Below are 57,671 nucleotides of genomic sequence, written 5' to 3'. Positions count from 1 at the left end.
AACGAATTTTGGGCAGGGGCAGGTATGGCATCAGCGGCGATTTGGCGTAACGATATGGTCGCATGCGTCCTGGCGCGGTAGGGCCGCGCCGTGCGCCGCGCGACCAGGGCAAGCGCCGCCTGGCCGGCGCCGTGCTCGTTTCGCTGCTGGTGCACGGCCTGATCCTGTCGCTCCAGTTCGGCATTCCCGCGCTCGGCTTGCCCGGTTCGGCGACGCCGATCGAGGTGCGCCTGGCTGATGTGGCCACCCCGCCCGCACCCACGCCGACGCCGCCGGCACCGGTTGCACCCGCGGTCCCGCTTCCGCCATTGCCCCTTCCCGACGCCGTGACGCCGCCAGCGCCGGCAACCGGCATGCGCCTGGTCGATCCGGCGCCGGCGCCCGTTCCCGCTCCCGCCACGCCGCGACTGGCTGTGAAGAAGGACAAGCCGCGCAAGGCCAAACGCATCAGTCCGCCTTTGCCGGCCAGCGATGCGCTGGCAATGGATACCCGCGTCATCGCCCAGGACGTGATCGTGAACGATTTTTCGGTGCCGATGCCGCGCCCGGAAGAGGCCGAGCAGAAAACCATCGACCTCAAGGAAGCCCAGCACGGCACCGACGATGGCACCGAAGCAACCAGTGCCGCCGAGGCCGCAGAGGCGGCGCGCGCGGCCCAGCTGGCCGAGACCCGGCGCCAGGAGGAGGAAGCCGAGCGGCTGGCGGCGCAGCGCAAGCTGGAAGAGGACGAGAAGGAGCGCAAGCTGGCCGAGCTGCAGGTACGCCAGCAGCAGGAAAAAGCGGCGGCCGAGGCTTCTGAGGAACTGGAGAAGCAGGCGCGACTGGCGCAGCAGGCGCAGGTGGAGGCTGACGCGGCACGCGAACGCGCGTCGGCGCTCAAGGTCGAACAGCAGAAGGCGGAGCAAGTGGCCACCCAGCAGAAGCTGGAGCTCCAGAAGGCCGATCAGCTGCGCGCCGAGCAGGTGAAGGCGGACCGTCAGAAAGCCGATCAACTGGCCGCACAGAAACTGGCGGAGCAACAGGCCGCACAGAAACTGGCGGAGCAACAGGCTGCGCAGAAACTGGCGGAGCAACAAGCTGCGCAGAAGCTGGCGGAACAGCAGGCCGCACAAAAACTGGCGGAGCAACAAGCCGCGCAAAAGCTGGCGGAACAGCAGGCTGCACAGAAACTGGCCGAGCAAGCCGCTCAGAAGCAAGCCGCGCAAGCAGCCCAGGCCGCGCAAGCCGCCCAGCAAGCCGCGTTGCAACGCGGACCCGAAGGCGGCGGCAGTCAGGCCGCCAACACGCCGCCGGGCGGCACCGCGGCGGGCGCCGGCAGCGGCGCGGGCGGCAAAATCATCGTCCCCAAGAACCTGCTGGGGAGCGACCTGTCGAACCGCGCGCGCGAGATGGTCAAGGGCCTCGATATCCTCTCCGGCACGCCGCCACCGCCAATGCGCGACGAGCGCCGTGTCGCCGTCGGCGCGGCCGAACGCGATGTGCCGCTGCGCATGTACGTGGAAAGCTGGCGCCAGAAGATCCAACGCAATGGCAGTGCGAATTATCCACGCGATTGGGCCGACGTCGAGCATACCCACGCACTGGTCAACGTGGCGGTGCGCAGCGACGGCACCGTGCAGGACGTGACGATCCTGCGTTCGAGCGGCCGCGCCGACATGGATGAAGCGGTGCTGCGCATCGTGCGCGTCAACGCGCGCTACTCGCCGTTCCCGCCAAATATCGCCTCGCGCTACGACGTGATCGATATCCGCCGCGTATGGCAGTTCGGCGAGAACCTCAAGCTGATGGAAGAACTGCGTTAGCCTTTGCGGCTGGCCACCAGGCCGGCCAGCAGCCGTTCGACCGCTTCCAGGTTGGCCGGTTTGATGAGGTGATGGTCGAAGCCTGCTTCCTTGCTGCGCGCGCGGTCGTTATCGTCGCCCCAGCCGGTCAGCGCGACCAGTACCAGCGGTTCCAGGTGCGCCATGGTGCGCAGCGTTCGCGCGACTTCATAGCCATTCATGCCGGGCATCCCGATATCGAGAAAAACCACCTCGGGCCGGAACTGTTCGGCCAGCGCCAATGCGCGCGGGCCGTCGTTGGCGACGCGGCTGGTGTGGCCGATGATGTCCATCAGCTCCGAGAGCATGTCGGCGGCGTCGAGATTGTCGTCGACCACCAGCACGCGCAGGCCGCTTGAGCGCGTGTCGGCGATCACGCCGGCGCCGGGCGCCTGCGCCGCCACGTCGGGCGCGAGCGGCAGGCGGATGTCGAAGCGGCTGCCGCTGACCGTCTCGTCGCGTACCAGGTCGATCGTGCCGCCATGGAGTTCCACCAGCCGCCGCGCCAGCGACAAGCCGATTCCAAGTCCGCCCTGGGCGCGGTCGAGCGAGGCGCCCACCTGCGAAAACATCTCGAACACCGTCAGCGCCGATTCGGGCGGGATGCCGATGCCGGTATCGCGCACCGACAGCACCGCCTGCGCGCCATCGCGCCACGCCGCCAGCGTGATGCGCCCGCCGGCCGGCGTGTACTTGGCCGCGTTATTGAGCACGTTGCCGATCACCTGGGCGATGCGGGTCGGGTCGGCGTCGAGCATGAGCGACTCAGGCGCGACGTCGACCGTCAGCGCGTGGCGGTTGGCGTCGATCAGCGGCATGGACGTTTCGACGGCGCTGGCGATCAGTTCGCGCAGCTCGACGCGCACCGGCTTGAGTTCGAGGTTGCCGCGCGTGATGCGGGCGATGTCGAGCAGGTCGTTGACCAGGGTGACCATCTGCGTGACCTGGCGTTCCATCATGTCGCGCACGCGCGCCACGGTGGCCTGGTCATGTTCGGCCATGCGCATGACCTGCAGGCCGTTGCGGATGGGGGCGAGCGGATTGCGCAGTTCGTGCGCGAGGATCGCCAGAAACTCGGTCTTGCGGCGGTCGGCCTCGCGCAGCGCTTCGGTGGCGCGTGCCCGTTCGATGTGAGCCCACGAGCGTTCGACGGTCTGTTCGACCAGCGCCACTTCGGCATCGGTCCACTGGCGCGGACGGTCCTGGTGCACCGCCATCATCGCTACCAGCTTGCCTTCCTTGACCAGCGGGCAGCAGATGATGGCACGGCAAGCGATGGCGTTGAACATGGCGCCGCCGCCGGCTTCGTCCAGTTCGCGGTCGACGTCGCAGATGCGCAGGGTGCGTCCTTCGCGCATGTCGCTGGCGGCGCGCGTACCGAACAGGTCGAGCGAGTAGACCCCGACGGTGCTCATGGCGCCGGGCGCGGTCCAGTCGTGGCGGATGGTGAAGCGGTCGTTGTCGCCTTCCACGTCGGCGTAAGGACAGCGCGTGACGCTCAGGTGCTGGCCGAGCAGGCGCGTGGTGACCTCCATGATGGTCTTGGGGTCGTCCGCGTTGCGGGTGGCCTGGCTCATGGCGTCGAGCAGGCGCAGGCGCTCTTCGACCCGTTTGCGTTCGTCGATGTCGATATGGATGCCGACCCACTCGGTGATGGCCCCGGCGGCGTCGAAAATCGGCACCGCGCGCGCATTCATGTAGCGGTACTGGCCGTCGGCGCGGCGCACGCGGTGTTCGATCTGGTACATGCTGCTGGCGTCGAGCGCGGCGCGCCAGGCGGCGGCCGTGCGGTCGCGGTCGTCGGGATGGATGGCGTCGAGCCACCCCCAGCCGTCGAACTGATCGCTGGACTGCCCGGTATATATAGTCCAACTCGGTTGGGCGCCCTCAAGACGGCCGGCCGCCGAGGCCAGCCACATGATGGTGCTGCTGGCCTGCACCAGCGAGCGGTAGCGCGCCTCGCTGGAGCGCAGTTCATCGGCGGCCTGGCGGACGGCCGCCAGTTCGGCGGCGCCGGACGGGCTCGGGTCAGGCGGGGGCAAGGCTTGGGACATGGGTCGTTTTGTACGGAGATGAAATCGGTCGCATTTAACCATGAGCTTGCCAGAAAAAGGTTTTTCCTGTCGCCACTGCTGTAAAAAAATTCTCGCAGCCGGGGTTTGATGTGCAGCAAGACCCGGCCGGGTGCGCTCACTTACTCTGAACTGGACAATGTTTATTTTGATAAGCACCATGAAAACACACACATCCCTCCTGAGAACGCTGCCAGCCCTGCTTTTGCTGGCCAGCCTGGCCGGCTGCGCCGGCTTCCGCATCACCGGCGACCCGCGTTCGGGCATCGCCGGCGAGCCGGCGCCGCCCACCCAGCTGATTACCGCGCAGCTGATTGACGCCGAGAAAGCCTTGCGCGCCCGGCGCAGCAGCGAAAGCGTGGCCCACCTGATCGTGCGCAATCCGCCGCCGTACGCCATCGGCCGCGGCGACATCCTGTCGATCGTGGTGTGGGACCATCCGGAACTGGCGGGCCAGGGCGTGGCCGCCTCGGCCACGGCGGCCGATGCCCAGAGCCCGGGCGCGCCGCCGGCCGGCTTCGTGGTGGACCACGACGGGCGGGTGCAGTTCCCGTTCGCCGGTGCGCTCACCCTGGCCGGGCTGACCGAGGATGAGGCGCGCGCGCTGCTGACCAAGCGCCTGGCGCGCTACATCACCAATCCGCTGGTGACCTTGCGCGTGCAATCCTACCGCAGCAAGCGCGTGTATATCGATGGCGAGGTACGCTTGCCGGGCTTGCAGTCGATTAACGATATTCCCATGACCCTGGTCGAGGCGCTCAACCGCGCCGGCGGCATGCTGCCCAGCGCCGACCAGAGCCGCATCGTGCTGGAACGGGGCGATGCGCGCTACCAGGTCGGCTTGCGCGGCCTGGTGGCGCGCGGCATCAATCCGGGCAGCATCCTGCTGGCGCCCGGCGACGTGGTGCGCGTCCATTCGCGCGACGAGAGCAAGGTGTTCGTCTCGGGCGAGGTGGTCACGCCCAAGGCGCTGACCATGCACGACGGCCGCCTGACCCTGAACGAAGCGCTGGGCGAGTCGGGCGGCATCAGTCCGCTCAGCGGCGATGCGCGCCAGATCTATGTAATCCGCAGGGCGGTCGACGGCACCCGCGTCTACCAGCTCGACGCGCGGCGCGCCGGCGCGCTGGCGCTGGCCGAGGCCTTCGAGCTCGAACCGCGCGATCTGATCTATGTGGCTGCCTCTCCGCTGGCCAACTGGTACCGCAGCGTCAGCATGCTGTTCCCGGGCGCGCTGACGCAAGTGGTCAATATCAGCCGCCCCTGAACCCGCTTCAAGGACCTTGCCATGAACCATGCCGACCAAGCTCAACCGCTGTCAGCTTCCCCCAATACCCTGCCAATGCCCAGCCTGCCGCCAGCCGCCCCGCCGCCCGGGCGCGAGGCGGAGCCGCACGAGATCGACCTGCAGGGCTACGTGAATATCCTGTACGACAGCCGCTGGCTGATCGGCGGGGTCACCGCGCTGGTGACCTTGCTGGCGATTATCTATGCGCTCGTCGTCAACCCGGTGTACGAAGCGAACCTGATGATCCACGTCGAGGAAGAAAGTCCGAATGCATCGAAGAATATCCTCAGCGAAGTATCGTCCCTGTTTGAAACCAAGAAGGCGGCGATTGCCGAAATGGAGCTGCTGCGCTCGCGCATGGTGATTTCGCATGCGGTCGACAACTTGCAGCTGTTTATTAATGTGCGGCCCAAGTATTTCCCTGTGGTCGGGTTCTGGTTTGCCAACCGCAAGTCGAACGAGTTGTCCGAACCCGGCATTTTCGGGCGCGGCGGCTATGTATGGGGGCCGGAGAAGGCCGAGGTGTCGGTATTCGAGGTCCCGGAAGCCTGGTACAACCGCGAATTCACGCTGACCGCGCGCGGCAACGGGCGCTACCACCTGTCCGGCGGCGCTCTGGCGGCGGCCTATGAAGGCACCGTCGGCACCACGCTCAGGGCCAAGGCGGGGGGTGCCAGCCTGGAGTTGCGGGTGGACCGGCTGCGCGCGCAGCCGGGCGCCCAGTTCCGCCTGATGCGCAGCTCGCGCCTGGCGGCGATCGAGCGGATCCAGACGGCGCTGGTGATTACCGAGCAGGGCAAGCAGTCGGGCATCATCGAAGTGCGGCTGCAAGGGGAGGATGCGCAGCGCATCAACAGCCTGCTGGGCGAAATCGGGCGCGAGTACATGCGCCAGAACCTGGCGCGCAAGACCGAGGAGGCCGAAAAATCGCTGGCGTTCCTGAACCTGCAGTTGCCGACGCTGAAACGCCAGCTGGAAGAGTCCGAGGAAAAGTACAACGGTTTTCGTAACAGCAAGGGCAGTATCGACATGCGCGAGGAAGCACGCATCAGCCTGCAGCAGGCCGCCGCGGCGCAGACCCGGCGTCTCGAACTGGAGCAGCGCAAGACCGCCTTGCTGACGCGCTTCACCGAGAACCATCCGATCATCATGGGCATCAACCAGCAGCGGCGCGAGGTGGAAGCCGAGATTGCGGAAGTGGCCAGGCGGATCCGCACCCTGCCGGTGCTGGAGCAGGACGAATCGCGCCTGCTGCGCGAAATCAAGGTCAATACCGACCTGTACACGGCACTGTCGAACACGGCCCAGCAACTGCGCCTGATTTCCGTGGGCCGGGTCAGCAACGTGCGCCTGATCGATGCCCCGATGGCGCCGGAACGCGCGCTCAAGCCGAACCGGCCGCTGATCGTGGCGCTGGCGGTGGTCACCGGCCTGTTTCTGGGCGTGATGCTGGCGTTTGCGCGCAAGGCGTTTTTCGGCGGCATCGACAATCCGCAGCGCATCGAAACGCTGCTGGGCGCGCGGATCGTGTATGCCAGCATTCCCCGCAGCACGCATCAGGAGCGCCTGCTGCGCGGGGCCCGCGGCGGCACCGTGCTGCCGATCCTGGCGCAAGTGGCGCCGGAAGACATCGCCATCGAGAGCTTGCGCAGTTTTCGCGCGGCGCTGACGTATGCGATGCCTTCCCTCAAGAACAACATCGTGATGCTGGCCGGGCCGGGGCGGAATCTTGGCAAGTCGTTTCTGTCTGTTAATTTCGCTGCCGTGATGGCGGCCAGCGGCAAGCGCGTGCTGCTGATCGACGCCGATTTGCGCAACGGCCACCTGCACCGCTATTTCGGCGTCAGCCGCGAGCAGGGGCTGACCAAGGCGATTGCCGGTTCGCTGCCTTTGGACGAGGTGATTCACCAGGGCGTGCTGGAGAACCTCGACTTCATTCCGACCGGCGCACTGCCGCCGAACCGGTCCGAGTTCTTGCAGCACTTGAATTTTTCCAATTTGCTCGACGTGGTCAGCAGCCAGTACGACATCGTGCTGATCGATACGCCACCGATCCTGGCGGTGTCGGATGCGCTCATTATCGGCGCGCACGCCGGGGCCGTGTTCATCCTTGCGCGCGCCGGGGTGACGACCGAGGGCGAGATCACCGAATCGATCAAGCGCCTGAATCATGCCGGCATCGCGCCGCAGGGCGTGCTGTTCAATGACATGGCCTTGCGTGTCGGCAGCTATGCGTATCAGTTCAAATACACCAAGGCGCCCCAGCTGGAGCACTGAGCAAGTTGCGGTAAAAATAGTTGCTGGCGTGGCTGGCTCCTTCCTCCCGACTTAACAAGTCTTCTCTCTAAGAAACGCGACATGCCGGCGTCGGCGAGTCGCGTTTTTTCTCGTTTACATTCCCTTTAGGAAAACTTCTTTGATCATTTGATTACTCAGGTAAATTTACTTGGGTAAACACTGAACTTAAACATTTGACGCAAATCAAACCTTATTCATTTACTTGATTGAATGAGGAACTTTTGATGAATAAGCTATCCAGTTTTGCGTCTGATTTCCGCTTCAACGCCAGCATCTGCGGCGGCGTCGCCGTGCTGCTCTCCGCTTGCGGCGGCAGCACCGGCAACAACGGCAACAATGCGACCCCGGCTCCGCAGTTTGCCGCCGTTACCTACAATGGCGCGCTGGCGCCGCTCGACCTGTTCGTCTCGCCCAGCGGCGCCGACAGCAATGCGGGCACCCAGGCCGCGCCGTTCAAGACCATCGCCCGCGCGGCCCAGGCGGCAACGCCGGGCGTCACCATTCGCGTGCTGCCGGGGACCTACCCCGGGGGCTTTCGCACCACTGCCAGCGGCACGGCCGAAGCGCATATCCGCTATGTGTCCGAAGTGAAGTGGGGCGCCAGAATCGTTCCTCCGGCCAGCTCGAGCACCACCTCGGCCTGGGACAACCGCGGCAGCTATGTGGAGATCGACGGCTTCGAGGTCGACGGCAGCGCCGCCCAGGCCGGCACCAAATGGCTGCTCGGCCTGTACACCGCCGGCTCCTACAGCACCGTGCGCAACAATCACGTGCATCACATCGCGCGCACGGTCCCGTGCGCCGGCAGCGGCGGCGGCATCGGCTCGGACAGCTATTACAAGGGAACCGCCAACGATGTCAGCGCGAATGTCGTGCACGACGTCGGGCCGGCCGGCTGCCCCACGTATCTCGGCATCTTTATCAACACGGCTGGCAGCCGGGTGGATAACAACCTCGTGTACGCCATCAGCGATGCCGGTATCCGCATGTGGCATGACGCCACGCAGGGAATCGTGGTCAACAACACCGTGTTTAATGCCAGCACGGGGATTGTGATCAGCGGCGACGGCGGCTACAACGGCAGCGTGCCCAACGACAACACCCGGGTCAGCAATAATATTCTTTACGACAATGCTCGCTATGGCTTGCTGGAAGTCGGGTCGACGGGCGTCAACAATCGCTACAGCAACAATCTGATATTCCGAAACGGCACGCCGGTGATGCTGAACAACGGCCTGCAGGCGGTCGGCACGGTGGCGGCCGAACCGCAGTTCGTCAACTACGTGCGCACCGGCGGCGGCGATTACCGGCCGGCCGGCACGTCGCCGGCCAAGGGCGCGGCACTGGTGGCGGACGCACCGGCCACCGACCTTGACGGCAAGCCGCGCACGGCGGAAACCGGCATCGATATCGGCGCCTATCAGCATGTGGGAGGGACCACGCCGACGCCGACGCCGACGCCGACGCCGACGCCCACACCGACGCCGACACCAACGCCTGAGCCGACTACGCCACCGACCACGTACAACTATTATGTGACAACCACCGGCTCGGATACCGCGGCCGGTACCAAGGCGGCGCCTTTCAGGACGATCGCACGGGCTTCGCGCGCCGCGTTGCCCAGCACCACGATCCATGTGGCCGCCGGCACCTATCCGGGCGGCTTCAAGACCACGGTCAGCGGCACCGCGGCCGGGCGTATCTATTACGTGTCAACCACCAAATGGGGGGCGAAAATCGTACCTCCGGCAAGCTCCTCGAACGATACCGCGTGGGACAACCGTGGAAACTATACCGACATTATCGGTTTCCACATCGATGGCACCACGTCGCAGAGCGGCACCAAGTGGACCCATGGCATCTACAACGGCGGTTCCTACGACATGACGCGCGGTAACTGGGTTCACCATATTGCCAAGAACGTCCCCTGTACAAGCGCGGGCGGCTCGGGCATTGGGGTGGACAGCTACTACCGCGGCATCAAGTCCGATGTGGTGGGCAACCTCGTTCATGATATTGGACCGGCGGGCTGCCGATTCGTTCAGGGGATTTACGTCAGCACCTCGGGAACCGTCAAAAATAATGTGGTGTACCGGGTTGCCGAAGGAGCGATTCACCTCTGGCATGACGCGAACAATGTGATCATCACCAACAACACGGTGACCGCATCGAACACCGGCATCATTGTCGGCGGTGGCGACTACTACCATACCTCCGGCCCCAACAACGACACCATCGTCGCCAACAACATCGTGTACGACAATGCGATGGGAATTTCGGAGCAGGGGCAGACCGGCACGCGCAACCGCTACACGAATAACCTGGTGTTCAAGAACTCGACCTACAACTTCCGACTCAAGAACGGATTGACGCACAGCGGCACCATCAGTGCCGACCCGCAATTTGTCGCCTATACGCGCACCGGTACGCCGGACCTGCATCTGCGGCCGACCTCGCCCGCCATCGGAAAAGGCACACCCACCAACGCGCCGCCGACCGATTTCGACGGCAAGCCGCGCAATGCGACCACCGGCTTTGACATGGGGGCGTACCAGCACTGACCGGTTTGTGGTCGGCGTCAAGGAGGCCCATGCCATCGTGGCTAAGATGGTGGACATGGACCCTCTTGACGATCACTCATCGGAACAGGAACGTATCCGTTCCGTCTACCGCGACTGGCTGGCGGACGAGCGCATTTCCGCGTACGCCTGGCACCGGGTGGACGTCATGGAGCAGGACGCGGCGCGGCGGCGCGTTGCCGGTGCCTTGCTCGCGCGCACGCTGGGGCCGGAACTGGGCAAGCTGCGCGTGGTCGATGTCGGGTGCGGCTCGGGAGGCTTCCTGCGTCAACTGATCGACTGGGGCGCCGACCCGTGCAGGCTGGCGGGCACCGAGTACCAGGAACAGCGGCTGGTGCTGGCGCGCATGCGCAGCGCGCCGGGCATCCACTGGCACCTTGGCGATCTCGACTTTGCAGAGCCGGGCAGCTTCGACCTGGCCGTGGCCAATACCGTCTTCTCATCGATCCTCGCGCCGGACCTCAGGGCGGCGCTGGCGCGTGACATGTGGCGCAGCGTGGCGCCCGGTGGCTGGTGCATGCTGTTCGACTTCCGCTACAACAATCCACGCAACCCCAACGTGCGCCGGGTGACGCGCGACGAACTGCGCCGCATGTGGCCGGCGGCGGAAAGTCACTATCGCAGCCTGCTGCTGGCGCCGCCCATCGCGCGGCGCCTGCTGGGCGCGCCGCGCATCGTGGCCGAGCTGCTTGCCACGCTGGCGCCGCCGCTGCGCTCGCACTTCATCTACATGGCGCGCAAGCCAGCGTAGCGATCCGCCGTTCTTCCGACCCTGCGCCCGTTCTGCCGGCATGCGCGACATTGACGCGCAGCCGATCATGCTCCTCATTCGGCCTTCCTCATCCGCCGTGACGACGGCCCCAGTCAACTGCATCAGCCACATGCGCCACATGCTCCATATCCGCCACATGCGCGGACCGTGCCGCGTCCCCGAGGCGCAGGCATGCATCGCGCCGCCCGGCATCGCACGTCATGAAGATCGGCCGGCCCGGTTGAATCGTCAAAACCCGTGCTCGCGTTTACTGTTTCGCTGGCGCCGTTTTCTGCGCTACCGCCTCCTTTCCCATCAACAGGTTCTTCACCGAGCGCCGCACCGCATACGTACGTGCCTCGAACATCAGATAAAAGCCGTACGCGGAGACAAGCACCACGGCAAGCATGGCGAGGTAAACGCCCAGGTCGGCCAGGCTGTTCGCCGCCAGCTGCCGGCAGCCGAACAGGGTCATGCCAAGGTAGCCAATGATGCCCAGTACCGGCACGTGCACCACATACAGCGTGAACGAAAAATTAGAGAAAAACACGGCCACCCGATGCAGCGGCCCGACGAATTTTTGCGCCCTGGGAAGCTGGGTCACCGTACTCGACAGAAACAGCAGGAACAAGACGCTCAGCAGCAAATCCTGCGGGAACGACGCGACCGTCATATCGTCATTGCTGCCCTTTAACCTGAAGACCACCGATGCGATCGCCAGCACCACCAGCAGCATCATGCGCAAGGGCGCACCGCACTCCACCCGCACGCGCGAAAACGCCGCGCCGAGCAGCCAGATCGTAAAATACAGCACCATTTCGACCGGCAACAGGGCACCTGCCACCAGCAAGGCGCTCGCCGCCAGGGCCCGCCGCACGCCCGTACTGGCCGCCACGCACATCAGCAGCAGCGGAAACATCACGTAATACCATGTTTCGTTCGACAGACTCCAGAGCGGGAAGTTCCCTCCGAATTCAGGAACGACGATGGTTTGCAGTCCGACCAGATTACCGGCCAGCGCAGCCGCCGAATAGTCGTTGGCCGGCGAAAAATCGGGTGCGCGCGGATCGATCACGCCACTGGCGATGCCGGCGGCAAGAATGAGCACGAACGTGGGCAGCAACACCGTCCACAGGCGCGTGATGCGGTCGATCACATACAGCCTGATGGCCTGCGGCTGGCCCAGCTTGTTGAGCAGGCTGCCTCCGACCAGCCAGCCGCTGATCAGGAAAAACACGACCACGGCCTGGTGCGCGAAACCGGTCAGGAAAGCCAGGCCCTGGTACCACAAGGCCGGATTTTCCAGGGTGCGCAGGCCGGGGAAAAATTCGCTGCGCAGGTGGGCGGCGGCCACCTGGATGGCCGCCAGGCCGCGCAATAGCGATATGAGCAAGGAATGCCAGGAATCTTCCCCCAACTGGCTTTCCTTCAAGAAGCGGATGCTGGGCATCGGATGCGAGTTCATGGTGCGGTATCCCGGTTGAATTAGTCGATTGAAAGCGGATAAAGGCGCGCGTTGCCGGACAGCAGGCGCGCGGCGCGGATCATCCAGTAGCCGAGGTGGGCGAACTTCATCAGCCACGCCGCGGCGAGCAGGGTCGGCACGGCCCACAGCAGGCCGTGCAGCGGCAGGGCAGGCACGCTGGCGGCGCCGAGCCGGATGCTGGCGAGGCTCACCGCCGCGCCCAGCATCCACCCGGCCACGGCTTCCGCCAGGCTGTGCTGCCCGTCGGCGACCAGCAGCACGCCGACCAGTGCGCCGAGCGCCAGGCCGAGCGCGACCCCGGCGCGGCGCCAGCCTTCGGCGCGGCCATGCAGGAGCATCCAGAACAGCATCGGAAAGAGGGCGCTGGCCCCGGCCGCATGGCCGCTGAGCGCCTTGAAGCCGAGCGACGGCACACCGCCTCCCCAGCCGAGAAACCAGATCTTGCTGGCAGCGACCAGTCCCAGCGCGCCGCACAGCAGCACGCCCCAGCACAGTGCCATGCGCCAGGCGCGGGCAGCCAGCAGCCAGGCGAACAGGGCGGCGCCGAGCGCGATGGCCAGGCGCGGATCGCCAAGGTGCAGCAGGGGCGTGAGCATGTTCATGGCAGTCGCTGGCGCGTCAGCGCGGCCAGGGTGCTGAAAATGATGCGCAGGTCGGTCCAGAATCCGCGCTCGCGCACATAGCGCACGTTGTAGTCGAGCTTGGCGGGCAGGATGACGTCCAGGTAAGCCCGTTCGGGGTCGGCGCTGCGTCCGAGGATGGCGTTCTCGTCCTTGTAGCAGATCGACGCCCAGTCCGTGATGCCCGGCTTGACCGAAAGCACGACGGCGCGCACCTCGGCCGGATAGCAGGCGACGTAGCGCGGCACTTCGGGACGCGGCCCGACCAGGCTCATGCTGCCCAGGACCACATTGATCAGCTGCGGCAATTCGTCGATCTTGTAGCGGCGCAAAAACTTGCCGATGCGTGTAATGCGCGCATCCGCGCCGACGGTGAGCTGGGGGCCGTGGCCGTCGACGCGCATGGTGCGGAATTTGATGATGTCGAACGGCACGCCGAAACGCCCGACGCGTTGTTGACGGAACCAAGCCGGCCCTGGCGAGTCCAATCGAATACAGATGGCGATGACGGCAAACAGCGGGGCCAGCACCACCAGCCCGGCCAGCGCCGCCACGATGTCGAAAAGGCGCTTGCTCATGTCAGCAGCTCGCGCAGGGTGTCGATGATGCGCTGCTGGTCGGCGTCGCTCATGCGCGTGTACAGGGGCAGCGACAGCATGCAGGCAAAGCTGGCCTCCGCCACGGGGAACTGTTCCGGGCTCAGGCGGCAGCTGTCGCGCCAGAACGGATGGCGGTGCAGTGGAATGAAATGCACGCTGGTGCCGATGCCGCGCTCGGAGAGGCGGGCGATCAGTTCGTCGCGGCCGAGCCGGGCGCCAGCTTCCAGCCGCACCACGTACAGGTGCCAGGCGTGGCTGCTGCCCGGGCCGGGCGCGCAGGGCAGGCGCAGCGGCAAGCCTTGCAGGCCGATGGCGTAGGCTCGCGCCAGTTCCTGGCGGCGCAGCAGGAAGCGGTCGATCTTGCGCAACTGCTCGATGCCCATGGCGGAGGCCAGATCGGTCAGGTTGTACTTGAAGCCGGCGGCCACCACATCGTAGAACCAGGCCGGCGTGCGCGAGGTGTAGCGGTCGAAGGCGTCCTGGCTGATGCCGTGGATGCGCATCAGGCGCACGCGCTTCGCCAGGCTGGCGTCGCGGGTGACCACCATGCCGCCTTCGCCGGTGGTCATGGTCTTGTTGGCATAGAAGCTGAATACGGTGGCGTCGCTCGCCAGGGTACCGACCAGCCGGCCCTTGTAGCGCGTCGGGAAGGCGTGCGCTGCGTCTTCCACGACGTTGAGCTGGTAGGTGGCGGCCAGGGCCAGCACGGCGTCCATGTCGCAGGCCAGGCCGGCGTAATGCACGGGGATGATGGCGCGCGTGCGTGGCCCGATGGCGGCCTCGACCGCTGCCAGGTCGAGATTGAGGGTATCCGGGTCGACGTCGACCAGGACAGGGTGCGCGCCGAGGTAGTGCACGACTTCGGCGGTGGCGGTAAAGGTCAGGGTCGGCACGATGACTTCGTCGCCAGGGCCGATGCCGAGCGCTTCAAGCGCCAGGTGCAGGCCGGCGGTGGCGGAGTTGACCGAGATCGCTTCCACGCCGTCGCCGAGGTAGGCGGCGAAGTCGTGCTCGAACTGGCGCGTGCGCGGGCCGGTCGTGACCCAGCCTGAGCGCAGGCACTCGACCACGGCGGCGATTTCCTCGTCGCCGATGTCGGGCAGGGCGAACGGCAGGAAGGGAGGTGCAACGGGCAGGGCCGGGTCCGGCTTGGGTGTCAGGTCTTCAGGCATGATGGGTGCTCCGTGAAGTTGATGGTCGCTTGCGGGTGTTCCGCACGCCGATGCGTTGCTTGCCCGGCGCTGCAGCGCCGTACGCAGATCGTTCAGGATGGAGTGCACGCGTGGCTGCTGACATGGCCATACCCGCCGTCCCACGGGTATCGCTGGACGGTGCACACAGCGTTTGCAGGTGCAGCGCACCCAGATGCGTTAGCTGGTCGGCGCTGCAGCGCCGTGCGTCAATCTTTACAGGAAGGAGGGCCGGCGTGGCGGTCTCCACAGGAAGGACGGCAAGCATGGCTGTTGCTACGGCATCACTCGCCGCTCGATGGAGGTCGCGAAACGGTGCACGCGGCTTTTGCAGACGTATCGCACCAACCACCGACGTTCCCGCGCCAAGGCGGCCCTCGGCGCGGCGGCAAGTTGGCTTGACAGCCGCCGGCGCAACGACACCAGGCGCATCGTCGCGATGACGCGCCGGGACTGCTCCTGCTGGCAAAGTTGCCTCTGCCGGTGGCATCAGGGACCGGACCGGCGCTGCCGGCGGGATAAAGCAGCGCCGGCCCGCATCGGACATGGCAGCGCCGTCTCGTGATCGTCGCTGGGAATGGACGGTATCCATCATGCGCACGCCTGCAAGAAGCGCCGCCCCAGCACCGGGTAGCTCAGGTTGGCCATGGCGTAGGCGCGGCCGCGTTGTCCGGCCGCTTCGCGCTCGGTCGGGTCGAGCGTGAACAGGGCCAGCAGACCGTGCGCCACGGCGGCGGGGTCCTGCGGCGCAACGGTCAGGCCGCAACGCGCGTCGGCCACCGGATCGTTGCCTGCTTCGACCGAATGCAGGATGGGCCGGCCAGCCATCATGTAGTCGATCAGCTTGTTGGGCGCGATGCCATACCGGTACAGGCGCTGGCGCTGCCAGCCGATGTAGGCGACGTCGAAGCAGGCCAGCAAGGCCGGCACCTGTTCCTTCGGTACCGGATCGAGAAAATGCACATTGTGCAGGCCGCGTTCGCGCGCCAGCTGCACCAGCCGGGGCTTGTCGGGACCGCCACCGGCCAGTACGAAGGCGACGCGCCGGTCGGCCACCAGGGCGGCGGCGTCGAGCAGGGTATCGAGGGCATTGGCGACGCCATGCGTGCCGGCATAGCCGACGATGAACTTGCCCTCGTGCCGCAGTGCCGCCAGAACGGTGCCGGCCTGTTCGGAAAGGGCAGGCGGCTCGGCCAGCCATTCGGCCGGGTCGGCGCCGTTGGGCACGATATGCAGTTTATGCGGGGCCATGCCGTGCGCTTCCAGATGATCGCGCACCTTGGGCAGGATCGACACGATGGCGCAGGCGTTGCGGCAGGCATAGTTTTCGGCCGCCTGCAGCAACATGATGAAAGGATGCCAGCGAGAATAGCCGCCCAGTTCCATGGGCGAGAGCGGCCACAGGTCGTGCAGCTCGAACAGCAGGCGCGCGCCTGCCAGCCGGGCAATGCGATGCGCCGGCCAGATGTCTAGCGGATAGGTACTTGAGGCAATGACGACGTCGGGCGCCATCTCGGCGGCGAGCCGGCGCGCGTGCCGTTGCAGGTGGGCGACGAAGGCAAGCATATTGACCACGCGCGCCGCGCCGTTGCCGCGGTAGGCAGGCGTGGCGATCCAGCGGTAGCTGACGCCGTCGATGGTTTCGTCCAGCCGCGGCCGGCCGTGCAGCTGCGGCGCCTGGGCCCGGATGTGCGACTGTGCCGATGCGATGATGCGCACCGTGTGGCCCAGCCGTACCCATTCGCGCGCGAGGTAGAAGGGGCGGTATTCCATGCCATGCCGCAGGGAGCCGGCGTAGTGGTTAATGAGGACAATGTTCATGCTGGAACCTCCTGCGGGCGGCGCGCGCTTGCCATGTCAGCCCCTCGGCCAGGCGGCGCAGGTTGCAGCGCGTGTTTTCGCGCCAGTTGGTTTCCCGCCGCGCCGGATGGGTCAGCAGGCACATCGTGCGCCAGGATCGCGGCGCGGCCCGCAGGCGCCATCGGGTGGTACGCCCGGGGCGGCGCTCGCTCGCCGATGTCCCTGTCGAACTGGCCGGGCACGGCGCCGTCATGTGTTTCACGGACGATGCCGCAGTGCGCGCTCAGGGCGGCCACCGGGTAATCGCTGTACAGGCGTCTGAAAAGTCGTTTCATCGGAGGTGGTAAATCGCGCGGTGGGGGATAAAGCCGAGCATGGTCTTGAACTGGCGCAGCCCGGGCAAGGCGCCGTAGTAGGTGTCGTACATCAGGTAGCGCGCCAGGCCCTGGTCGATCAGCCCGGCTGCAATGTCGCCCACCAGCAAATGCATGATGCCGTCGTTGTTGCGGTAACCCATGAGCTGCTCGAATGCATGGAAATTGCCGTAGCGCCCGACGTTGGCGTACGCCACCAGCTTGCCGTCGGAATCGAGCACGCCGTAATAGGTGAAGTTGCTCAGCTTGTCGTAGCAGCGCTGTTTTTGCAAGTAATGCTGGTCCATGGGACGTCCCTGGCGCGCTCCGACCGAGGTGTTGATGGCGTGGATGGCATCCACATGGTCGTTGCGGTCGATCCGGGCCAGGGTGTAGCCGCGCGCGCGCGCCCGCTTGATGTGGTGCGCGCCCCAGTTCCTGCCTTTGATGCTGTCGACATAGGCGCTGCGCCCCTGGAAACCGTGCAGGTCGATCAGTGCGGCGCCCCAGCTTTTGTGCTGGATGATTTTGTAGCGTGGATGGCGCTTGGTGTAATACTGGTAGGTCGAGCGCACATTGATGGGGGCGATGGCCAGGTCGAAATACAAATGCGCGACAGGAAGCCGCAGCACTTGCCTGACGGTGGCGATATGGTTCGAAACGGTGGAGAGTAGGCTGTTCATTGCAGTCGTCGCGGCTTGAAACCGCCTCTTCTTGTCGGTTGATGTAAATGTCTGGCGCGTAAAGTCCTGCGCCTCCTGGCCGGAAATGGTTCGGGCTTTTCTTACTGTAGCCAGATGAAGCGGGAGGGTATTTGAAGTTGCGTAAGTCGATACGGCGCAAGCGCGGTTCTTTGTTATTCATCAGGGGTGCTGCAGGTATTTGTTTCGGCGAGGACAGGCATGGTTATCCGGATGCGCCGTGGCGGTCCGCAATGCGCCGATTCGCCGCCGGCGCTGGCAGCTCCTGATAAAGCCTGATCAGTTTTTCCGCCTCGGCCGGCCAGTTATATTTATCGAGAATCGCGCGCCGTCCATTGCGACCCATGCGGCTGGCAATGTGCGGATGGCGCACGAAATAATCGATGGCGGCCGCAATGGCGGCCGGATCGAATGGATCGACACACACGCCGCATTGATTACTTTGAATAATCCCGTGCCATAGGGGAATATCGGAGGCGATCACGGGAATGCCGGCCGCCATATATTCGAACATCTTGACGGGCAGGGCCTCGAGGTAATTGGGTTCGGGATGCAGCGTCACCAGGCCGGCGAGGCTGCGCGCCATGAGCGCGCACACGCCGTCGCGGTCCAGGTGGCCCGGGCGATTCAGGCGCTGCCAGCCGGGCAGTGCGCTCAGGGCGTTTTCCAGCGCCACCTCGGAAAAGCGCCCGGCCACGGTGATGCGGGCGGGCGACTGCAGCAACTGCGCTGCGCTGACCAGTTCGCCGATGCCGCGCATCGCGGACAGGCCGCCGACATAGCACACCTCCTGCTGTTTCTCGCCCCACGGGGCGTCGGCGTCGAATTCGGTGGGCATCGGGTAATTGTTGATATTGACCGTGTTCGGGTTGATCTGCAAGAACTTGTCCCGGATAAACGGCGTTGCGGCAACGATCGCATCGAAACGGCGGCAGGCGTGGCGTTCATAGGCGGCGCAAGTACTGGCGAGCAGGCGCCGCAGGGCCGGCGCGAGGTGGGGCTTGCCCAGTATTTGCAGCGGTAGATCTTCATGGGCGTCGAAGATGACGATCTTGCCCAGGCGCTTGAGGCGCAGCCCGATGGGAATCAGTTCCGGATCGTGCAGGTGATAAATGTCGGCATCGATCAGGCGCGCGCGCCGCAAGACGCGGCGCGTGCCGAGCAGCATGCGTCCCAGGCGGCCCGGGTGATGCCCGACGTCGGTGATGTGGACGCCGCTGTCGCGCTCGTCCCCGAGGCCGTCCGCGACGACCAGGGTGACCTTATATCCTTGCCGCGCCAGCGTCCGGCATTGCTTGACGAAGATCCGGGTGTCGCGGCGCGGATGGGCCGATGTCAGATGTGCGATTGAGAGCATGTGTCATTCCATACCGGTAGGATGAATACGCCGCCATGGTGGCGCCGATGAGCATGTCGGTAAAATAATGCGAGGTAATCAGGAGCAGCAGTGTGATGCCGCAAAGGGAAAAACCCAGAATGAATTCGCCGGAGCGCTGGCGTGAGAAAAATCCTTTGAAAAACATGGGAATCGCCGGCAGCATCAATATGCTCAGCACAAACAGAAATCCGAACAGGCCGGTATCGACCCAGGCCGACAGCACATTATGCGAATACAGGCCCGGCGAATAACTGGCGTAGTCGCCGAAGACCGGAAACTGCGCGATCGTATTGATCGCATACGCGCTCAGATGATGACGCTTGTTGGCCGAGGTCGAATGTGACAAATCGAGCAGTTCCAGTACCCGGTTATTGGGCAGCATGGACAATAGCTGGTCCAGGTTGGAGAAAATCACTAGGCACAGGATGATAAAAATGGAGGTCATTAATAACTTCTGGCGCGCGTGATACAGCTCGATGATGGGAATCATGAACAGCATGGCGGCAAATTCGCTGCGCGCCGTATTCAGGAACAGGGTGAGCGCCCCCAGGCAATACAGCATCACGCGCAGCGGCAGGGAACGGGTGTACGCGATGGCCACCGCAAAGGTAAATAAGTACGAGCGCGAAAACCCCTGGTAGGTGGCCAGGCTTTCCGGATTCCTGGCCGTGCCAAGCGGCGCCAGGTAGAACGAACCATCGACGGCATAGGCGAACACGATGGCCGACATGCCCAGCAGGCTGCCCAGCGCCATCTGGCGAAAGCGCCGCTGGTCCGGGTCGCACAGGCGGAAGGCGAAGAACACGTTCAGCATGAAGATGATCCCCAGCACATGATTGGTGACGATCAGCGTATTCGCGCCAGCCACGGCATTGACGGCGACGATCAGCGCGAAGTAGGCCAGGTACAGGAAGAAGGCGATATCGGTCTTGCCCAGGTAATCGCAGTCGCGCCGGACCCGCGCCGCGTAGAAGAAAAACAGCATGGGCAACAGCAGCAGTGATACCGGAGCGAAATAGCCGCCCAGTACGGCCGGAATCTTTCCCAGCCCCAGTGCCGTGTGATAAAAGAAGAAGCCGGGAAACAGCGCAAAGAAGGCCAGCATGCCGGCCAACTGCTCGTGTCCCGTGGTGCGCGCGATCGGTTTCATATGGCCGCCATGCGGTTTTGCGAGCACCGGTACGACATGTGCAAATAGACGAGATAGAGCAGGGAGTAGCCGACCGCATACCACAGCACGCTTTGCTGCAGGGTGCCGGGCGCGGCGAACACCGACACCGTCATCACGAACAGTGCCACCTGCCACACCAGGTCGATCTTCTGCTTGCCGGCGACAAAGAACACATAGCTCAGCGGGCTGGCGATGAAATTGAGGAAGTACAGCGGCGCCAGGATTTGCGCCAGCTCGCCGGCGGCGCGCCAGTTTTCGCCGAACACAAACGCGAACAGTTGCGGCGAAAACAGCAGCAGCGCCAGCGAGGGGCCGATGCCCAGCAGCACCAGCGCCTTGAAGGTGTAGCGGTAGGCATCGCGGCAATTGCCCTGGGTCTGGAAGTCATGCACCGACTGGCGCTTGAACACTTCCAGCACCGACGAGGCCAGCAGCGCAATCGGCGCGCCCAGCACGCGCTGGGTGAGGGCGAACAGGCCGGCCGCGAGGGCGCCGTGGCGCGCGCCGATCATCAGCAGCGGCAATTGTCCGACGATCACGTTGAGCAGGTTCGAGGGCAGCGAGAAGCGCCAGAACTTGTCATGGCGGCGCAGGTAGCGGCGCTGCCCGTCGTCCAGGCGCCAGCCCGGCCATGCCTGCGGCGGCGCCAGCAGCAGCATGGCGGCCAGCAAGCCCGCGGCCAGCCCGATCAGCTGGCCGGCGATCAGGGCCACGCCGCCCACGCCCAGCGCCAGCAGGCCGACCTGCGCCAGCGCGATGCCGCCCGCGCTCCAGATGCGCGCGCGGGCGGCCTTGCCGAAGGCATTGCGCGAGGTGGCATAGGCCAGCGTGGTTTGCATGTAGGCCGTCATCCAGGTGGCCAGGCCGAGCGTCAGCAGCGCCGGCCACGACAGGTGCGCGGCGATGGGCAGCTCCAGCAGGCGCGCCAGCACCGCGCACGCGGTCATCAGGATGGCGCTGAGGGTGGCGCTGTAGGCCACCACCGAAAAGCAGGTGCGCTGCGCCTCGCTTTCGTGGTCGAGGATCATCGCCGCTTCCAGCCGCAGCGTGGCGCCGATGGCCGCCACCGCCACCACGCCCAGCCAGACGCTGAACGCGCCCACGTCGGCCGGCGTGCACAGGCGGGTGATGAGCGGCGCCGCCAGCAGCGGCAGGGCCTGGGCCCCGAGCGCGCCGCAGAGCACGGTCATCACGTTGCGCCAGTAAGCCGGTAGCCGCGCTGTCATGGCCGTGTCCACGTCAATCCTGTCGGCACGACGCGGCGCCGCTGCCGGCGGCGCGCAGCAGCACCGCGCACACCTGGCCGATGCTGTCGTCGTCGAGGTAGGGCCCCATCGGCAGGCTGAGCACCCTGGCGGCCATGGCTTGCGCGACCGGCGCGCTGTCCGGGTCGCACCAGCGCGCATAGGCCGGCTGCAAATGCATGGGCACGGGATAATGCACGGCGGTCGGAATGGCGGCCTCGTGCAGTGCGGCGCGCACCCGGTCGCGCTCGTCCACGACCACGGTGTACTGCGCAAACACGCTGCTGCGGTCGCGCGGACGCGCCACCTTGCCGATTTTCCCCGACAGCAGGGCATCGTAGCTGGCCGCGGCGCGCGCGCGTTGCTTCAGTTCCCAGTCGAAATTATCGAGCTTGGCCAGCACGATCGCGCATTGCAAGGTATCCATGCGGCCGCCCACGCCGACGCGCGTGTGCACGTAGCGCTGGGACTGGCCGTGGACGCGGATTTCGCGCATGGCCGTGGCCAGCTGCGCATCGCTGGTGAAGATGGCGCCGCCGTCGCCGTAGCAGCCGAGCGGCTTGCTGGGGAAAAAGCTGGTGCAGCCGATGGTCGACAGATTGCAGCTGCGCTTGCCGCCGTAGGTGGCGCCGAAACTCTGGGCCGCGTCTTCGATCACGCTCAAGCCATGGCGGTAGGCAATCGCATTGATCGCTTCCATGTCGGCCGGCTGGCCGTACAGCGACACCGGCATGATGGCGCGCGTGCGCTCCGTGATCCTTTCTTCGATCAGGGTCGGATCGATATTGCAGGTGGCCGGGTCGATGTCCACGAACACCGGCGTGGCCCCCAGCAGCACGATGGCCTCGGCCGTGGCGATGAAGGAAAACGGCGTGGTGATGACTTCGTCGCCGGGCTTGATGCCGAGCGCCATCAGCGAAATGAGCAGCGCTTCGGTGCCCGACGACACCGTGATGCAGTGCCTGGCCCCGGTCAACGCGGCCAGGCGCGCTTCGAGCTCGTCCACTTCCGGTCCCATGATGTACTGGCCGTGGTCGAGCACGGCCTGGATGCGGGCATTGATGTTCTCGCGTCCAGCCTGGTATTGCGCTTTGAGGTCGATAAATTCCATGATGGTCGGTCCGTTCGCTGGCAGGTCAATCGATCAATAAGGAGGCGCGCTCGCCGGCCAGGGTGCACACCCCGCCGCGCACCCGGTAGCGTTCGCCCGTATGGGGACAGGTGGCCTCGCCGTCCTGTCCCATGGGCAGGGCCAGGCGCTCGCCATGGCGCCCGATCCAGCCGCTCTGGCGCGCCGGCACGCCCACCATCAGTGCGTAATCGGGCACGTCGCGCGTGACCACGGCCCCGGCGCCAATCAACGCGTAGCGCCCGATGGTGACCCCGCACACGATGGTGGCGTTGGCGCCGATGCTGGCCCCGCGCCGCACCAGCGTATGCCGGTAGGCATCCTTGCGCACGATGGCCGCGCGCGGATTCCAGACGTTGGTAAAGACCATGCTGGGGCCGCAGAACACCTCGTCCTCGATGGTCACGGCGTCGTACACCGACACATTGTTCTGGATCTTGACCCGGTCGCCGATCAGCACATCGTTACCGACGAACACGTTTTGCCCCAGCGAACAGCCGGCGCCGATGCGCGCGCCGCCGCACACGTGGGCGAAATGCCAGACGCGGGTGCCGGCGCCCAGGGTGGCGCCGGGGTCGACGATGGCGCTCGCTTCAATGATGGCCTGGTCCATGTTCAATACTCCAGCGGCAAGGCCACGCGCTTGCCGTCGCGTGCCGATTTGTAGGCGGCAATGAGCACTTCGAGCGACTTGAGCCCCTCGCGGCCATCGGTTTCCGGCTCGGCTTCGCCGCGCAGCACCTTGATGACGTTGTCGTAATACAGCGGATGGCCGAAGCCGTAGACCGAGGTGGTCTGGTAGCTGGCGTCATTCACCCGCGCATCGTCCTCGTCCGGTTCGGCGAACTCCCATTGCTGCACTTCATTGACCGCCACGCCGCCGATGCGCACCGTGCCGCGTTCGCCCAGGATGGTGATCGAGCCTTCCAGGTTGCGCGGATAGGTCAGCATGGTCACGTTCATCGACCCCAGCGCGCCGTTGCGCCAGCGCAGGCTGATGACGCCCGTATCCTCGACTTCGATATCGCGTGCCAGGGTCGCCGTGTAGGCTTGCAGGCTTTCGACCGGGCCGACGATCCAGTCGATCAGGTCGACGTAGTGGCTGGCCTGGTTCATGAAGGCGCCGCCGTCGTATTCCCAGGTGCCGCGCCATTTGGCGCTGTTGTAATAGTCGTCCGGGCGGGTCCAGAACACGTTCAGGTTGACCATGTAGATGCGCCCGAAACGCTTTTTATCGACCGCACTTTTGAGCAGCTGCAAGGTGGCGTTGCGCCGGTTCTGCTTGACCACGAACATGCGCACGCCCGCCGCATCGCAGGCGGCGACCATGCGCTTGCCGTCTTCCCAGCGCGTGGCCATGGGTTTTTCGGTGATCACGTGGCGCCCGCTGGCGGCGATCTGGACCGCCTGCTCCGGATGCAGGCCGGACGGGGTGCAGATGATGAAGGCGTCGGCATTGCACTTGGCCAGCATTTCGCCCAGGCTGCGGTAGGGCCGCGCGCCGGTGCGCTTGCTGGCCGCGGCCAGCGCCACCGGGTCGATGTCGCACACGCCGGTCAGCTCGCAACGGTCCTGGTGCTGGGCGATGGCATTGAAATGGTTGTGGGCAATACGGCCGCAACCGACCAGCGCAAAGCGGATGCGGCGGTCGAGAACGGGGGGCGGGAAATAGTGCATGATCACTCTCCAGATCGAAGGTTCAAGCCTTGACGACATTCGGCAGGCGGTCCAGGTAGACCCCGCGCGTATCGATGATCAAGGCGGCGTGCCGCTGTATCAGCGCGTAATCGAAGGCGCTGTGGCTGGTGGCCAGCAGCAGTACGTCGTAGGACGCGATGGACGCTGGCGTCAGGGGCACGCTGGCGAGGTCGAAATGGTGTTCTCGCATGGGCGGAAACACCGGCACGTGCGGATCGGAATAGTCGACCAGGGCGCCCTTGGCGCGCAGGATTTCCATCAGCTCGACCGAGGGCGATTCGCGCATGTCCTCGACGTTTTTCTTGTAGGCGATGCCGAGCACCAGCACGCGGCTGCCGCGGATCGCGCGCGAACGCTCGTTGAGCGCGTCGGCCAGCTTGCCGATGACCCAGTGCGGCATGTCGCTGTTGATTTCGCCGGCCAGCTCGATGAAACGCGTGTGCAGGCCGTACTGGCGCGCCTTCCAGGTCAGGTAGAAGGGGTCGATCGGAATGCAGTGCCCGCCCAGGCCCGGCCCCGGATAGTAGGGCGTGAAGCCGAACGGCTTGGTGGCGGCGGCGCGGATCACCTCGTGGATATCGATATCCATCCTGTCGGCGATGATCTTCATTTCATTGACCAGGCCGATGTTGACGGCGCGGTGGATGTTCTCGAGCAGCTTGGTCAGTTCGGCGGCGCGGGTGGAACTGACCGGCACCACCTGGTCGATGGCCGGGCTGTACAGGGCGATGCCGGCGCGCAGGCAGGCCGGCGTGTCGCCGCCGCAGACCTTGGGAATGGTGCGCGTTTCGTAATCGGGGTTGCCGGGGTCTTCGCGCTCGGGCGAAAACACCAGGAAGATGTCGTCGCCCACGGTCAGGCCGCGCGAGGCCAGGCGCGGGCGCAGTTCCTCGTCGGTGGTGCCGGGGTAGGTGGTGCTTTCGAGCGAGACCACCTGGCCGGGGCGCAGGTAAGGCAGCAGGGCGTCGGCGGTGGCCAGCACGAACGACAGGTCCGGTTCGCGGTAAGCGTTCAGCGGGGTCGGCACGCAGATGATCAGGGCGTCGGCCTCGGCCGCGCGCGCAAAGTCGTGGGTGGCCTCGAAGCCGGCCGCCAGCGCCGCCCCGATGGCGCTAGTGGAAATATGCTCGATATAGCTGGCGCCGCCGTTCAGGCGCGTCACCTTGGCCGGATCGATATCGATGCCGAGCACCCGGAAGCCGGCCTGGGCATAGCGCAGGCTGAGCGGCAAGCCCACATAGCCCAGCCCGATAATGCCGATCACAGCGCTGCGTCGATCGAGTTTCTCGATTAACTGCGCTAAATGGCGGCTTGAATGTTGGTCGCGCATGGATATTATCTCCGTACTGAACATTGGGTAAATCCGGATCAGACGCCGGAAAGCGTTTCGGGCCGATCTTGTTTATGCCGGACCTTATTTATTCGATGCGGTCGGGCGAGAAATTGCGCAATAGCGCGGGCCGGTTTTTATCAGGCGCGGCCACCGCCGCCGGTGAACGGTGGCCTGGCGCGCCATTCGGCTGCGGCGTATATTCGGACACAATTGCCTTGACCATCGATTCGATCATGCCGCGGTCGTGGGTATTACAAGCCAGCATCAGGCAGGTAATATAGGTATCGAGCACGCCGGGATCGAGCGCGTGTTCCTTCATGCGCATGATGCGCGGATGGTCGCTGGGAAAAACCTTGCCGTCCGTAAGTAATTCCTCGTACAGTTTTTCGCCGGGAAACAGGCCGACAAACTTGAGGCCGATGTCGCCCGCCGGGTTTTGCGCCGTCTTCTCGGTCAGTCCCGACATCATGATCATGGTGCGCGCCAGGTCGACGATACGGACCGGCTCGCCCATGTCGAGCACGAACACATCGCCGCCCTCGGCCATGGCGCCGGCCTGGATCACCAGTTGCGCCGCCTCGGCGATCAGCATGAAATAGCGCGACACGTCCGGATGGGTAATCGTCAGCGGCCCGCCGTGCGCCAGCTGGCGCTGGAACAGGGGAATCACCGAGCCCGACGAACCCAGGACGTTGCCGAAACGCACCATGCAAAAGGTGGTGTCCGGCCCGTGGGTGGCGGCGGCCGCCTGGAAGATCAGCTCGGCGATACGCTTGCTCGCCCCCATGATGTTGGTCGGGCGCACCGCCTTGTCGCTGGAAATGAGCACGCAGGTGCGCACCTTGAACCTGGCGGCGGCGGCCGCGATCACTTGCGAACCGAGCACGTTGTTGCGCAGGCCGGCGACGATATTGCTCTCGACCAGGGGCACATGCTTGTAGGCGGCGGCGTGGTAGATGGTGTCGATGGTGTTTTCCTGCAGGATGCGCTCGACCAGGCGCGCGCTGCAAACCGAGCCCAGGTGGGCGCTGATGCGCATGTCCGGATGCCGGCCCAGCAATTCCTGGCGGATGGTGTACAGCGCGAATTCGGAATGGTCGACCAGGTGCAGGTGGGCCGGGGCCAGGGTGACGATCTGGCGGCACAGCTCGCTTCCGATGGAGCCGCCAGCGCCGGTCACCAGCACGCGCTTGCCGCGCACGCAGCGGTCGAACAGGTCGGTGCGCGGCGGCACGGGTTTGCGGCCCAGCAAGTCCTCCAACTTGAGGTCGCGCACCGCTTGCAGCGGTGTGGCGTCGTCGGCCAGGTCGAGCAGGCGGCACAGGATGCGGGTGTTCACGCCGGCCAGCGCCAGGCGCTGCATGATGTCGCGCAGGCGCTGGGGCGATACCGAGGGCAGGGCGATGATCACCGAACGCACGCCCAGGCTGCGCACCGCGTCCGCCAGGTGTTCCGTATGGAACACGCGCAGGCCGGCGATGGTGCGCTCGTTGAAGGCGCGCTTGTCGTCGAAAAAGCATACGGGGCGGTATTGATTGCTGGTACGCATAGTCAGCGCCAGCTGTGCGCCCGGCTCGCCGGCGCCGTAGATGGCCACCGCATGGTCGGCCGCGGGCGCGTCGTTCATCTGCTTGCGCAGGAAATTGCGCACTGTCATGCGCGAGGTGACCACGTAGGAAAACGCGATAAACCAGTAAATGACCAGCGCACTGCGCGGGAACGTGTGGTTGTTGATGCCCACCATGATCAGGTACACCGACAGCGTCGCCAGCGCCAGGGTGAAGCCGGTCACGGCCAGCATGCGCTGGTCGATGAAGCGGATGACGGCGCGGTACAGGTCCGACAGCGAAAAGGCGCCGACCGTCAGCAGCGGCACCAGCAGAAAGGCGGCCGGATACTGCAGCGCCGATGCGGCGTCGCCCAGCCGCAGCAGCATGGCGACCAGGAAACACACCGGCAGGGCCAGCAGATCGACCATGACCATCAGCGCGATTTTGGCGGTCCGGTTCATGGCGACCAATCCGGTACAGAATTGGCGAAGCGGCTTTGTCATGGGCGTCTGCATGGCGGAGAGGGAAAATGAAATAGCTTGGGTTTATATGGTGAATATCATGGAATACTGGCGCTGCGTATTCACGTATTCACGTCTTTATAATCAGCGTCACGCGGCGGCTTAGAGCATTTTTCCACGTGTAAGTTTATTATCCTGCCGGCTTGATGTAGTTGATTTGATAATCATCAACGGCTGACTTAGCGTAAAAATTGCTAACTGGATTTGATTGGGATTTAGAATCAATTGTAATTGGAAATATTATTTGTGGCGGCTCAGGGGAGGAATGAAGGATTATCCGAAGACCTGTGGGAAAGGGCGCGAGAATGAGCGGCATATGGCAATCGGACTGGGCCGAGATGCGCCTTGTGAAAACCGTTATGTTTGATATAGATCGTGTCCGCGAACGTTAGCGGGAGCGTTTTGGCGCGCGCGCGGTCTATTTATAGGTGACTGCGGGCGCACCTCGGGTGCGCGCGCTGGCAAACTCATCCACGGAGGAGGAAATGAGCAAGATCATCGGTATCGATCTCGGCACCACCAACTCCTGCGTCGCCGTGATGGAAGGCGGCCAGGCGCGGGTGATCGAGAACGCGGAGGGGGCGCGCACCACGCCCTCGGTGGTGGCCTACCAGGACCATGGCGAAATCCTGGTGGGGGCGCCGGCCAAGCGCCAGGCGGTGACGAATCCGCAAAACACGCTGTTCGCCGTCAAGCGCCTGATCGGACGCAAGTTCGACGAGGCGGAAGTGCAGAAAGACATCCATCTGATGCCTTTCAAGATTGTGCGCGCCGACAATGGCGACGCCTGGGTCGAGGTGCGCGGCAAGCGCCTGGCGCCCCAGCAGGTGTCGGCCGAGGTGCTGCGCAAGATGAAAAAGACGGCCGAAGACTATCTGGGCGGGCCGGTCAGCGACGCCGTCATCACGGTGCCCGCCTATTTTAATGACGCCCAGCGCCAGGCCACGAAAGATGCCGGCCGCATCGCCGGCCTGGAAGTGCGCCGCATCATCAACGAACCGACCGCCGCCGCGCTCGCCTTCGGCCTCGACAAGGCCGCGCGCGGCGACCGCAAGGTGGCCGTGTACGACCTGGGCGGCGGCACCTTCGACATTTCCATCATCGAAATCGCCGAGCTGGAAGGCGACAAGCAGTTCGAGGTGCTGTCCACCAACGGCGACACCTTCCTCGGCGGCGAAGATTTCGACCAGCGCGTGATCGACCACATCATCGCCGAGTTCAGGAAGCAGAGCGGCATCGACCTGGGGCGCGACCCGATCGCCTTGCAGCGCATCAAGAGCGCGGCCGAGCGCGCCAAGATCGAACTGTCCTCGACCCAGCAGACCGACATCAACGAGCCCTACATTGCCATGTCCAACGGCGCTCCGGCCCACCTCAACCTGCGCATCTCGCGCGCCACACTGGAAGCCCTGGTCGACGAGCTGATCGACCGCACCATCGCGCCGTGCCAGCTTGCGCTCAAGGATGCCAACCTGAGCAAGGAGCAGATCGGCGACGTCATTCTGGTGGGCGGCATGACGCGCATGCCCAGGGTGCAGGAAAAGGTGCGCGAATTTTTCGGGCGCGACGCCCGCAAGGATGTCAATCCCGATGAGGCGGTGGCGGTCGGTGCGGCCATCCAGGGCGCGGTGCTCTCCGGCGAGCGTTCCGACGTGCTGCTGATGGACGTGACCCCGCTCTCGCTCGGCATCGAAACCCTGGGCGGGGTGATGACCAAAATGATCCCCCGCAACACCACCATTCCCACCAAATTCAGCCAGGTGTTCTCGACCGCCGACGACAACCAGCCGGCCGTGACGGTCAAGGTCTACCAGGGCGAACGCGAAATTGTCGCGGGCAACAAGTTACTGGGGGAATTCAATCTGGTCGGCATCGCACCGGCGCCGCGCGGAATGCCGCAGATCGAGGTCAGCTTCGATATCGACGCCAACGGCATCCTGCATGTCAGCGCGCTGGACAAGGCTACGGGCAAGGCCAACCAGGTCACCATCAAGGCCAATTCCGGGCTGAGCGAAGCCGAGATCCAGAAAATGGTGCAGGACGCGCTGGCCCACGCCGACGAAGACCGCCGCGCGCGCGACCTGGCCGACGCCCGCAACCGCGGCGATGCGCTGGTCCATGCGACCCGCAAGCAACTCGACGAACATGGCGCTGGCCTCGATGCCCCGGTGCGCGAGCGGATCCAGGCGGCCATCGATAGCCTTGATGCGGCCTTGAAAACCGGCAGCAAGGAAGACATCGACACCCGTATCGCAGCCTTGTCCAGCGCGGCGCAGGGCATTGGCGAAAAACTGTACCAGCAGCAAGGCGACGGAGCGGGACAGGGACAGCAGGGCGGCGCGCAGGCCGGTTCCGGGCCAGGGGGGGCGGGGCGGGGCGACGACGTGGTCGATGCCGATTTCCGGGAGGTGAAAGGGGGCTGACAGCGATGAAGAGGGGGCGGGGCGCGCTAACGCCGCATCGTTTGATGCGCTTGGTGTCCGGCGGCGGCAGAGTCAATACGATGGGAGCTACCGCACCGCGAAGGAGCCCGCCATGGCCGAGCCCGTCGTCATCACGCTTGGCCAGGTCGACCAGCTCGCCCCGCGCGCGCTCCCCGTCTACCGCACCACCTTCACCATGGAGCAACATTTCCTGGTTCATTTCGGCATCGCAGTGTCAGCGTTGCGGGTAAGCCATTTCATGGCGCAGGTGCTGCATGAAACCGTGGCCCTCACGCGCACGGTGGAAAACCTGCGTTACAGCGCGCAGCGTTTGCCGAAGGTATGGCCGCAGCGTTTCTTGCCGCGCGGGCCGCTCGATCCGGCCATGTATGCCAACGATGAAGTCCGGCTTGCCAACGCGGTGTACGGCGGTCGTTTGGGCAACGACCTGCCCGGCGACGGCTACCTGTACCGCGGTCGCGGATTGTTGCAGCTGACTGGAAAGGACAGCTACGCACAGGCGACGGCGGCGTTGAGAACCGGCTATCCGTCCGCGCCGGATTTTGTTGCCGACCCCGACACGGTGCTCTCGGCCCGCTGGTGCCTGGGCGCGGCGGCCGCCATCTGGATCGCGAAAGGCTGCAACGAGGCGGCCGATGATGATGATGTCGTGGAGATAACGAGGCGCATCAACGGAGGCACGGTGGGACTGGCCGAGCGCCGCCGCTGGCTGGCGCGCACGCGGGCAGTGTGGCGGGGCTGAAGGGGGGCGGGCGTCGAGTGTGGCCGTCGCCAGCCGCGGCACCGCTGCCCCCCGCCGCGTGCGCCTCAGCGCGGGGGCGATGGCTCTTACGGCAACGCCATCCGCGTCTGTCTCCCCGGTTTTACAATCAGCGCGTCACCGCGCCTGCCGGCCCTTTGATGGCCGCCGCCGTCGTGACGGTCGCCGTGGCTTTCACCACCGCCGCAAGCGGCGCGCCCGGACGTGGCTGGGGCGCGGCCGGCGGCACCACGACATGGTCATTCAAGCGCAAGAACTTGAACCCCGCCAGCTTTTGTCCATTCTTGCCATTGCGCTCTTCGCGCGCCGCCGTTCGTGCAAAAAATGCCTCGAAGCTTTCTTCGCGCACCTGCGGCTCGGCCGAGTTCAGGAAATTGCGCTGCCCGTAGGCGTCCACCACAATGAAGCCGACGTGCGACGCCCAGAACTTGCCCCCGCGCGTGGAAATCACGTTGACCAGGTCGCCATCCTGCAATTGCCCGACCACGCTTGCCACCTTGTCCTTGGTCACGTACGCTTCCTGACTGAGCTGCACGGGAATATTGCTGGCCGTGTTATGCCGCATCTTGAGAAAACCCGTACGGTCGATCTTCATGTCATACGCCGGACCATCGGGTCCGGCCAGCAGCGCGCTGACGTCGGATACCAGCCAGGCATTATTGATATTCCAGTCCACCTCGGTGTAATGATTGCGCGTTGCCACGCCGATCACGCCATCCTTGTAGCGGATGCGCTGCAGCATCCAGAAAAATTCTTCCCACGACTGGCTCAGCGCCATCGCATACGTGTGCTCGGCGAACACCACGCAGTCGCTCGCCTGCAGGCTGAACATCGGCAGGTTGTCGTGCAGTTCATACGGATACTCGCCCAGCAGATTGAGCACATACGGCTGGCCGATATTCTTGCGTCCGATCGCGGCGATGCGCTTGCGCAGGTCCGGTTCGGCGGTATGCATATAAGCGATATAACGCCCGACTTCGGCCGGCGTCATCTGATAAATCTGCTTGCGCTGCAAGGTGGCCAGGTCGAACGGCGGCGCGGCAGGGGCCAGCGGCGCCGCGGCGACAGGCTCAGGCACTGGCGGCGCAACCGCTTCCGGTGCAGCCGGCGGCGGCGCCACGGCAACCGGCGCCACGACAGGGGGAGCGGGTGGCGCGCTTGCGCAACCAGCCAGGACGGCACTGAGCAAAACGAGGGGAGCAAGACGCATCGGAAACCAATATTGAACGCTAAAGCGACACGCTAACCGCTGGCACGGTGTTTGACAATGGAAATGTGTTGCGCGAACACAAGGAAATTGCAGGCTTGCCGATCCGGCATTGCCCACTCTGATAGATGAAATGACACCGGCAATGCCGTGGCCCGCCTGTCATTGTCAGAACACGACCGCACAACATGGCGCAAGTCGATTCCACAACGAAATAGCCCGGCAACGAACGGGAGAACGCTAGAGAGCGCTCAAGTAGCGCTCAGGTCCGCCTTGCATGTCGCCAATGGCTTCGATACGTTGGAATGACAGGCCTGGCGCGCTGAAGGACGTCGTTATTGCAGATGGAAATAACACAAAGTTGAACGCCAGGGCGGCGCCCAGGTCGATTGCGTCTTCATCGGCACCGATGGCGCCGTGTACGTGATGTGGACGGTGGCCCCTGGTGTGTGGTCGAGCCCGGTGGCACTGACGCCCTCCCGACATCGCGCCACCGGGTGCGCCGGTGGCCTTGCACCATCAGGTCAATGCCAATCAGCTCGACGCCGTGTTCGTGGACCGCCATGGCGTCGTAAGCGTGATGTGGGTGATCGGCGGTGGCGCGTGGCAAGGACCGGTCGGCATCAGCTGACACCGCGTAGCGCAGATGGCGTGCCGGCAAAAGCCTGAATCGCCGCGCACGATGATGCGCGTCGCTGGCCATGCCTCGCATCGCCGCGGCGCGGGATGAGGCGACCAATGGCGCCCCGTCCCGCGCCATTCATAGCCGCACAGGCCGTGCGGCGACAGCGCGGCCGGCAACAGCGCGCCATCGCGTGGCGCCTTCAGGTAAGGGCGCTCTGCGATTCGCCGCCACGATCGCGATGATGATTTTCGCGCAAGTGTGCGGCAACGAACGGTTGGGTTACCGCTCAGCCCTTAAGATGAAGCTGTGTGAGTGAGGGGCCAGCGGCAAAGTCCAAAGGTGACACCTCCTCAGCAGGTTAGCCGGTCGCCTCAAGGATCGGCACCAATTCTTCATGCCGGCGCAAAGCATCGCGCTGGCCTTGATCAACAAAACGACGCGGAGGTCATCATGCCTGCCATTACCCACCCACCCAAGCATCTTGTGCGCGAATATCTTCAGCGCCGCTCGCGTGATCCCAAACCGCCGCCATCGCCGGAAGAAATCCGGCGCGAGCTGGGATGGGCGTTGCTGCTTCCAGGATTGAAACTGGCCCGGAGCCGCAGCTGACCTCCTCCTGTCCTACAAGAACCTTGCACTTTGTCCTATTTTTTCTGTAGCACCGCACTACCATAATCCTAAAAACATCAACACAGGAGTCTCACATGACAAATCGCATCGGTAACAAAGACGAAGCCCAGCACCGTGGCAAAGCCGAGAAAAAAGACATCAAGCGCACCAACATCGCGCGTGAGGCCATCAAGAAAGCCATCGCCGCTTCCAAGTACCGCAACCAGGTCCGCAACCAGCCAGCGCCAGAGGCATTCCTGCCACCTGCCTGATCGCCGCCTGACCGCAGCACCAGCAACCCGCACCGGCAACGCTGCGGGTTTTTTGTTGTCCGTCACTCATCAAGTACAATCCGCCGGCACCCCAGTGCAAATTTGTTAATTTTGCAGCTTAAAACGGAGCAAGTCGATGAGCAAGTTCCCCCAGCGTCACGCGGTGTTGATGTGTTTAACGGCCATGTTGGTATTGTCCGCGTGCAGTGACAAGTCCAAGGAAGTTGCGTCAGAAAATACCGAGGCGGCCGACACCGCCGTCGAGGAAGTGGCCGACAACGAACCGGCATTGCCGACAGCCGATTATTTTGCGCCCATCCTGGCCACGGCGGAGGGTACGTACAGCGAGTGCGCGGCGATCGGTACGGGGGCTGCAGCGGGATCGAAGGCCGGCGGGGCGGTCGTGGTCGCTGCAAATGGCAAGGCCAGCGGTGCCGGTATCGCCGGAGAAGTGACGGCGGACATGCAAGTCCTGCTGGTGCGCCAGCGCGAGGGGAACGCTGCCCCGACGCTCGCGATGACGGTCCAGAATGACAAATTCATGCTCTCGCTGATGGAGCACGATGACGGAAAAAAACAAGCCGGTTTCGGGATGCAGCCCAATGTGGTCCAGTGCAAGGTCACCAAGCCGATCAAACTGTCCAGCCAGAGTTTGTACGCCTCGTATGCCTACCTGATGGATGCCAAGACCACGATCAAGTGCCTCAGCAGCGGTACGCTCAGCTTCAACGACGTCGCCTATCAGGTGGCGAAAGGCGTGTTGAAGATCGGTGATGAGACTTACGATCTGAACACACTGAAGATGGAAACGGTGAACATTGGCAGCGACAAGCGCATGTCCTACCTTGGACAGACAGCGGACGACAGATCGATCATGGTCTTTCTGGACCCACAGGGAAAGGTCAGCAATCTCCAGGTGAACGGCAAGGGCGACAAGGCGTTCGCGTGCGACGTCAGCCCGTAAGCAAGCCCGTGCCCCCGCTCACGCAGGCTGCCGCAAGGCCGCGCGCGTGACCGCGATCAGGCGCGCACTGAGCCGCTCCAGCTTGGGCGACTGCACCCGCCACGCATGCCAGTACAGCATCACGTCGGTCGGCTTGGCGGGCGCCAGGTCGATCAGCGTGCCGTTGTCGATATCGTCGCCAAACTGCTGTTCCGGCACCATGCCATACCCCAGCCCCAGCCGCACGGCCTGCGTGAATGCATCGCTCGACGGAATGTAGTGGCAGGGATAGCTCCCGGCCGGCAGTCCCAGCTCGCGCAGCAGAAACGCCGACTGCAAGGCATCCTTGCGGTCGAACACCATCAGCGGCGCCCGCCGCGCCGCCTCGCGCCGCAAGCCGTCGGGAAACCAGCGCGCGACGAACGCGGGCGTGGCAAGCAGGCGGTAGCGCATCGCGCCCAGCCGCTCCACCGTGCAGCCGCGCATCGGCTGCGCTTCGCTCGACACCCCCGCCAGCGCCGATCCCTGCGACAACAAGGTGTAGGTGTGATCCTGGTCGTCCAGCGCGATATCGAGCAGGATCTGTTCCTCGATCAGGAACGATGCCAGTCCCGGCAGCAGCCAGGTGGCCAGGGTATCGTTGTTGACGGCCAGGGCGATCGTCAGCGGATGCGCGTCGCTGTCGGCCGATTCGGCCAGGAATTCGGCCTCCAGCAACCGGCTGCGGCGCAGGTATTGCACCAGGCGCTGGCCGGCCGGGGTCGCGCGGCAGGGCTTGCTGCGGATCAGCAGCGGCATGCCCAGCTCGTTTTCCATGGCGCTGACCCGTTGCGACACGGCCGACGGCGTCAGATGGAGCAGGGCGGCGGCCTGCTCGAAACTGCCGCTGTCGATGACGGCCAGCAGCGCTTCCCCTTTGCGCGTATCGAGCATGCGACTCTCCCGGATTAGAAAAATTTAATTATACGTAATTGGATTAAATCCGCTTCACTTCATAATTACTCTCCTGCAAACTCCCAGCTCATCCAGTTATCGCCAGGAGTGTGCATGCCCTACGTATCCCCCTTTTTCAACGGCCTCGTCTTGTGCTCCGGGCTCATCGTCGCCATCGGATCGCAGAATGCGCATGTCCTGCGCACCGGCCTCAAGCGCGAACACGTGGGCTTGACCGTGGCTGCCTGCATCGTCATCGACGCCGTGCTGATCGGGCTGGGCGTGGCCGGCGTCGGCACCCTGGTGCAATCGTCGCCGCTGCTCCTTGGGGCGGCGCGCTGGGGCGGGGCGGCGTTTCTGCTCTGGTACGGCCTGCGCAGCTGGCGCGCCGTGTTCGCGAGCGCCGCGCTGACGGTGGCGCCCGAGGCCGCACGCACCGGCGCGCGCCAGGCACTGGTGAGCGTGGTGGCGCTGTCGCTGCTCAATCCGCATGTCTATCTCGATACGGTGGTCCTGCTCGGCGCCATCGGTGGCAACTTTACTCCGCCAGAACGCCCGGCCTTTGCGCTGGGCGCGATGAGCGCCTCGGCCCTGTGGTTCTGCGCGCTCGGCTATGGCGCCACGCGGCTGTCCGGCCTGTTTGCCCGTCCCGCCGCCTGGAAATGGATCGACGGCCTGACCGGCACCATGATGCTGGCGCTGTCGGCCTCGATCGCCTTCGGCGCCTGAAGTCCAGCACCGTCATTCGCCGGCCGCCATACGCCATTCGCCGAAATCCGCTGGGCACCGCCGCCGCGCCGTTGTATCGTTGCGCCTGAACTGACTACAGGAGCAAACGTGTCCAATAAATCCTCTTACGAGTGGCGCAAGCAATTGATGTGGGGCTTGCTGCTGATCGGCTTCGGCACCATCGTCCTGCTCGAGCAGATGGACGTGATTCACGTCGACGGCCTCTGGCATTACGCACCGCTGGTGCTGACCGTCATGGGCCTGAACAAGATGATCGGCTTTCCGACCGCGAAAGACTTCACCACCGGCCTGTGGATGGTGTTCCTGAGCCTGTGGCTGCTGGCCACGTTCGAAAACCTGTTCGGACTGACCTTCAGCAACGGCTGGCCGATCCCGGTCATCTTCTGCGGCGTCACCATGATCCTCGAACCGTTCATCGAACGCCGCCTCGCGCCCGAGCAGGAGACCCACGATGAAACATGATTCCCGCACCTCCGGCGTGCCCAACCAGGTCTGGATCGGCCTGGCGGTGATCGGCTTCGGTTTGCTGTTCCTGCTCGATAACCTGAACATCATCGACCGCCACCGCGTGCTGTATTTCTGGCCCGTGCTGGTCGTCATCGTCGGACTGGTCAAGTTTGCCGGGGCCGAATCGCGCCACGAACGCCTGGTGTTCGGCCTGATCGCCGCCGCCGGCGCCGTTCTCACCCTCAACCGGCTCGGATACGGTTACTTTTTCAACGCCCGCACCCTGTGGCCGGTGCTGATCATTTTGTTCGGCATCGGCGTGATCCACAAAGCCATGCGCAAGCGCGTCACGCCGCCCGGCGTGCCGCTCAAGGACGGTGGCGCGGCCACGCCGGACGCCGATGCCGACGCCGTCGTCGATATCACGGCCATTCTCGGCGCCTTCCAGCGCCGCATCAGCACCCCGGCCTTCCGCGGCGGCGACATCAGCACCATCATGGGCGACTGCGTGCTGGACCTGCGCGAATCGTCGATCGTCGGCGAGGCCGAACTGAATGTGTTCGCCGTCATGGGCGGCATCACCATCATGTGCCCGCCCGACTGGAGCATCGTGCTCAAAGGGGTGCCGATTCTCGGCGGCTTCGAGGAAAAAACCTCGCCCGCGCCAGGCACCGGCAAGCGCCTCACCATCCGGGGCTACGCGATCATGGGCGGCGTGGAAGTGCGCAACTGATGCAGGGGCCGTTTTCCACGCGGCGCGGCGCGGGCCTGTACCTGCTCGCGTGGCTGCTGCTGGCGATCGTGTTCGCGGGCCTGATCGTGGCCGCCACCGGCGCCGCCTGGACCAACGGCTTGCTCTTTGCTGTACCGGTGACGCTGGTGTATGCCTGCGCCACCGGCTTTTCCAGCTATTACCTGTGCCGCGCCTATCCGCTGGGCGAACGCAGCGCCATCTCGGTGCTGCTGGTCTTTTTCGTGGCATCGCTATTTGCCGGCTTGCTGTGGACCGCGCTGTGCGCCGCGTGGAACAGTGCCTGCGAATCGCTTGGCCTGTCCTGGGCCGGCGTTCCCATGACCGCCCCCCTGCAAGCGATGATCGTGGGCCTGGGCGTGATTTTGTACGCGATGGCCGCGGTGGCGCACTACCTGGCGCTCGAATTCCAGCGCGCGCGTGCGGCCGAACGGCGCGGACTCGAAGCGGCCCTGATGGCGCAGGACGCCGAGCTGCGCATGCTGCGCACCCAGATCGATCCGCATTTTCTGTTCAACAGCCTCAATTCGATCAGCGCGCTCACGTCCATCGACCCGGCCCGCGCGCGCGACATGACCTTGCGCCTCGCGGATTTTTTCCGTCACAGCCTGGGGCTGGAAGCGAACCGCAAGGTCACCCTGGAAGCGGAAGCGACGTTGGCGATGCACTTCATCGCCATCGAAAAAGTGCGTTTCGGCGCGCGCCTGAACGTCGAGCAGGAGATCGACGCCGGCGCGCTCGATTGCCTGCTGCCGCCGATGATCCTGCAGCCGCTGGTCGAAAACGCCGTCAAGCATGGCATCGCCAACCTGACCGGCGGCGGCACCATCCGCATCGCGGCGCAGCGCGCCGGCTCGGTCCTGAAAATCGTCGTGGAAAACGATGTCGACGACGATCCGTCCGTCGCCGGAAAGGGGATCGGACTGGCCAACGTACGCCAGCGCCTCGCCGTCGCCTACGGCCACGAGGCCGGCATCCACTGGACGCGCGAAGCGCGCCTGTTCCGGGTCGCGCTGACGCTGCCCGCCCACACGAAAGAACTGGAACCATCATGCGCGTCATAATCGTCGACGATGAAGACCTCGCGCGCGGCCTGGTGCGCGAGTTTTTGGGCAAGCATGCCGATATCGACATCGTGGCCGAATGCGCGAACGGCTTCGACGCCGTCAAGGCCATCACCGAACTGGAACCGGACCTGGTTTTCCTCGATATCCAGATGCCCAAGCTGAATGGTTTCGAGGTCGTGGAACTGGCCGGCGCCAAGGCGCGCTACATATTCGTTACCGCTTTCGACCAGTACGCGCTCAAGGCCTTCGACATCCACGCCGTCGACTACCTGCTCAAACCCTTCAGCCAGCAGCGCCTCGATGCCGCGCTGGCGCATGCGCGCACCAGCGTCGCCAAAGTCGGGGTCGACGCCGTGCTGCGCGAGACCGCGCTGCGCAACAAGCCGCTGGAGCGGGTCCTGATCCGCGATGGCGCGCGCGTCCACATCATCGCCGCCGGCCAGATCGACTACATCGAAGCGCAGGACGACTACGTGCGCATCAGCGCCGACGGCAAGCATTACCTGAAAAACCAGCGCCTGTCGGAACTCGAAAGCCAGCTCGATGCGGCCCTTTTCGTGCGCATTCACCGTTCCTGGCTGCTTAATCTCGGCGCCATCGAGCGCATCGAGCAGGGCAGGGACAGCCACACCGCGATCCTCAGGGATGGCACCCGCCTCCCGGTCAGCCGCAGCGGCTACCAGAAGGTCAGGGCCTTGATCGGCTGATCTGCGACGGTGATAAGTAGTTAGGTCGACGCCGTGCGCGCCTGGTCCACATGCCACCAGCGCGGCAGCAGTTCGCGCACCTCGGGCTGGGCGAAGCGGTCGTCGATCAGGTACACCACGCCGCGGTCGCCCTCGGTGCGGATCACGCGGCCGGCTGCCTGCACCACCTTCTGCATGCCCGGATACAGATACGTGTAGTCGTAGCCCGCACCAAACGTCGCCTGCATGCGCTGGCGTATCTGCTCATTGACCGGGTTCATTTGCGGCAGCCCGAGCGTGGCGATGAAGGCGCCGATCAGGCGCGCGCCCGGCAGGTCGATGCCTTCGCCGAAGGAGCCGCCCAGCACCGCAAAGCCAACCCCGCGGCTCTCGAGCGTGAAGCGCCCCAGAAAAGCATCGCGCTCCGTTTCGGCCATGCGGCGCGGCTGGCGGAACACGGGGATGCCGGGGAATTCGCGTTCCACCCGGTCGGCCACCTGGTCGAGATAATCGAAGCTGCTGAAAAACGCCAGGTAATTGCCTGGCTCCTGCGCGTACTGGCGCGCGATCAGCGCCGCGATCGGCTCCACCGATCTGGCGCGGTGGGTAAAGCGCGTGGAAATGTCGCGCACCACATGCACGCTTAACTGATCGGCCACGAAGGGCGAGTCGATGTCGACCCAGGCCGTGTCCGGCGGCAGGCCAAGCGCATCGCTGTAGTAGTTCCAGGGGCTGAGCGTGGCCGAAAACAGGGCCGTCGCGTGGGCCAGCGCAAAGCGCGGTTTCAAAAACGGCGCCGGCACGATGTTGCGGATCGCGAGCGTGGACGCGTGCGCGCCATCGCGCGTGCAGTCGACCATGGAGTGCTCGGCAAAGGTCTCGGCCAGCCGGGCGAAGTGCATGGCGTTGAAGTAAAAGCGCTGCAGGTCCGGCTCCATCGGCCCCGGGTTCTCCGCCAAAAAATCGGTGATCGCGCTCGACGCAGCCTGCAGCGCTTCGAGCAGCTTCCCGGGCGGCGCGGCGAGTACCTCATAGTCCGCGCCATCCTTGGACGGCCAGCTGCGCCCCACCTTATCGAGCGCCTTTTTCAGGTGCGCCGGCGCCACCGCGCGTGCCGCCCGCAATTGGCCGCGTTCCAGGTCGGCCGAATACATCTTGCGCGCGCGCGACACCATGTTGTGCGCCTCGTCCACCAGCACGCTGACCCGCCACTGGTTCGCCAGCGCCAGCCCGTACAGCATCGCGCCCATGTCGAAGTAGTAGTTGTAGTCGCCCACCACCACGTCGCTCCAGCGCGCCATTTCGCTGCCCAGGTAGTACGGGCACACCTGGTGCGCCAGCGCGACTTCGCGCAAGCCTTCGCGGTCGAGCAGCGTCACCTCGCGCGCCGCGCTGCGCGCCGCGGGCAAGCGCTCGTAGAAGCCCTTGGCCAGCGGGCAGGAGTCGCCGTGACAGGCTTTGTCGGGATGCTCGCACGCCTTGTCGCGCGCGACCAGTTCCAGCACGCGCAGCGGCATGCCGGGCGCGCTGCGCTTGATCGCCTGCGCCGCGTCGAGCGCCAGCTTGCGCCCGGGAGTCTTGGCGGCGAGGTAAAACACCTTGTCCAGGCGGTGCAGCGGCGCCGCTTTGAGCACCGGGAACAGGGTGCCGACGGTCTTGCCGATGCCGGTCGGCGCCTGCGCCAGCACGCAGCGCGCGCTGCTGTTGGCGCGGAAGATGGTTTCGGCCAGGTCGCGCTGGCCCGGACGAAAGGCCGGATGCGGGAAGCGCAGCGCGCCCAGCGCCGCGTCGCGCGCTGCGCGGTGCGCCAGTTCCTGCGCGGCCCACGCCACGAAGCGCTCGCACTGTTCGGCGAACATCGTGCGCAGGTCGTCGGCGCTGCGGGTTTCGCGCAGCACGGTTTCGGTCTGCTTGCCGATGTCGAAATACACCAGGGCCAGCGACACCTCGTCAAGCCCGAGCTGCGCGCACAGCAGGTGCCCGTATACGCGCACCTGCGCCCAGTGCAGGTGGCGGTGGTTGGCCGGCATCCGTTCAAGGTCGCCGCGGCAGGTCTTGATTTCTTCGATCAGGTTCCGGGCCGGATCGTAGCCGTCGGCCCGTCCGCGCACCAGCAGCGGGCCGTATTCGCCGGACAGGCTGACCTCTTTCTGGTAGCCCGGGCCGCGCCGCTCGGCCACCACGGCGTGGCCGGCGATGCCTTCCTGGGCCGTGGGCGAGGGCGTGAAGCGCAGATCGAGGTCGCCCTGCTTGGCTGAAAATTCGCACAGGGCGCGCACCGCCACAACGTAGCTCACGCGCGCCTCACGAACACGGCTGCGCCCACTGCAGGTAGCACACTGAAATGGGCATCTGGTGCGCGGCGCAGTATTCGATCCAGCGCAGCTGGTTGTCCTGCAGGCGGTCGCCCGGGCCCTTCACTTCGATCATGTTGTAGCGCCGCTCGACGGGCCAGAACTGGATCAGGTCGGGGAAGCCGTTGCGGTTGGCCTTGATGTCGAGCAGGATGCGCTCGCACCATTTTTTCAGGTGCGGCGCGGGGATGCAGGCCAGCGCCATCTCCAGCAGGTCGGCGCTGAGCGCTTCCCACGCCACGAACGGTGACTGGATGCCGCGCTTGCCGTCGTAGTTGGCGCGGATCGTGTCGTGGTAGCGGCCGTCGTCGAGCTGGTCGAGGCAGGCGCGGAACTCGCGCTCGCGCCGGCGGTAAAAATCGGCGCTGTGCAGGTCGGCCGGGCCGCGGTGGAACGGGTGGAAAAACGCCCCCGGAATGGCGCTGAAGATCGGACGCCAGCACAGCAGGCCGAACAGGGAGTTGATCAGCGCATTCTCGACGTAGTACACGGGCGCGTCGGCGCGCGCCAGATGGTCGCGCACGATGCCTTCGACCCACCAGCCGGGTTCAGGCGGCATCGGCAGGCTCAGGTCGAGCCGCGCCACAAACGGATTGCGGCGCGACGGCAGCGGCTGGTGCCCGAGTTTGCGGCGCAGGCGCGGCGCGATGCGCAGCAGCTGCTGGCGCTCGGCGTCGCTTTCGGGTGCGGCCTGGGCCCGTTCGAGCAGCGCGTGCGCCTCGGCATGGCGCTCGTGTTTTTCCAGCACACGGATGGCGCGCGCCCGCGCCCCGGGATAGTTGCAGCAGGCGTAGAGCGCGAACGCCTGGCCCCAGTCTTTTTGCTTTTCCACATGCTGGGCGATCTGGAACATCAACCGTTCGCGCCGGCTGTCGATCCATTCGTTGTCGAATTGGTCGCGCGGCAGGCTGGCCAGCACCTCGGGCAGGGCGTCGCCGGCGCGAAAGCGCTCCTTGCACTGGTGCAGCGCCAGGTAGTCGTCGACATCGCGCCGGGCGCGAAATCCGCGCGAGGAGGCCGAAAACTCGACCTTTTCATACTGAAACAAGCCGAGGTCGGACAGCACGAATTCGGTCCAGTCCTGGCGCAGGTTGCCGAAGAAGATCAGGCGCAGGCGGTCGCACAGGGCCTTGACGGGGATGCTGTAGACGGTGTCGGGCGAGTCGCGGTACCAGGCGGAAAATGCGCGGGCGTCGCCGAACGCTTCGCGCAGGGCGGCCAGCTGCTCGGCCTTGCGCGCGTTTTTCTCGTGCAGGGACAGGCTGAAAATGCTCCCGATTTCGGCCTTGAGCAGCAGCTCGAACAGTTCGTCGAGCGTGATCACCGGGTCGCACTGGACCCAGCCTGTGGGCAGCAGGTGGCGCGCGGCCTCGACCGCGCAGCCGATTTCCGCATAGTTCAGCTTGCTCGCGCGGAAGACCATGCCCTTGCGCATGACCATGCGCACCAGCAGCGCGCGCGATGCCTGCGGCAGCGACGGGAACGTGGCGATGAACGCTTGCTCCTCATCGGTGAGCAAGTCGCTGTAACGCCCGGCAATCCATTCCAATACCTGATGGAAGTTGTCCAGGTAGTAGAACTCATTCTCAAGAACTTTGCGCATCGTACTGCGGGCAATCGACCGATACCTGTAATTATGTACAGTATATCGCCAGTGGCCGTCAAACCCCAGCAAAATCACGTCAAGTGCGTGCGGCCGTGGTTTTCAGGGTTCGCTCAGGTAGTGCCGGCGCGGCAGCGTCAGCCGGGCCGCCGCCGTCGGCACGGGTTGGCCCAGGTAGCGCCGCGGCAGGCTGGCGAAGGAGAACAGGGTGTCGAGCGCACCGGTGTCGGCATGCCGGGCCTGCTGCACCTGACTGGCGGCAGCGGAGGCCGACACCTTGCGCTTCACCGGAACCGGCGCCTTGCGCGCGGCCTTGCGCGCCGCCGCGCTGTTGGCGGCCTGCGGATGTGCCGGTTTTCCCGCCTTCAAGGCGACATGCTTGACCGTCGCGGCGGCCAGCTTGCCGCGCTCGCGCACCTTGACGCTCGTTTTGACCACCGCCGCCGGCCGCGCCTGGACCATCGCCGGGGCCATCGCCGGCGCAGGCCGCGCCTCGGCGGGCGTGAGCAGCACCAGTGGCGGAATGGGCCCCGAGGCAAGCACCGGCCGCCTGGGCGCATCGTCCTTTTCATCGATGATCACCACCGGCTTGCCCTTGGCCGGCTCGGGCGCGGCCTGGCTGGCGGCGGCGATCTTGAGCGCATGGGGCGAGCTGACGTTTTCCTGGGTCAGCATGGCCACCGCCGCAATCAGGATCATGATCGTCACCACCGCCACCGCGGCGAAGACAATGCGCAGATGGCGGTTCTTCGCCTCGCTGCCGGCGGCGAAGCTGCGCCCGACCGCGGCATAGGCTTGCTGCTCGATATCGTAGGCCCGCCGGGTGCTCAGGCGCTGGTCGGGCAGGGTGCTGGGATAGCTGTTTTGGGCGGGAATGGACACGGACAACTCCTGGAGGTGAGAACACGGACATTCCGATTAGAAACAATTCCAGTCGGAATGCTTCTGATATTTGTCGTGCTTTCGGGTCCAGCTGTCAGGTCGTTTGAGCCGCATCAAATGTCGGCAGATTTTGCAACACCGTGAAGGGAACCAAGAGTGGCTTGATCAATCGCAACCGGCGGTTGCATCGCTGATCCAATAATGGTGTTTGCACCCACATGCCGCGGCCCAGGTCGCGGCGCCACCAGGAGAACACGTTGAGAGATTTTGCACACAAGGCGGTCGGCCGCCTCGCGACACGCAAGCGCATTACCTTGCTGGTGCTGGTATTGGTGGTGTGCGGGGGCGCCGTGGCCTGACGCGCGCTGCCGGACAATAAAAAACCGTCGTTGCCGCAAGCGCGGCAACGACGGTTTTTTATTGTCAGAGCGGAATGGAGCTTGTTACGCCGCGTTCTTTTCAGCCGGCGCCACCTGCGCGGTGGCCTTGGCGATCTGGTCTTCCACCACCTGCACCGCCTGGCGCGTTGCCTTGGTTACCTGTTCGTAGCCCTGGAATGCATTGTCGATCGCGGTCTTGATGATTTCCACCGCATTTTCGCTGCCCGGCTTGACGTTTTGCGTCACGTCGTAGATCAGCGCCGTGAGGGTGCTTTTGGCTTCGGCGATATGGGCGTCGGCAGCCTGCGTGAATTCGCTGTGGATGTCGTCGATGATCACCTTGAGCTGTTCGCCGTACACCACCGCGCCCGCCATCGGCCTGGCGTGGGCCGCTGCCACGTCCATCGCCGCTTTCGGGTCCTTGGCCTGGCTCATTTCCTTGCCCATGGCCATGGTGCCTTGCACCGAATTTTTTGCAGTCGTCATGTTCAGCGAGACAACCTGTTCCACGCCCTGTACCGCTTTGCTGGTCAGGGCGTTAAAGGTCATCATCTGGAGTTCAAAAAGCGTCTTGGTGGCGGATGCAAATTGTTCGGGATTCGTAAACATTGACTTCTCCTCAGTTGGAATGGATGCAACGGACAGCTTTCAGTCTTCTCCTCTGTGTTTTTTTACCTATCATTTGGCTATTATTTAGCAATAAGCAACTTCGTGCAATGGCTATCTCGATAGGGACCGCCCGCCTTTTCCCAGCCGGGTCCGAGCGGCGTCTGGTGACAGACCAGTTTGCCGTCGGCCTTGCTGCGCCAGGTGAACCAGGGTGCGGGCGCGGCAAGCAGCGCTGCGCAGGCGCAGGCGAGCAGGGCGGTTACACCGAGTTTGCGGAAAGTTATCATATGCCAGAGCGAGCATAGTCTCTTCACGCCGCAAGTCAAGCGTGCCGCGTGCCGGACCCGGCCGTCAGCCGCTGTCCTGGCCGTTCATGGCGGGGGCGATCGCAGGCAGGCGCAGGCGGAAGGTGGAACCCTTGCCCAGTTCGCTATCGAGTTCGATGGTGCCGCCCAGCACGCCGCTGACGATGTTGTGCACCACATGCAGTCCCAGTCCCGATCCGCCCGTGCCGAGCCTGGTGGTGACGAAGGGGTCGTACACGCGCGGCATCAGCGGCGCGGCGATGCCGGCGCCGTTGTCGGCGACCGACACGACCACGCTCGCTTCCGGCCCGGCGCCCGCGCCGATCACGATGGCGCCGCGCGCATCGTCGGCGAATGCGTGCACCAGGCAGTTGTCGACCAGGTGGGTCAGCACTTCGGCCAGCGGGCCCGGGTAGCTGTCCATCGCCAGCCCGGGCGCGACCTCGGCGCGGATGTCGACCTCGCGATGGCGCGCCAGGATGCGCAGCGGCGGCAGCAATTCGTCGACCAGTTCGCACAGCATGAAAGCGCGCCGCTCCGAACTGCTGCGGTCCACCGCCACCTGCTTGAAGCTGGCCACCAGCCGCGCCGCGCGCTCCAGATTGCGTGCCAGGATCTGGGCGGCTTCGTCGGCCTCGCCGAGGAATTGTTCCAGCTGCGAGCGGCGCAGGCCGGCCTCGAGGCTGCCACTGACGGTGCGCGTTTTCTCGGCCAGGCAGGTGGCGACCACCAGGCTGTTGCCTATGGGCGTATTGAGTTCGTGCGCGACGCCGGCCACCAGCGCGCCGAGCGCCGCCAGTTTTTCGCGCCGCACCAGTTCTTCCTGCGCGCGCGACAGGTCGGCGGTGCGCACCGCCACCAGTTCCTGCAGGTGGTCGCGGTGCTGGGCCAGTTCCGCTTCGCGCCGCGTGCGTTCGATGGCAATCGCCGCCAGGTGGGTCGCCACGCCGATCAGGCGCAGCTCATCCTGGCCGGGGGCGCGCGTATCGCGGTAATACATGGCGAAGGAGCCGAGGATCTGGTCCCGGTCGAGGCTGATCGGGGTCGCCCAGCACGCCCGCAAGCCATGCGGCGCGATCAGCGCGCGGTAATCGTCCCACAGGGGATCGCTCATCACGTCGGTGACGATCACCGTTTCCCCCCGGTACATGGCGGTGCCGCAGGAGCCCGCGGTGGGTCCGATCATGGCGCCGTCGAACGCGGCCAGGAAGTCCGCCGGCAGGCTGGGGCCGGATGCCGAACGAACCGTCACGCTGTCGTCGTCGAGCAGCATCACCGAGCACAGCACGCCGTCGCACTGGCGCTCGATCAGCAGCATCAGGCTGTCGAGAATGTCCTTGAGCGGGGCGCCGCGCGCGATCATGTCGAGCAGGCGATTCTGGCCGCGGCGCAGTTCGTCGTCGAGAACGCGGCGCGTAACGTCGGCAAAGCGCGCGTGCACCAGATGGGCGTGCGGCGGCGGCAGCGCCAGCAGCCGCACTTCGCACGTCATCTCGCGTCCGCCGGCGGGGAGAAAACGGGCCTCGAACAGGCCCCCTTGGCCGGCCAGCGCGCGTTCGATCTGGGTGGCCAGCAGCTGCGCCGACGCTTGCCCGTCTGGCTGGCAGGGCGGGCACAGCTCGCCGAATGCGCGCGTCAGCAACATCTGTTCGCTCATGCCGAACAGCTCGCACGCGCCGCGGTTGGCATCGGCCAGGCAGCCGCTGGCGACGTTGATGAGGATGACATTATCGGGCAAGCGCGCGAGCAGGGCGCGGTAGTTCACTTGCAATTCGGCGCTCGCGCGCGCATCGGGCGGCGGCACGGGGACCTTGCTGCACTCGGTTTCGGAGGGCGACTTCACCACACAGACCATGGGATCCGGACAGAGTATCAGTGTAGCCAAGCGGCGCCGCCAGCGCAAATGTCAGCGTGGCGCGCGCAGGTAGTGTGCGGCAACCAGTTCGAGCAGCTTGTCGACCTTCGCTTCCGAGCGGTTGGTCAGCACCACTACCGCCAGGCCATCGTCGACGAAGCGCGTGCCCTGGGTGGTGAAGCCCTGCCACGCGCCGTCGTGCCAGAGCGAGCGCCGCTCCAGCGTCGGCGACGTCTCCCAGCCGAAACCGTAGGGAACCGTGCTGCCATCCGTGAGCGTGGTGGGCGTCCACATGGCTTGCCTGATTGCCGCGCCCAGCAGATGGTCGCCATCGAGCGCGAGATGCCACTTCGCCAGGTCGCGCACGGTCAGGTACAAGCTCCCGTCGGCGGTGGTGTTGAGCGTGGGCGACACCCATTCCTGGTTCTTGAATTCGCCCTTGACCACGTCATAGCCGGCGGCGCGGTGCGGCACGATGTCGCGTTCGCTGATGATGCGCGCCTGCATGCCCGCTGGTGCAAAGATGCGCTCGCGCAGCTGCTCTCCGTAAAACTTGCCGCCAACCCGGGTGCACAGGATGCCCAGCAATTGGTAGCCGAAATTACTGTAAGCCCATTTCGTGCCCGGCGCCCACTGCAGCGGCAGCGTGCTGCCCGCGCGTTGCAACTGCGTATCGGTGTAATCCTGGTTCAGCTTGAGGATGTCGTCCGGATCGCGCAAGCCGGCGGTGTGATTGAGCAAATGGCGCACCGTGATCCTTTTCCAGGCCGGCGGCGTGCCCGCAAGGTGGCGCGAGATCGGATCGTCGAGCCGCAGTTTGCCGTCCGCTGCCAGCAGCAAGACCAGCGCGGCGGTAAATTGCTTGCCGACCGAGCCGGACTGGAAGACGGTATCGGGCGTGACGGCCACCCGGTGCTCCAGGTTGGCCATGCCGTAACCGGCTTCCTTGATGACCCGCCCATCCTTGATGACGGCAATGCTGGCGCCGGGAATCTGCTGGCGTGCGATTTCGGCATTGACGATATCGTCGACGGGGTCGGCGCGCACGGCGCCGGACAAGGCAAACATGGCAACGGCCAACAGGCCGCCGAGAAAACGAGAGCGCATGGCGTCTTTCTGAATGGCGCAGATGTGCGCTGCATGAAAGCGGCCGCACAACGCAAAACGCCGCAGCCTTTATGCAAGGACTGCGGCGCTGATGGAATTTTGCGGGAATATACTAACCCGGTAGAGTGGTGCCCACGGAGGGACTCGAACCCCCACACCTCGCGGCACATGGACCTGAACCATGCGCGTCTACCAATTCCGCCACGTGGGCACTGATACAGCTACTACAACAGTTACTACTGACTACTTGGTACTCTCGGAAAACATCTTCCAGGGAGTGGTGCCCACGGAGGGACTCGAACCCCCACACCTCGCGGCACATGGACCTGAACCATGCGCGTCTACCAATTCCGCCACGTGGGCATTGATACAGCTACTACAACTACTTGACTACTTGGTACTCTCAGGAAAACATCTTCCAGGGAGTGGTGCCCACGGAGGGACTCGAACCCCCACACCTCGCGGCACATGGACCTGAACCATGCGCGTCTACCAATTCCGCCACGTGGGCATTGTGTTGCCTGCTTCTTTTGCTGCAAACCGGCGTTGCCGCCGACTTCTGCTATCATACTCGCTTTCGGAGTTTTGCGCCAGACTAACTTTCGTTACTCTTTTTGCTCAACACGATGCGAATATGCTGCTTTTTTCTTCCGCCTCGACCTTACGTTTCCGCGAAAGACCAAAATTATAGCCGAAGATTTGGAAATGTCACAGTCCTGGCCGAAGAATCTTTCAAAGCACGCTTCGTTAGGCGAATCGGACCGTACTCCGTTACACTACGCCTATCACCGTGTCAATAATCACTGTGTCAGCTATCCGGTCAGGCATTTCCCGTGAGCGCTGCCAAAAACAAATATAGAAAACCATTTGAACCAAATTACTCATACCATTCCCAGCCGCGAGGACATTCTCGGCATTTTCCGCAACGCGGGCACGACGCTTGATCTTGAAGCCATCGCCCGCACGCTCAAGGTCAAGCCAGCCGCGCTGGAGGTGTTAACCAGGCGTTTGAATGCCATGCAGCGCGACGGCCAGATCCACGCCGACGCCGATGGCAATTACGCCCTGGCCGACCATTCCGGCTTCATCGCCGGCAAGGTCAGTGCGCACCGCGACGGTTTCGGCTTCGTCATTCCCGACGAACCGGGCGAAGACCTGTTCCTGTCAGACAAAGAGATGCAGAAAGTTCTGCATGGCGACCGTGTGCTCGCCAAAGTCACAGGAACCGATCGCCGCGGCCGCCTTGAAGGCACCATCGTCGAAGTCGTCACGCGCGCCAATAGTCATGTGATCGGCCGCCTTCTCAATGAGAACGGCGTCTGGATCGTCGCCCCCGAAGACAAGCGCATCGGCCAGGATATCCTGGTTGCCGGTTCGCCGGGCAAGGCCAAGGCAGGGCAGATCGTCAGCGTCGAGCTGAGCGAGCAGCCCTCGCGCTTCAAGCAGCCGGCCGGCCGCGTGGTCGAAGTGCTCGGCGACCTGGACGATCCCGGCATGGAAATCGAAATTGCCGTGCGCAAGTTCGGCGTGCCGCATATCTTTTCCGCCGCCGCGCTCAAATCGGCCGCCAAGCTGCCCGGCGAAGTACGCGAAGCCGACCTTGCCGACCGGGTCGACCTGCGCGATGTGCCGCTGGTTACCATCGACGGCGAAGACGCGCGCGACTTCGACGATGCGGTGTACTGCGAGCCGGTCAAGGTCGGCAAGGCCAACTGCTTCCGCCTGATCGTCGCCATTGCCGACGTCAGCCACTACGTCAAGCCGAACGATGCGCTCGACGTCGATGCGCTCGAACGCAGCACCTCGGTGTATTTCCCGCGCCGCGTGATTCCCATGCTGCCCGAGAAGCTCTCGAACGGCCTGTGTTCGCTGAACCCTGCCGTCGACCGCCTCACGCTGGTGTGCGACGCCGTCATTTCGGACAAGGGCGAGATCAAGGCTTACCAGTTCTATCCGGCCGTGATCCACTCGGCTGCGCGCCTGACCTATAACGAGGTGGCCGATATCCTCGGCAACACCGCCGGTCCGGAAGCGGCGCGCCGCCCGGCCATCGTGCCGCACCTGCTCAATCTGTACGATGTGTACCACGCGCTGCACAAGGCGCGCCAGGTACGCGGTGCGATCGACTTCGAAACCACCGAAACCTATATCGTCTGCAATGCGCTGGGCAAGATCGAAAAGATCATTCCGCGCACCCGCAACGATGCGCACAAGGTGATCGAGGAATGCATGCTGGCCGCCAACGTCTGCGCGGCCGACCTCCTGATCCGCCACAAGCATCCGGGCACCTACCGCATCCACGCCTCGCCGACCAAGGAAAAGCTCACGCAAGTGCGCACCTTCCTCAAGCAGGTTGGCTTGAATCTGAACGGCGGCGACAAGCCGGCTGCCAACGATTACGCCGAACTGATGAAGCAGATCAAGGACCGTCCGGACGCGTCGCTGCTGCAAACCATGCTGCTGCGTTCGATGCAGCAAGCGGTCTACAGCCCCGACAATATCGGCCACTTCGGCCTGGCGTACGAGGCGTATGCCCACTTCACCAGCCCGATCCGCCGTTATCCCGACTTGCTGACGCACCGCGCCATCAAGGCCATTTTGCTCGGTAAAAAGTACGAGCCGAAAGGGATCGACCTGACCGGCCTGAACTCCACCGTGTCGAACGCCACGCGCAAGCAGCAGGCCAAGGACAAGGCGGACGGCAAGCAAAAGAACGAAAAAGACCTGACCATCTGGGACGCCCTGGGCGTGCACTGCTCGGCCAACGAGCGCCGCGCCGATGAAGCCTCGCGCGACGTCGAAGCCTGGCTCAAGTGCTACTTCATCAAGGACAAGCTCGGTGAAGAATTCACCGGCGTGGTCTCGGGTGTGACCACCTTCGGCATCTTCGTGCAGCTCGACGCGCTGTTCGTCGAAGGCCTGGTGCACATCACCGAACTGGGTACCGATTACTTCCAGTACGACGATGCGCGCCACGAACTGCGCGGCGAACGCACCGGCAAGCGCTACCAGCTGACCGACCGCGTGACGGTGCAGGTCTCGCGCGTCGATCTGGAAGCGCGCAAGATCGACCTGGTGCTGGCAGGCAGCAGCGTGCAGGCCGATAGCGGCGCGGGCAAGCCGAAAAGCGCCGCGCACAAGGCGCTCGACGCCAAGCCGGCCAAGTCGGGCAAGTCGGGCCGCACCTCGGGCGGCGGCGCCGGCAATACGCCATCGCGATACGAACTCGACGAGAGCGTCGGCGCCGAAGCGTCGGGCAGCAAGCCAAAACGCAGCAAGTCCGGTTCGACGGCCAGCAAGGCGACCAGCCGTTCCGCAAAACCAGCAGCTGGTACCAGCAATTCAAGCAGTAAATCAACAAGCAAATCGAACAAGAGCAAGCGATAACACATGAAGAATAAAATGATTTTCGGGTTCCACGCGGTGACCTCGCGTCTGCGTCACGAGGCCTCGTCGGTGGAAGAAATTTTTGTCGATGCGACCCGCCAGGATCGCCGCATGCACGATCTCGTCGCCAATGCCAAGGCCTTGGGCGTGCGCGTCATGCCGGTCGATTCGGCCCGCCTCGACAAGATTGTCGGAACCCGGCGCCACCAGGGCGTGATTGCCTTTGCCAGCCAGCTGGCGCTGGCGCGCAACCTCGATGAACTGCTCGACGCCATCGAAGGTCCGCCGCTGCTGCTGATCCTCGACGGCATCACCGATCCGCACAACCTGGGCGCCTGCCTGCGCGTGGCCGACGGTGTCGGCGCGCACGCGGTCATCGTGCCCAAGGACCGCGCGGTCGGCTTGAATGCCACGGCGGCCAAGGTCGCCAGCGGTGCGGCCGAAACCGTGCCGTACATCACCGTCACGAACCTGGCGCGCACCATGCGCGAGCTCAAAGAGCGCGACATCTTGCTGATCGGCACCACCGACGACGCGGACAAGGGCTTGTACGAAGCCGATTTCAGTGGTCCGGCCGCACTCGTCATGGGTTCGGAAGGCGAGGGCATGCGCCGCCTCACCCGCGAAACCTGCGACGTGCTCGTCGGCATCCCCATGTTCGGCTCCGTCGAGAGTCTGAACGTCTCGGTCGCGTCGGGCGTCTGCCTGTACGAAGCACGCCGCCAGCGCATCGCGCGCGAAGGCCAGGGCTAAAGGCCAGGCCCGGAGGCGCCGGCGCGGAACATCCGGGCCGGCGCGTCCTCTCCTTACTTGCAGGTTCTCATGGTGTTGCGGCTCTCCGTGGTGCACTTGCAGGCACTCGCCACGTCCGTGAATGCGGCAAGGTAGCCCACTTCCATCATCCGCGATTCTTGCAAGCATGTTTATGCGCATCGGGCAAATTGACCGTACATAAGCGGGAGACGGTCGGATACGCTACCATGCCTGTATCGCAACTGTCCCCACGTCCCTGTTTATGTTTCTACACCTGCGCGAAGATATCAAGAGCATCATTGAACGCGACCCGGCCGCCCGTAACGGATGGGAAGTGTTCACTTGTTATCCTGGCTTTCAGGCCATCATGATGCACCGCTGGGCGCAGGCTTGCTGGACCCGCAAGCTGAAGTGGATCGGGCGCTTCATTTCCTACCTGGCGCGCATTCTTACCGGTATCGAGATTCACCCGGGCGCGACCATCGGCCGGCGGGTCTTCATCGACCACGGCTTCGGCGTGGTCATCGGCGAGACCGCCATCGTCGGCGACGACTGCACCATCTACCAGGGCGTGACCCTGGGCGGGACCTCGCTCAACAGCGGCACCAAGCGCCATCCGACCTTGGAACGCGGCGTCATCATCGGCGCCGGCGCCAAGGTGCTCGGTTCGTTCACGGTGGGCGAGTACGCCAAGGTCGGCTCGAACGCGGTGGTGATCAAGCCGGTGCCGGCCGGCGCCACGGCGGTCGGCAACCCCGCCCACATCGTGCAGAAAGAGGCCGATACGCGCTCGAGCGCGCATCTGTTCTCGGCCTACGGGGTCACCCCGAACGGCGACGATCCGCTCTCGAAGGCCTTGCATGGCCTGATCAATCACGCGGCGCGCCAGGACGAACAGCTCGACCGGCTGATGGCCCTGATGAAGACGGCCGGAATCGCCTGCCAGAGCACGCCCGAGTGTGATAAATTGGATTCGGAAAAGCTCAATAAACTGGTCGAGTAAGGACATACGCATGACACTAGAAACAACGGGCGGCGCCGACGGCGCTGCCTTGCTGGACCCGTTCGAAATCCGCGTGCTGGCGGTGCTGGCCGAAAAAGAAGGCCTCACGCCCGACAACTATCCGATGTCGCTCAACGCCATCACCAACGGCTGCAACCAGCTCTCGAGCCGCGATCCGGTGATGCAGCTGTCCGACGAAACCGTGCAGGACGTGCTGCAGCGCCTGATGCAGCGCAAGTTCGTCAACGGCATCACCCAGGCCGGCGCGCGCGTGACCAAGTACGAGCACCGCATGCGCATCAAATGGTCGCTGGAGCAGGACAAGCTGGCCGTGCTGACGATCCTGATGCTGCGCGGCTTGCAGACGGCAGGCGAGATCCGCACCCGCAGCGGGCGCCTGCACGAATTCAAGTCGGTGGCCGATGTCGAGGCCTGCCTGCAATTTCTGATCGATAAATACCCGCCGATCGTGGCCCGCCTGGCGCTCGCGCCGGGCACCAAGGAGCCGCGCTACGGCCAGCTCCTGGGCGGCGACGCGGCGCTGTCGCAGCAGGAATCGTCGTTCGGGGTGGTCAGCGCGCCGGCCCAGGGCAGCAGGGTGGCGCAGCTGGAACAGGAAGTGGCATCCCTGCGCGCCGAGGTCGACGACCTCAAGCTGCAGTTCATCGCCTTCAAGACGCAGTTCGAGTAAGCGGCGCTGACGTTTCTGCCCTTGCAGAAACGTCAGCAGTGGCCCGGCCGCCGGTATCAGCCTTCGTCGCGGAACCGGCGCAGCCGGATCGCCGCGTACAGCATCGCCATCCCCGCAACCGCCCCGACCCACACGCCCGGTGTTGCCAGGCTGGTCCATGATTCGGACAGCAGACTGCTCACGCGTTCGATCGTGATCTGTCCGCCGCGCCCATCCATGGCGCTCGCCTCACCGCCCAGCCAGCTGCCGGGCACCAGGCCGAACAGGATGCGGGCAACCACCGTTTCCATCAGCGTTAGCGCGGCGTGCCCGGCGCCCAGCACGTACGCGATCCACTTGACGAGCACCAGCGCAATCACCGGCACGCCCACCGCCCACAGAAACACCTTGGACCTGGCCCAGGCCGACACCATCAGCAGCCAGCCGACCGTCGGCAGCGCCCAGATCAGGTACACCGGCAGCATGCCCAGCGCCCGCAGCGGCGCCAGCAGGATAATCGGGTTGGTCAGCAGGGCGCCGAACACGTTCACACCGTTCAGGGCGGCGATCACGCCGGCGAACAGCACCAGCAGCACCGAGGTCGCCGTGCTCACGCCGATGACGATCAGGGGCGCCACGATGGTCACCGTGATCGCTTTCGACAGCACCGTGTGCGTGTCCGAGAGCGGCAGCGACTTCCAGAACAGGATGCTGCGGTCGCGCCGCTCGTCGTACAGCGCGCCCAGGCAGTAGAAGAACGTGGTGGCGGTCAGCATCAGCAGCAGCGGCAAGGTGCCGACCAGGCTGAGCATGGCCAGGACGTCGGCCACGCCCTTGAGGGCGCCGGGCACCAGCGCCTGGCCCTGCAAGGTGCCGGTCAGCAGGCGCCGGAACGGCGAGTCCGATGAGCCGATGCCGAAGCCGACCGTCAGGACCGTGACGGCGACCATCACGATGGCCAGAATGACGGGCGCACGCAGGAACGATCCCTTGTGCTCCCAGTACTCGCGCTTGAGCAACCAGGTCAGTGTGTTCATGCGTAGCTTCCTTTCATGGTCGCGACAAACAGGTCGGCGACGCTGGGATTGCGGGTTTCGCCGAGGACGGCGAGCTGCTCGCGCGCCACGCCGTCGAACAGCATGACGGCCTTGCCGAACACGGTGCGCTGGTCGATCGGCTGCAAGGCGTTGGCGGCGATGACTTTGTCGGGCGCGACCATCACCTCGACGAAGCGCTCGCCGACCTCGTCCATCGAGGCTGACAGCACGATCTTGCCGTCGCGGATGAACATCAGGTCGGTGAGGATGTGCTCGACTTCCTCGACCTGATGGGTGGTGATGATGATGGTCTTGTTTTCGTCAAAATAATCTTCCAGCAGGTTCTGGTAGAACTGCTTGCGGTACAAGATGTCCAGGCCCAGGGTCGGCTCGTCGAGCACCAGCAGCTTGGCGTCGATGGCCATCACCAGCGCCAGGTGCAGCTGCACGATCATGCCCTTGGACATGGCCTTGACCTGCATCTCCGGCTTGAGCTTGGTCGCGGCCAGGTAGCGTTCGGCCTTGGCGCGGTCGAAGCGCGGATGCACGCCGGCCACGAAGTCGATCGCTTCCGACACGCGCAGCCAGCGCGGCAGGATCGCCACGTCGGCGATGAAGCACACCTGCTGCATCAGTTCGTCGCGCTCGGTGCGCGGGTCGAAGCCGAGCACCGACAGCCCGCCCTCGAAGGCGGTCAGGCCGAGCGCGGCCTTGAGGGTGGTGGTCTTGCCGGAGCCGTTGGGGCCGATCAAGCCGACGATCTTGCCAGCCGGGATGTCAAAGCTGATATTGTCGATCGCCACCGACTTGCCGAAGCGCTTGCTCAAACCCCGCGCCGTCATGACGGGCTTTGCCACGGCGCTCATGATTGGCCTCCGTTTGGCGCGCGCAGCAGCTGGTCGAGGTCGAGGCCGAGGCGGCGGATGCGTTCGAGCATGGCCGGCCATTCTTCGCGCACGAAGCGCTCGCGTTCGCTGGCGAGCAGTTTCTCGCTCGCGCCTTCGGTCACATACATGCCAATTCCCCTTCGTTTTTCTACAAGGTTCTCGTCCACCAGTTCCTGGTAGGCGCGCGAGACCGTGATCGGATTGAGTTGGTATTCGGCCGCCACCTGGCGGACCGAGGGCAGGGCGTCGCCGGCTTTCAGGGCGCCATCGAGCATCATGCCGATGACCTTGTCCTTGAGCTGGCGGTAGATGGGCGTGTTGTCGTTCCAGCCGATTGTCATGGCGGGCCCTTCCGGTAGTGTGGTACTGCCTGGTGAGACATGGTTCCTCCCTGTTGGTGAGGTGATGAGGTGGTGATGTAGTTAACTATAACACCGAAGCTCAAGAATGGAAGAAACAATTTGGCGGCGCAAGGCCGGAGCGCCTCAGGCCGGAAAATGAAAGCTGTTGTCTATTTTCTTCATGCAAATATTGCCAAGAAGATTCTGCTATATTCACGGCCACAAGTATTCTTAAAGGCAAGAACCTCATGCGGCATCATCCTATCCCGGCGGCTTTTCCTCGTTTTCACGCGCTGTCGCGCTCCACGGCGCTGCTGCTCTGCTGCGCGCTGGCGGCATGCGGCGGCTCTGGCGGCTCGTCGCCCGCGCCTGTGCCGGTAGCGGCACCGGAAACGCCGGTGGTTCCCGTCACGCCACCGCAGGCGTCACGTTTGCCGCACGTGCTCTCCGGAGTCCCATCCTTGTTGCAAGCGCCGGCCGGCGTTGCCGTCGATAAGGATAGCAATACGTTTGTGATCGACTCCACCAGGCAGCTTGTCCTGAAAATGACGCCCGCAGGGGCCGTCACCACGCTCGCCGGCTCCGACTTGTCGTACGGTAGCCAGGACGGGCAAGGGGCTGACGCCAGCTTTCGGTTTACGAAAAACTCCCGCATGCTGATCGATCGAGCCGGGAACCTGATTGTCGCGGACACGTGTAATTCTTCGATACGGCGGATTACCCTCCAGGGAATGGTGAGTACCGTGGCTGGTGCTCGTACGCAAGGGTGCTCCGGCTATCCGGAAGTGCGCGACGGCGTGGGCGCCGACGCATCGTTCCAGCGTCCCGAGAGCATTGCGCTCGATGTCAATGGGGATTATCTGGTGGGGGGCGCGACGTACCCGATGCGGCGCGTCACGCCGGACGGCAAAGTGAGCACCATCGAGTGGGCCCAGCCCGATATGAATGGTCCGGCCGCCTCTGGCAAGCTCCGTGGGCTGGCCGTCGACCGGAACGGCGTCATCTATTTCTCGATGCGGGAGTTGATCTATCGGATCAAGGATGGGGTGGCCTTGCGCTGGGCAGGTACCTTGGAGGGTAGCGTACCCGACGGGCCACGTCTGAACGCCAAATTCGATATGGTCACCGACATGGCGTTCAATGCATCCGGCGATCTGTACGTCAGCGATTCCTCATCGGTCCGCAAGATTTCATCCGACGGCATCGTGAGCACCGTGGCGGGAGCATTCGCCAGTCCAGGCGCCCGCGACGGGAATAAATACGTTGCGCGTTTCAGTGGCCTGGGTGCGCTGGCCATTGATCCCCAAGGGCAGATGATCGTTGTCGACGGGGCCGTCATGCGCAAGGTGACGATGGGGGGCGACGTCAGCACCTTCGCGGCGACGCCAGCGACCAGCGGCATGGTGGACGGACCGGCTGGCGT

General features: G+C 64.7%; 47 protein-coding genes and 3 tRNA genes (1 of these 50 running past the window's edge). 21 read left to right on the top strand and 29 right to left on the bottom strand.

Going from position 1 to position 57,671, the window contains the following annotated elements; all coding sequences use genetic code 11:
* Window positions 1-62 precede the first annotated feature (62 nt).
* Complete coding sequence (locus RBA41_RS07580; protein WP_306622621.1) at window positions 63-1,802, top strand: TonB family protein; 1,740 nt, start codon at window positions 63-65, stop codon at window positions 1,800-1,802.
* Here the strand turns inward: RBA41_RS07580 and RBA41_RS07575 are convergent.
* A complete protein-coding gene (locus RBA41_RS07575; RefSeq protein ID WP_306622618.1) occupies window positions 1,799-3,874 on the bottom strand; it encodes a PAS domain-containing hybrid sensor histidine kinase/response regulator in 2,076 nt (691 codons plus the stop codon). The genes RBA41_RS07580 and RBA41_RS07575 overlap by 4 nt on opposite strands.
* A gap of 178 nt (window positions 3,875-4,052) precedes the next feature.
* On the opposite strand from RBA41_RS07575, the gene RBA41_RS07570 reads away from it, so the two are divergent.
* The 4 genes from RBA41_RS07570 to RBA41_RS07555 all read left to right on the top strand — a co-directional run bounded on the left by RBA41_RS07570 (window position 4,053) and on the right by RBA41_RS07555 (window position 10,808).
* Window positions 4,053-5,159, top strand: a complete 1,107-nt coding sequence (locus tag RBA41_RS07570; RefSeq protein ID WP_306622616.1) for a polysaccharide biosynthesis/export family protein — start codon at window positions 4,053-4,055, stop codon at window positions 5,157-5,159.
* A gap of 21 nt (window positions 5,160-5,180) precedes the next feature.
* Window positions 5,181-7,457: a polysaccharide biosynthesis tyrosine autokinase gene (locus tag RBA41_RS07565; protein WP_306622614.1), complete on the top strand. Its 2,277-nt coding sequence runs from the start codon at window positions 5,181-5,183 to the stop codon at window positions 7,455-7,457.
* 245 nt (window positions 7,458-7,702) lie between these two features.
* Entirely contained in the window at window positions 7,703-10,039 is a 2,337-nt protein-coding gene (locus tag RBA41_RS07560; protein WP_306622612.1) for a right-handed parallel beta-helix repeat-containing protein, read from the top strand.
* A gap of 55 nt (window positions 10,040-10,094) precedes the next feature.
* Window positions 10,095-10,808, top strand: a complete 714-nt coding sequence (locus RBA41_RS07555; protein WP_306622610.1) for a class I SAM-dependent methyltransferase — start codon at window positions 10,095-10,097, stop codon at window positions 10,806-10,808.
* A gap of 268 nt (window positions 10,809-11,076) precedes the next feature.
* Here RBA41_RS07555 and RBA41_RS07550 read toward each other — a convergent pair whose 3' ends face one another.
* The 14 genes from RBA41_RS07550 to RBA41_RS07485 all read right to left on the bottom strand — a co-directional run bounded on the left by RBA41_RS07550 (window position 11,077) and on the right by RBA41_RS07485 (window position 27,521).
* Window positions 11,077-12,273 (bottom strand): acyltransferase family protein, encoded by a 1,197-nt coding sequence (locus RBA41_RS07550; RefSeq protein ID WP_306622608.1) that lies wholly within the window; start codon window positions 12,271-12,273, stop codon window positions 11,077-11,079.
* Window positions 12,274-12,293: 20 nt separating this feature from the next.
* Entirely contained in the window at window positions 12,294-12,896 is a 603-nt protein-coding gene (locus RBA41_RS07545; protein WP_306622606.1) for a phosphatase PAP2 family protein, read from the bottom strand.
* On the bottom strand, window positions 12,893-13,492 hold the full coding sequence (locus RBA41_RS07540) for a sugar transferase (protein ID WP_306622604.1): 600 nt from the start codon (window positions 13,490-13,492) through the stop codon (window positions 12,893-12,895). The genes RBA41_RS07545 and RBA41_RS07540 overlap by 4 nt, the downstream gene beginning before the upstream one ends.
* Window positions 13,489-14,685, bottom strand: coding sequence for a DegT/DnrJ/EryC1/StrS family aminotransferase (locus RBA41_RS07535; protein ID WP_306622602.1), 1,197 nt, complete (start codon window positions 14,683-14,685; stop codon window positions 13,489-13,491). The genes RBA41_RS07540 and RBA41_RS07535 overlap by 4 nt, the downstream gene beginning before the upstream one ends.
* Before the next feature lie 609 nt (window positions 14,686-15,294).
* A complete protein-coding gene (locus RBA41_RS07530) occupies window positions 15,295-16,524 on the bottom strand; it encodes a glycosyltransferase family 4 protein (RefSeq protein WP_306622600.1) in 1,230 nt (409 codons plus the stop codon).
* 310 nt (window positions 16,525-16,834) lie between these two features.
* Window positions 16,835-17,539 carry a hypothetical protein gene (locus tag RBA41_RS07525; RefSeq protein ID WP_306622598.1) on the bottom strand — a complete coding sequence of 235 codons (705 nt, stop codon included), beginning with the start codon at window positions 17,537-17,539 and terminating at the stop codon, window positions 16,835-16,837.
* A gap of 223 nt (window positions 17,540-17,762) precedes the next feature.
* Window positions 17,763-18,914 carry a glycosyltransferase gene (locus tag RBA41_RS07520; protein WP_306622596.1) on the bottom strand — a complete coding sequence of 384 codons (1,152 nt, stop codon included), beginning with the start codon at window positions 18,912-18,914 and terminating at the stop codon, window positions 17,763-17,765.
* A complete protein-coding gene (locus RBA41_RS07515; RefSeq protein ID WP_306622758.1) occupies window positions 18,820-20,085 on the bottom strand; it encodes an O-antigen ligase family protein in 1,266 nt (421 codons plus the stop codon). The genes RBA41_RS07520 and RBA41_RS07515 overlap by 95 nt, the downstream gene beginning before the upstream one ends.
* Complete coding sequence (locus RBA41_RS07510; RefSeq protein WP_306622594.1) at window positions 20,082-21,332, bottom strand: lipopolysaccharide biosynthesis protein; 1,251 nt, start codon at window positions 21,330-21,332, stop codon at window positions 20,082-20,084. The genes RBA41_RS07515 and RBA41_RS07510 overlap by 4 nt, the downstream gene beginning before the upstream one ends.
* A 13-nt stretch (window positions 21,333-21,345) precedes the next feature.
* A complete protein-coding gene (locus RBA41_RS07505; protein WP_306622592.1) occupies window positions 21,346-22,461 on the bottom strand; it encodes a DegT/DnrJ/EryC1/StrS family aminotransferase in 1,116 nt (371 codons plus the stop codon).
* Between the two features lie 25 nt (window positions 22,462-22,486).
* Entirely contained in the window at window positions 22,487-23,092 is a 606-nt protein-coding gene (locus RBA41_RS07500) for an acyltransferase (protein WP_306622590.1), read from the bottom strand.
* Between the two features lie 2 nt (window positions 23,093-23,094).
* Window positions 23,095-24,156: a Gfo/Idh/MocA family protein gene (locus RBA41_RS07495; RefSeq protein WP_306622588.1), complete on the bottom strand. Its 1,062-nt coding sequence runs from the start codon at window positions 24,154-24,156 to the stop codon at window positions 23,095-23,097.
* A gap of 22 nt (window positions 24,157-24,178) precedes the next feature.
* On the bottom strand, window positions 24,179-25,441 hold the full coding sequence (locus RBA41_RS07490; RefSeq protein ID WP_306622586.1) for a nucleotide sugar dehydrogenase: 1,263 nt from the start codon (window positions 25,439-25,441) through the stop codon (window positions 24,179-24,181).
* Window positions 25,442-25,595: 154 nt separating this feature from the next.
* Window positions 25,596-27,521, bottom strand: a complete 1,926-nt coding sequence (locus RBA41_RS07485) for a polysaccharide biosynthesis protein (protein WP_306622584.1) — start codon at window positions 27,519-27,521, stop codon at window positions 25,596-25,598.
* Window positions 27,522-28,066: 545 nt separating this feature from the next.
* On the opposite strand from RBA41_RS07485, the gene dnaK reads away from it, so the two are divergent.
* On the top strand, window positions 28,067-30,004 hold the full coding sequence (gene dnaK / locus RBA41_RS07480; RefSeq protein ID WP_306622582.1) for a molecular chaperone DnaK: 1,938 nt from the start codon (window positions 28,067-28,069) through the stop codon (window positions 30,002-30,004).
* A 112-nt stretch (window positions 30,005-30,116) separates the two neighbouring features.
* Window positions 30,117-30,767, top strand: a complete 651-nt coding sequence (locus RBA41_RS07475; protein ID WP_306622581.1) for a glycoside hydrolase family 19 protein — start codon at window positions 30,117-30,119, stop codon at window positions 30,765-30,767.
* Window positions 30,768-30,894: 127 nt separating this feature from the next.
* Here RBA41_RS07475 and RBA41_RS07470 read toward each other — a convergent pair whose 3' ends face one another.
* Window positions 30,895-31,995: an N-acetylmuramoyl-L-alanine amidase-like domain-containing protein gene (locus RBA41_RS07470; protein ID WP_306622579.1), complete on the bottom strand. Its 1,101-nt coding sequence runs from the start codon at window positions 31,993-31,995 to the stop codon at window positions 30,895-30,897.
* 502 nt (window positions 31,996-32,497) lie between these two features.
* On the opposite strand from RBA41_RS07470, the gene RBA41_RS07465 reads away from it, so the two are divergent.
* From RBA41_RS07465 to RBA41_RS07450, 4 genes are all read left to right on the top strand, one after another.
* Window positions 32,498-32,623: a hypothetical protein gene (locus RBA41_RS07465; protein WP_306622577.1), complete on the top strand. Its 126-nt coding sequence runs from the start codon at window positions 32,498-32,500 to the stop codon at window positions 32,621-32,623.
* A 444-nt stretch (window positions 32,624-33,067) separates the two neighbouring features.
* Window positions 33,068-33,226: a hypothetical protein gene (locus RBA41_RS07460; RefSeq protein ID WP_306622576.1), complete on the top strand. Its 159-nt coding sequence runs from the start codon at window positions 33,068-33,070 to the stop codon at window positions 33,224-33,226.
* A 95-nt stretch (window positions 33,227-33,321) separates the two neighbouring features.
* Window positions 33,322-33,498 carry a hypothetical protein gene (locus tag RBA41_RS07455; RefSeq protein WP_167399956.1) on the top strand — a complete coding sequence of 59 codons (177 nt, stop codon included), beginning with the start codon at window positions 33,322-33,324 and terminating at the stop codon, window positions 33,496-33,498.
* Between the two features lie 136 nt (window positions 33,499-33,634).
* The gene (locus RBA41_RS07450) at window positions 33,635-34,462 is read left to right on the top strand and encodes a hypothetical protein (RefSeq protein ID WP_306622573.1); all 828 of its coding nucleotides are present in this window, start codon (window positions 33,635-33,637) and stop codon (window positions 34,460-34,462) included.
* An 18-nt stretch (window positions 34,463-34,480) separates the two neighbouring features.
* Here RBA41_RS07450 and RBA41_RS07445 read toward each other — a convergent pair whose 3' ends face one another.
* Window positions 34,481-35,374 (bottom strand): LysR family transcriptional regulator ArgP, encoded by an 894-nt coding sequence (locus RBA41_RS07445; RefSeq protein WP_306622571.1) that lies wholly within the window; start codon window positions 35,372-35,374, stop codon window positions 34,481-34,483.
* Window positions 35,375-35,488: 114 nt separating this feature from the next.
* On the opposite strand from RBA41_RS07445, the gene RBA41_RS07440 reads away from it, so the two are divergent.
* The 5 genes from RBA41_RS07440 (at window position 35,489) to RBA41_RS07420 (ending at window position 39,096) form a co-directional block, all read left to right on the top strand.
* Window positions 35,489-36,103: a LysE/ArgO family amino acid transporter gene (locus tag RBA41_RS07440; RefSeq protein ID WP_306622569.1), complete on the top strand. Its 615-nt coding sequence runs from the start codon at window positions 35,489-35,491 to the stop codon at window positions 36,101-36,103.
* A gap of 108 nt (window positions 36,104-36,211) precedes the next feature.
* Entirely contained in the window at window positions 36,212-36,586 is a 375-nt protein-coding gene (locus RBA41_RS07435) for a LiaF transmembrane domain-containing protein (protein ID WP_306622567.1), read from the top strand.
* Window positions 36,576-37,304: a LiaI-LiaF-like domain-containing protein gene (locus tag RBA41_RS07430; RefSeq protein ID WP_306622565.1), complete on the top strand. Its 729-nt coding sequence runs from the start codon at window positions 36,576-36,578 to the stop codon at window positions 37,302-37,304. Before RBA41_RS07435 ends, RBA41_RS07430 begins: the two co-directional genes overlap by 11 nt.
* Window positions 37,304-38,386 carry a sensor histidine kinase gene (locus tag RBA41_RS07425; protein WP_306622563.1) on the top strand — a complete coding sequence of 361 codons (1,083 nt, stop codon included), beginning with the start codon at window positions 37,304-37,306 and terminating at the stop codon, window positions 38,384-38,386. The genes RBA41_RS07430 and RBA41_RS07425 overlap by 1 nt, the downstream gene beginning before the upstream one ends.
* Window positions 38,374-39,096: a LytR/AlgR family response regulator transcription factor gene (locus RBA41_RS07420; RefSeq protein ID WP_306622561.1), complete on the top strand. Its 723-nt coding sequence runs from the start codon at window positions 38,374-38,376 to the stop codon at window positions 39,094-39,096. Before RBA41_RS07425 ends, RBA41_RS07420 begins: the two co-directional genes overlap by 13 nt.
* Window positions 39,097-39,116: 20 nt before the next feature.
* Here the strand turns inward: RBA41_RS07420 and RBA41_RS07415 are convergent, their stop codons facing one another.
* From RBA41_RS07415 to RBA41_RS07375, 9 genes are all read right to left on the bottom strand, one after another.
* The gene (locus RBA41_RS07415) at window positions 39,117-41,372 is read right to left on the bottom strand and encodes an ATP-dependent DNA helicase (RefSeq protein WP_306622559.1); all 2,256 of its coding nucleotides are present in this window, start codon (window positions 41,370-41,372) and stop codon (window positions 39,117-39,119) included.
* A gap of 7 nt (window positions 41,373-41,379) precedes the next feature.
* Window positions 41,380-43,032 carry a VRR-NUC domain-containing protein gene (locus tag RBA41_RS07410; RefSeq protein WP_306622557.1) on the bottom strand — a complete coding sequence of 551 codons (1,653 nt, stop codon included), beginning with the start codon at window positions 43,030-43,032 and terminating at the stop codon, window positions 41,380-41,382.
* Between the two features lie 102 nt (window positions 43,033-43,134).
* Entirely contained in the window at window positions 43,135-43,914 is a 780-nt protein-coding gene (locus RBA41_RS07405; RefSeq protein ID WP_306622555.1) for a hypothetical protein, read from the bottom strand.
* 443 nt (window positions 43,915-44,357) lie between these two features.
* The gene (gene phaP, locus RBA41_RS07400; protein WP_306622553.1) at window positions 44,358-44,903 is read right to left on the bottom strand and encodes a TIGR01841 family phasin; all 546 of its coding nucleotides are present in this window, start codon (window positions 44,901-44,903) and stop codon (window positions 44,358-44,360) included.
* 351 nt (window positions 44,904-45,254) lie between these two features.
* Window positions 45,255-47,063 carry an ATP-binding protein gene (locus RBA41_RS07395; protein ID WP_306622551.1) on the bottom strand — a complete coding sequence of 603 codons (1,809 nt, stop codon included), beginning with the start codon at window positions 47,061-47,063 and terminating at the stop codon, window positions 45,255-45,257.
* A gap of 51 nt (window positions 47,064-47,114) precedes the next feature.
* Window positions 47,115-48,170, bottom strand: a complete 1,056-nt coding sequence (locus RBA41_RS07390; protein WP_306622549.1) for a serine hydrolase domain-containing protein — start codon at window positions 48,168-48,170, stop codon at window positions 47,115-47,117.
* Between the two features lie 126 nt (window positions 48,171-48,296).
* Window positions 48,297-48,381 (bottom strand) — tRNA-Leu (locus tag RBA41_RS07385).
* A gap of 67 nt (window positions 48,382-48,448) precedes the next feature.
* Window positions 48,449-48,533, bottom strand: a tRNA-Leu gene (locus RBA41_RS07380).
* 63 nt (window positions 48,534-48,596) lie between these two features.
* Window positions 48,597-48,681: transfer RNA gene (locus tag RBA41_RS07375), tRNA-Leu, on the bottom strand.
* Between the two features lie 356 nt (window positions 48,682-49,037).
* On the opposite strand from RBA41_RS07375, the gene rnr reads away from it, so the two are divergent.
* From rnr to RBA41_RS07355, 4 genes are all read left to right on the top strand, one after another.
* Window positions 49,038-51,557 (top strand): ribonuclease R, encoded by a 2,520-nt coding sequence (rnr, locus tag RBA41_RS07370; RefSeq protein ID WP_306622547.1) that lies wholly within the window; start codon window positions 49,038-49,040, stop codon window positions 51,555-51,557.
* 3 nt (window positions 51,558-51,560) lie between these two features.
* Entirely contained in the window at window positions 51,561-52,310 is a 750-nt protein-coding gene (gene rlmB, locus RBA41_RS07365) for a 23S rRNA (guanosine(2251)-2'-O)-methyltransferase RlmB (protein ID WP_306622545.1), read from the top strand.
* A gap of 262 nt (window positions 52,311-52,572) precedes the next feature.
* Window positions 52,573-53,313: a serine O-acetyltransferase gene (cysE, locus tag RBA41_RS07360; RefSeq protein WP_306622543.1), complete on the top strand. Its 741-nt coding sequence runs from the start codon at window positions 52,573-52,575 to the stop codon at window positions 53,311-53,313.
* A 10-nt stretch (window positions 53,314-53,323) separates the two neighbouring features.
* Window positions 53,324-54,004 (top strand): YceH family protein, encoded by a 681-nt coding sequence (locus RBA41_RS07355; protein WP_306622541.1) that lies wholly within the window; start codon window positions 53,324-53,326, stop codon window positions 54,002-54,004.
* Between the two features lie 56 nt (window positions 54,005-54,060).
* Here the strand turns inward: RBA41_RS07355 and RBA41_RS07350 are convergent, their stop codons facing one another.
* From RBA41_RS07350 to RBA41_RS07340, 3 genes are read right to left on the bottom strand one after another with little or no spacing between them, the layout of a single operon-like run.
* On the bottom strand, window positions 54,061-55,020 hold the full coding sequence (locus RBA41_RS07350) for a hypothetical protein (protein WP_306622539.1): 960 nt from the start codon (window positions 55,018-55,020) through the stop codon (window positions 54,061-54,063).
* Entirely contained in the window at window positions 55,017-55,886 is an 870-nt protein-coding gene (locus RBA41_RS07345; protein ID WP_306622536.1) for an ABC transporter ATP-binding protein, read from the bottom strand. Before RBA41_RS07345 ends, RBA41_RS07350 begins: the two co-directional genes overlap by 4 nt.
* Complete coding sequence (locus RBA41_RS07340) at window positions 55,883-56,248, bottom strand: GntR family transcriptional regulator (protein ID WP_306622534.1); 366 nt, start codon at window positions 56,246-56,248, stop codon at window positions 55,883-55,885. Before RBA41_RS07340 ends, RBA41_RS07345 begins: the two co-directional genes overlap by 4 nt.
* A gap of 248 nt (window positions 56,249-56,496) precedes the next feature.
* Between RBA41_RS07340 and RBA41_RS07335 the strand changes: the two genes are divergently transcribed.
* Window positions 56,497-57,671: the 5' portion of an NHL repeat-containing protein gene (locus tag RBA41_RS07335; protein ID WP_306622532.1), read on the top strand. 829 nt of this gene lie beyond the right edge of the window; the window shows 1,175 of its 2,004 coding nt (coding positions 1-1,175); it begins with the start codon at window positions 56,497-56,499; its stop codon lies off the right edge, out of view.

Source organism: Massilia scottii (assembly GCF_030846495.1).
GTDB classification, from domain to species: Bacteria; Pseudomonadota; Gammaproteobacteria; order Burkholderiales; family Burkholderiaceae_D; genus Telluria_A; species Telluria_A violaceinigra.
The sequence above is the reverse complement of the archived record's forward strand: the minus strand, read 5'-3'. Positions and strand labels throughout refer to the sequence as shown.

Excerpts from the sequence above, each read along its gene's own strand:
- RBA41_RS07495 (WP_306622588.1), bottom strand. The coding sequence starts at position 24,156 with ATGCACTATTTCCCGCCCCCCGTTCTCGACCGCCGCATCCGCTTTGCG.
- RBA41_RS07340 (WP_306622534.1), bottom strand. The coding sequence starts at position 56,248 with ATGACAATCGGCTGGAACGACAACACGCCCATCTACCGCCAGCTCAAG.
- RBA41_RS07510 (WP_306622594.1), bottom strand. The coding sequence starts at position 21,332 with ATGACAGCGCGGCTACCGGCTTACTGGCGCAACGTGATGACCGTGCTC.
- RBA41_RS07425 (WP_306622563.1), top strand. The coding sequence starts at position 37,304 with ATGCAGGGGCCGTTTTCCACGCGGCGCGGCGCGGGCCTGTACCTGCTC.
- RBA41_RS07575 (WP_306622618.1), bottom strand. The coding sequence starts at position 3,874 with ATGTCCCAAGCCTTGCCCCCGCCTGACCCGAGCCCGTCCGGCGCCGCC.
- RBA41_RS07395 (WP_306622551.1), bottom strand. The coding sequence starts at position 47,063 with ATGGTCTGTGTGGTGAAGTCGCCCTCCGAAACCGAGTGCAGCAAGGTC.
- RBA41_RS07470 (WP_306622579.1), bottom strand. The coding sequence starts at position 31,995 with ATGCGTCTTGCTCCCCTCGTTTTGCTCAGTGCCGTCCTGGCTGGTTGC.
- cysE (WP_306622543.1), top strand. The coding sequence starts at position 52,573 with ATGTTTCTACACCTGCGCGAAGATATCAAGAGCATCATTGAACGCGAC.
- phaP (WP_306622553.1), bottom strand. The coding sequence starts at position 44,903 with ATGTTTACGAATCCCGAACAATTTGCATCCGCCACCAAGACGCTTTTT.
- RBA41_RS07515 (WP_306622758.1), bottom strand. The coding sequence starts at position 20,085 with ATGAAACCGATCGCGCGCACCACGGGACACGAGCAGTTGGCCGGCATG.
- RBA41_RS07500 (WP_306622590.1), bottom strand. The coding sequence starts at position 23,092 with ATGGACCAGGCCATCATTGAAGCGAGCGCCATCGTCGACCCCGGCGCC.
- RBA41_RS07525 (WP_306622598.1), bottom strand. The coding sequence starts at position 17,539 with ATGAACAGCCTACTCTCCACCGTTTCGAACCATATCGCCACCGTCAGG.
- RBA41_RS07545 (WP_306622606.1), bottom strand. The coding sequence starts at position 12,896 with ATGAACATGCTCACGCCCCTGCTGCACCTTGGCGATCCGCGCCTGGCC.
- RBA41_RS07450 (WP_306622573.1), top strand. The coding sequence starts at position 33,635 with ATGAGCAAGTTCCCCCAGCGTCACGCGGTGTTGATGTGTTTAACGGCC.
- RBA41_RS07520 (WP_306622596.1), bottom strand. The coding sequence starts at position 18,914 with ATGCTCTCAATCGCACATCTGACATCGGCCCATCCGCGCCGCGACACC.
- RBA41_RS07445 (WP_306622571.1), bottom strand. The coding sequence starts at position 35,374 with ATGCTCGATACGCGCAAAGGGGAAGCGCTGCTGGCCGTCATCGACAGC.
- RBA41_RS07550 (WP_306622608.1), bottom strand. The coding sequence starts at position 12,273 with ATGAACTCGCATCCGATGCCCAGCATCCGCTTCTTGAAGGAAAGCCAG.
- RBA41_RS07505 (WP_306622592.1), bottom strand. The coding sequence starts at position 22,461 with ATGGAATTTATCGACCTCAAAGCGCAATACCAGGCTGGACGCGAGAAC.
- RBA41_RS07535 (WP_306622602.1), bottom strand. The coding sequence starts at position 14,685 with ATGCCTGAAGACCTGACACCCAAGCCGGACCCGGCCCTGCCCGTTGCA.
- RBA41_RS07410 (WP_306622557.1), bottom strand. The coding sequence starts at position 43,032 with ATGCGCAAAGTTCTTGAGAATGAGTTCTACTACCTGGACAACTTCCAT.
- RBA41_RS07570 (WP_306622616.1), top strand. The coding sequence starts at position 4,053 with ATGAAAACACACACATCCCTCCTGAGAACGCTGCCAGCCCTGCTTTTG.
- RBA41_RS07565 (WP_306622614.1), top strand. The coding sequence starts at position 5,181 with ATGAACCATGCCGACCAAGCTCAACCGCTGTCAGCTTCCCCCAATACC.
- RBA41_RS07420 (WP_306622561.1), top strand. The coding sequence starts at position 38,374 with ATGCGCGTCATAATCGTCGACGATGAAGACCTCGCGCGCGGCCTGGTG.
- RBA41_RS07455 (WP_167399956.1), top strand. The coding sequence starts at position 33,322 with ATGACAAATCGCATCGGTAACAAAGACGAAGCCCAGCACCGTGGCAAA.
- RBA41_RS07430 (WP_306622565.1), top strand. The coding sequence starts at position 36,576 with ATGAAACATGATTCCCGCACCTCCGGCGTGCCCAACCAGGTCTGGATC.
- RBA41_RS07485 (WP_306622584.1), bottom strand. The coding sequence starts at position 27,521 with ATGAACCGGACCGCCAAAATCGCGCTGATGGTCATGGTCGATCTGCTG.
- RBA41_RS07560 (WP_306622612.1), top strand. The coding sequence starts at position 7,703 with ATGAATAAGCTATCCAGTTTTGCGTCTGATTTCCGCTTCAACGCCAGC.
- RBA41_RS07580 (WP_306622621.1), top strand. The coding sequence starts at position 63 with ATGCGTCCTGGCGCGGTAGGGCCGCGCCGTGCGCCGCGCGACCAGGGC.
- RBA41_RS07540 (WP_306622604.1), bottom strand. The coding sequence starts at position 13,492 with ATGAGCAAGCGCCTTTTCGACATCGTGGCGGCGCTGGCCGGGCTGGTG.
- RBA41_RS07475 (WP_306622581.1), top strand. The coding sequence starts at position 30,117 with ATGGCCGAGCCCGTCGTCATCACGCTTGGCCAGGTCGACCAGCTCGCC.
- RBA41_RS07460 (WP_306622576.1), top strand. The coding sequence starts at position 33,068 with ATGCCTGCCATTACCCACCCACCCAAGCATCTTGTGCGCGAATATCTT.
- RBA41_RS07555 (WP_306622610.1), top strand. The coding sequence starts at position 10,095 with ATGGACCCTCTTGACGATCACTCATCGGAACAGGAACGTATCCGTTCC.
- RBA41_RS07390 (WP_306622549.1), bottom strand. The coding sequence starts at position 48,170 with ATGCGCTCTCGTTTTCTCGGCGGCCTGTTGGCCGTTGCCATGTTTGCC.
- dnaK (WP_306622582.1), top strand. The coding sequence starts at position 28,067 with ATGAGCAAGATCATCGGTATCGATCTCGGCACCACCAACTCCTGCGTC.
- RBA41_RS07530 (WP_306622600.1), bottom strand. The coding sequence starts at position 16,524 with ATGAACATTGTCCTCATTAACCACTACGCCGGCTCCCTGCGGCATGGC.
- rlmB (WP_306622545.1), top strand. The coding sequence starts at position 51,561 with ATGAAGAATAAAATGATTTTCGGGTTCCACGCGGTGACCTCGCGTCTG.
- RBA41_RS07345 (WP_306622536.1), bottom strand. The coding sequence starts at position 55,886 with ATGAGCGCCGTGGCAAAGCCCGTCATGACGGCGCGGGGTTTGAGCAAG.
- RBA41_RS07355 (WP_306622541.1), top strand. The coding sequence starts at position 53,324 with ATGACACTAGAAACAACGGGCGGCGCCGACGGCGCTGCCTTGCTGGAC.
- RBA41_RS07440 (WP_306622569.1), top strand. The coding sequence starts at position 35,489 with ATGCCCTACGTATCCCCCTTTTTCAACGGCCTCGTCTTGTGCTCCGGG.
- RBA41_RS07350 (WP_306622539.1), bottom strand. The coding sequence starts at position 55,020 with ATGAACACACTGACCTGGTTGCTCAAGCGCGAGTACTGGGAGCACAAG.